The organism is Lysobacter sp. KACC 24251 (genome assembly GCF_057747755.1).
This window is the reverse complement of record NZ_CM173222.1, coordinates 57672-113897: the sequence shown is the minus strand read 5'-3', so window position 1 is coordinate 113897 and position 56226 is coordinate 57672. Positions and strand designations below refer to the sequence as shown.

The 56226-nt window shown below is 69.0% G+C and carries 49 protein-coding genes and 1 pseudogene (1 of these 50 cut by a window edge); 30 read left to right on the top strand and 20 right to left on the bottom strand.

Translation table 11 applies throughout. The annotated features are described in order from the left end of the window. Window positions 1-1737, bottom strand: the 5' portion of a protein-coding gene (acs, locus tag AC3ARF_RS00540; protein ID WP_498929314.1) for an acetate--CoA ligase. The gene continues 216 nt to the left of window position 1, outside the view; only the first 1737 of its 1953 coding nucleotides appear in the window; it begins with the start codon at window positions 1735-1737; its stop codon lies beyond the left edge, outside the window. A gap of 237 nt (window positions 1738-1974) precedes the next feature. Between acs and AC3ARF_RS00535 the strand changes: the two genes are divergently transcribed. Continuing rightward, window positions 1975-3372, top strand: coding sequence for a DcaP family trimeric outer membrane transporter (locus AC3ARF_RS00535; protein ID WP_498929312.1), 1398 nt, complete (start codon window positions 1975-1977; stop codon window positions 3370-3372). A gap of 12 nt (window positions 3373-3384) precedes the next feature. Further along, window positions 3385-5049 (top strand): MFS transporter, encoded by a 1665-nt coding sequence (locus tag AC3ARF_RS00530; protein ID WP_498929310.1) that lies wholly within the window; start codon window positions 3385-3387, stop codon window positions 5047-5049. A gap of 93 nt (window positions 5050-5142) precedes the next feature. Here AC3ARF_RS00530 and AC3ARF_RS00525 read toward each other — a convergent pair whose 3' ends face one another. Beyond that, window positions 5143-5508 carry an EF-hand domain-containing protein gene (locus tag AC3ARF_RS00525; RefSeq protein WP_498929308.1) on the bottom strand — a complete coding sequence of 122 codons (366 nt, stop codon included), beginning with the start codon at window positions 5506-5508 and terminating at the stop codon, window positions 5143-5145. Between the two features lie 169 nt (window positions 5509-5677). Here AC3ARF_RS00525 and mutM point away from each other — a divergent pair, with 169 nt between their 5' ends. The 3 genes from mutM to AC3ARF_RS00510 all read left to right on the top strand — a co-directional run bounded on the left by mutM (window position 5678) and on the right by AC3ARF_RS00510 (window position 10050). Then, window positions 5678-6490 carry a bifunctional DNA-formamidopyrimidine glycosylase/DNA-(apurinic or apyrimidinic site) lyase gene (gene mutM, locus AC3ARF_RS00520; protein WP_498929306.1) on the top strand — a complete coding sequence of 271 codons (813 nt, stop codon included), beginning with the start codon at window positions 5678-5680 and terminating at the stop codon, window positions 6488-6490. A 170-nt stretch (window positions 6491-6660) separates the two neighbouring features. Further along, the gene (locus AC3ARF_RS00515; RefSeq protein WP_498929305.1) at window positions 6661-7224 is read left to right on the top strand and encodes an ECF-type sigma factor; all 564 of its coding nucleotides are present in this window, start codon (window positions 6661-6663) and stop codon (window positions 7222-7224) included. Window positions 7225-7236: 12 nt separating this feature from the next. Next, window positions 7237-10050, top strand: a complete 2814-nt coding sequence (locus AC3ARF_RS00510) for a protein kinase domain-containing protein (protein ID WP_498929304.1) — start codon at window positions 7237-7239, stop codon at window positions 10048-10050. 68 nt (window positions 10051-10118) lie between these two features. On the opposite strand, the gene AC3ARF_RS00505 is transcribed toward AC3ARF_RS00510, so the two are convergent. From AC3ARF_RS00505 to AC3ARF_RS00495, 3 genes are all read right to left on the bottom strand, one after another. Next, a complete protein-coding gene (locus tag AC3ARF_RS00505; protein ID WP_498929302.1) occupies window positions 10119-10862 on the bottom strand; it encodes a hypothetical protein in 744 nt (247 codons plus the stop codon). A 97-nt stretch (window positions 10863-10959) separates the two neighbouring features. Beyond that, window positions 10960-11577: a thymidine kinase gene (locus tag AC3ARF_RS00500; RefSeq protein WP_498929300.1), complete on the bottom strand. Its 618-nt coding sequence runs from the start codon at window positions 11575-11577 to the stop codon at window positions 10960-10962. A 30-nt stretch (window positions 11578-11607) separates the two neighbouring features. After that, window positions 11608-12387 carry a hypothetical protein gene (locus AC3ARF_RS00495; RefSeq protein ID WP_498929299.1) on the bottom strand — a complete coding sequence of 260 codons (780 nt, stop codon included), beginning with the start codon at window positions 12385-12387 and terminating at the stop codon, window positions 11608-11610. Between the two features lie 103 nt (window positions 12388-12490). Here AC3ARF_RS00495 and AC3ARF_RS00490 point away from each other — a divergent pair, with 103 nt between their 5' ends. The 6 genes from AC3ARF_RS00490 to AC3ARF_RS00465 all read left to right on the top strand — a co-directional run bounded on the left by AC3ARF_RS00490 (window position 12491) and on the right by AC3ARF_RS00465 (window position 20922). Next, the gene (locus AC3ARF_RS00490) at window positions 12491-14470 is read left to right on the top strand and encodes a UvrD-helicase domain-containing protein (RefSeq protein ID WP_498931920.1); all 1980 of its coding nucleotides are present in this window, start codon (window positions 12491-12493) and stop codon (window positions 14468-14470) included. 8 nt (window positions 14471-14478) lie between these two features. Further along, entirely contained in the window at window positions 14479-14874 is a 396-nt protein-coding gene (gene gloA2, locus AC3ARF_RS00485; RefSeq protein WP_498931918.1) for an SMU1112c/YaeR family gloxylase I-like metalloprotein, read from the top strand. Between the two features lie 132 nt (window positions 14875-15006). Next, window positions 15007-15921, top strand: coding sequence for a 5'-nucleotidase, lipoprotein e(P4) family (locus AC3ARF_RS00480; RefSeq protein WP_498929297.1), 915 nt, complete (start codon window positions 15007-15009; stop codon window positions 15919-15921). A 258-nt stretch (window positions 15922-16179) separates the two neighbouring features. Continuing rightward, entirely contained in the window at window positions 16180-17139 is a 960-nt protein-coding gene (locus AC3ARF_RS00475; protein ID WP_498929295.1) for a hypothetical protein, read from the top strand. 26 nt (window positions 17140-17165) lie between these two features. Continuing rightward, window positions 17166-19790 (top strand): glycerol-3-phosphate 1-O-acyltransferase PlsB, encoded by a 2625-nt coding sequence (plsB, locus tag AC3ARF_RS00470; RefSeq protein ID WP_498929293.1) that lies wholly within the window; start codon window positions 17166-17168, stop codon window positions 19788-19790. A gap of 166 nt (window positions 19791-19956) precedes the next feature. Continuing rightward, window positions 19957-20922, top strand: a complete 966-nt coding sequence (locus AC3ARF_RS00465; RefSeq protein WP_498929291.1) for a HEAT repeat domain-containing protein — start codon at window positions 19957-19959, stop codon at window positions 20920-20922. Window positions 20923-21036: 114 nt separating this feature from the next. Here AC3ARF_RS00465 and AC3ARF_RS00460 read toward each other — a convergent pair whose 3' ends face one another. Further along, the gene (locus tag AC3ARF_RS00460; RefSeq protein WP_498929289.1) at window positions 21037-21246 is read right to left on the bottom strand and encodes a YdcH family protein; all 210 of its coding nucleotides are present in this window, start codon (window positions 21244-21246) and stop codon (window positions 21037-21039) included. A gap of 69 nt (window positions 21247-21315) precedes the next feature. Next, window positions 21316-24822, bottom strand: coding sequence for a PxKF domain-containing protein (locus tag AC3ARF_RS00455; protein ID WP_498929287.1), 3507 nt, complete (start codon window positions 24820-24822; stop codon window positions 21316-21318). A gap of 200 nt (window positions 24823-25022) precedes the next feature. Between AC3ARF_RS00455 and ttcA the strand changes: the two genes are divergently transcribed. The 3 genes from ttcA to AC3ARF_RS00440 all read left to right on the top strand — a co-directional run bounded on the left by ttcA (window position 25023) and on the right by AC3ARF_RS00440 (window position 27727). Next, on the top strand, window positions 25023-25970 hold the full coding sequence (gene ttcA / locus AC3ARF_RS00450) for a tRNA 2-thiocytidine(32) synthetase TtcA (RefSeq protein WP_498929285.1): 948 nt from the start codon (window positions 25023-25025) through the stop codon (window positions 25968-25970). After that, window positions 25970-26878, top strand: coding sequence for a recombination-associated protein RdgC (locus AC3ARF_RS00445; protein ID WP_498929283.1), 909 nt, complete (start codon window positions 25970-25972; stop codon window positions 26876-26878). Before ttcA ends, AC3ARF_RS00445 begins: the two co-directional genes overlap by 1 nt. A gap of 63 nt (window positions 26879-26941) precedes the next feature. Further along, entirely contained in the window at window positions 26942-27727 is a 786-nt protein-coding gene (locus AC3ARF_RS00440; RefSeq protein WP_498929281.1) for a M48 family metallopeptidase, read from the top strand. Here the strand turns inward: AC3ARF_RS00440 and AC3ARF_RS00435 are convergent. Both AC3ARF_RS00435 and hemH read right to left on the bottom strand, forming a co-directional pair. Beyond that, window positions 27724-28584 (bottom strand): alpha/beta fold hydrolase, encoded by an 861-nt coding sequence (locus AC3ARF_RS00435; protein ID WP_498929279.1) that lies wholly within the window; start codon window positions 28582-28584, stop codon window positions 27724-27726. The genes AC3ARF_RS00440 and AC3ARF_RS00435 overlap by 4 nt on opposite strands. Next, entirely contained in the window at window positions 28575-29552 is a 978-nt protein-coding gene (gene hemH, locus AC3ARF_RS00430; RefSeq protein ID WP_498929277.1) for a ferrochelatase, read from the bottom strand. The genes AC3ARF_RS00435 and hemH overlap by 10 nt, the downstream gene beginning before the upstream one ends. Before the next feature lie 144 nt (window positions 29553-29696). Between hemH and AC3ARF_RS00425 the strand changes: the two genes are divergently transcribed. From AC3ARF_RS00425 to tatC, 4 genes and pseudogenes are all read left to right on the top strand, one after another. Beyond that, on the top strand, window positions 29697-30560 hold the full coding sequence (locus AC3ARF_RS00425) for a lipid-binding SYLF domain-containing protein (RefSeq protein ID WP_498929275.1): 864 nt from the start codon (window positions 29697-29699) through the stop codon (window positions 30558-30560). A 70-nt stretch (window positions 30561-30630) separates the two neighbouring features. Then, the gene (gene tatA / locus AC3ARF_RS00420; RefSeq protein ID WP_498929273.1) at window positions 30631-30876 is read left to right on the top strand and encodes a Sec-independent protein translocase subunit TatA; all 246 of its coding nucleotides are present in this window, start codon (window positions 30631-30633) and stop codon (window positions 30874-30876) included. Window positions 30877-30915: 39 nt separating this feature from the next. Then, window positions 30916-31200: pseudogene (tatB, locus tag AC3ARF_RS00415) on the top strand (Sec-independent protein translocase protein TatB); the annotation flags it as partial. A gap of 142 nt (window positions 31201-31342) precedes the next feature. Next, window positions 31343-32098 (top strand): twin-arginine translocase subunit TatC, encoded by a 756-nt coding sequence (tatC, locus tag AC3ARF_RS00410; RefSeq protein WP_498929271.1) that lies wholly within the window; start codon window positions 31343-31345, stop codon window positions 32096-32098. A 41-nt stretch (window positions 32099-32139) separates the two neighbouring features. On the opposite strand, the gene AC3ARF_RS00405 is transcribed toward tatC, so the two are convergent. The 9 genes from AC3ARF_RS00405 to AC3ARF_RS00365 all read right to left on the bottom strand — a co-directional run bounded on the left by AC3ARF_RS00405 (window position 32140) and on the right by AC3ARF_RS00365 (window position 42292). Next, window positions 32140-32490, bottom strand: a complete 351-nt coding sequence (locus AC3ARF_RS00405; RefSeq protein WP_498929270.1) for a hypothetical protein — start codon at window positions 32488-32490, stop codon at window positions 32140-32142. 35 nt (window positions 32491-32525) lie between these two features. Then, window positions 32526-35408 carry a type VI secretion system ATPase TssH gene (locus AC3ARF_RS00400; RefSeq protein ID WP_498929268.1) on the bottom strand — a complete coding sequence of 961 codons (2883 nt, stop codon included), beginning with the start codon at window positions 35406-35408 and terminating at the stop codon, window positions 32526-32528. A gap of 25 nt (window positions 35409-35433) precedes the next feature. Beyond that, on the bottom strand, window positions 35434-36591 hold the full coding sequence (tssG, locus tag AC3ARF_RS00395; protein WP_498929266.1) for a type VI secretion system baseplate subunit TssG: 1158 nt from the start codon (window positions 36589-36591) through the stop codon (window positions 35434-35436). Further along, entirely contained in the window at window positions 36567-38402 is a 1836-nt protein-coding gene (gene tssF, locus AC3ARF_RS00390) for a type VI secretion system baseplate subunit TssF (protein WP_498929264.1), read from the bottom strand. Before tssF ends, tssG begins: the two co-directional genes overlap by 25 nt. Continuing rightward, window positions 38402-38890, bottom strand: coding sequence for a type VI secretion system baseplate subunit TssE (gene tssE, locus AC3ARF_RS00385; RefSeq protein ID WP_498929262.1), 489 nt, complete (start codon window positions 38888-38890; stop codon window positions 38402-38404). The genes tssF and tssE overlap by 1 nt, the downstream gene beginning before the upstream one ends. A gap of 54 nt (window positions 38891-38944) precedes the next feature. Continuing rightward, the gene (locus AC3ARF_RS00380) at window positions 38945-39523 is read right to left on the bottom strand and encodes an Hcp family type VI secretion system effector (RefSeq protein WP_498929260.1); all 579 of its coding nucleotides are present in this window, start codon (window positions 39521-39523) and stop codon (window positions 38945-38947) included. Between the two features lie 66 nt (window positions 39524-39589). Continuing rightward, window positions 39590-41077, bottom strand: coding sequence for a type VI secretion system contractile sheath large subunit (tssC, locus tag AC3ARF_RS00375; protein WP_498929258.1), 1488 nt, complete (start codon window positions 41075-41077; stop codon window positions 39590-39592). Window positions 41078-41080: 3 nt separating this feature from the next. Then, a complete protein-coding gene (tssB, locus tag AC3ARF_RS00370) occupies window positions 41081-41578 on the bottom strand; it encodes a type VI secretion system contractile sheath small subunit (protein ID WP_498929256.1) in 498 nt (165 codons plus the stop codon). 39 nt (window positions 41579-41617) lie between these two features. Beyond that, window positions 41618-42292: a hypothetical protein gene (locus AC3ARF_RS00365; protein ID WP_498929254.1), complete on the bottom strand. Its 675-nt coding sequence runs from the start codon at window positions 42290-42292 to the stop codon at window positions 41618-41620. A 207-nt stretch (window positions 42293-42499) separates the two neighbouring features. On the opposite strand from AC3ARF_RS00365, the gene tssJ reads away from it, so the two are divergent. The 7 genes from tssJ to zapE all read left to right on the top strand — a co-directional run bounded on the left by tssJ (window position 42500) and on the right by zapE (window position 49610). Next, entirely contained in the window at window positions 42500-43153 is a 654-nt protein-coding gene (gene tssJ / locus AC3ARF_RS00360) for a type VI secretion system lipoprotein TssJ (RefSeq protein ID WP_498929252.1), read from the top strand. Between the two features lie 139 nt (window positions 43154-43292). Then, entirely contained in the window at window positions 43293-44627 is a 1335-nt protein-coding gene (gene tssK, locus AC3ARF_RS00355) for a type VI secretion system baseplate subunit TssK (RefSeq protein ID WP_498929250.1), read from the top strand. Beyond that, window positions 44624-45421 (top strand): DotU family type IV/VI secretion system protein, encoded by a 798-nt coding sequence (locus AC3ARF_RS00350; RefSeq protein ID WP_498929248.1) that lies wholly within the window; start codon window positions 44624-44626, stop codon window positions 45419-45421. The genes tssK and AC3ARF_RS00350 overlap by 4 nt, the downstream gene beginning before the upstream one ends. A gap of 238 nt (window positions 45422-45659) precedes the next feature. After that, window positions 45660-46175: a c-type cytochrome gene (locus AC3ARF_RS00345; RefSeq protein WP_498929246.1), complete on the top strand. Its 516-nt coding sequence runs from the start codon at window positions 45660-45662 to the stop codon at window positions 46173-46175. Between the two features lie 125 nt (window positions 46176-46300). Next, a complete protein-coding gene (locus AC3ARF_RS00340) occupies window positions 46301-47731 on the top strand; it encodes an ExeM/NucH family extracellular endonuclease (protein WP_498929244.1) in 1431 nt (476 codons plus the stop codon). A gap of 22 nt (window positions 47732-47753) precedes the next feature. After that, the gene (locus AC3ARF_RS00335) at window positions 47754-48446 is read left to right on the top strand and encodes an alpha/beta hydrolase (RefSeq protein ID WP_498929242.1); all 693 of its coding nucleotides are present in this window, start codon (window positions 47754-47756) and stop codon (window positions 48444-48446) included. 63 nt (window positions 48447-48509) lie between these two features. Continuing rightward, on the top strand, window positions 48510-49610 hold the full coding sequence (zapE, locus tag AC3ARF_RS00330) for a cell division protein ZapE (protein ID WP_498931916.1): 1101 nt from the start codon (window positions 48510-48512) through the stop codon (window positions 49608-49610). 5 nt (window positions 49611-49615) lie between these two features. On the opposite strand, the gene AC3ARF_RS00325 is transcribed toward zapE, so the two are convergent. Then, window positions 49616-51493: an alpha/beta hydrolase family protein gene (locus AC3ARF_RS00325; protein WP_498929240.1), complete on the bottom strand. Its 1878-nt coding sequence runs from the start codon at window positions 51491-51493 to the stop codon at window positions 49616-49618. A 144-nt stretch (window positions 51494-51637) separates the two neighbouring features. Between AC3ARF_RS00325 and AC3ARF_RS00320 the strand changes: the two genes are divergently transcribed. From AC3ARF_RS00320 to AC3ARF_RS00305, 4 genes are all read left to right on the top strand, one after another. Next, window positions 51638-52957, top strand: a complete 1320-nt coding sequence (locus AC3ARF_RS00320) for a M20 family metallopeptidase (RefSeq protein ID WP_498929238.1) — start codon at window positions 51638-51640, stop codon at window positions 52955-52957. A gap of 102 nt (window positions 52958-53059) precedes the next feature. Next, on the top strand, window positions 53060-53899 hold the full coding sequence (gene queF, locus AC3ARF_RS00315; RefSeq protein ID WP_498929236.1) for an NADPH-dependent 7-cyano-7-deazaguanine reductase QueF: 840 nt from the start codon (window positions 53060-53062) through the stop codon (window positions 53897-53899). Window positions 53900-53995: 96 nt separating this feature from the next. Further along, on the top strand, window positions 53996-54322 hold the full coding sequence (locus tag AC3ARF_RS00310; protein ID WP_498929234.1) for a LysM peptidoglycan-binding domain-containing protein: 327 nt from the start codon (window positions 53996-53998) through the stop codon (window positions 54320-54322). Window positions 54323-54362: 40 nt separating this feature from the next. Continuing rightward, the gene (locus AC3ARF_RS00305; protein ID WP_498929232.1) at window positions 54363-54851 is read left to right on the top strand and encodes a hypothetical protein; all 489 of its coding nucleotides are present in this window, start codon (window positions 54363-54365) and stop codon (window positions 54849-54851) included. Window positions 54852-54970: 119 nt separating this feature from the next. On the opposite strand, the gene AC3ARF_RS00300 is transcribed toward AC3ARF_RS00305, so the two are convergent. After that, window positions 54971-55360 carry a YchJ family protein gene (locus AC3ARF_RS00300; protein ID WP_498929230.1) on the bottom strand — a complete coding sequence of 130 codons (390 nt, stop codon included), beginning with the start codon at window positions 55358-55360 and terminating at the stop codon, window positions 54971-54973. 68 nt (window positions 55361-55428) lie between these two features. Here AC3ARF_RS00300 and AC3ARF_RS00295 point away from each other — a divergent pair, with 68 nt between their 5' ends. Next, window positions 55429-56136, top strand: coding sequence for a UPF0149 family protein (locus tag AC3ARF_RS00295; protein WP_498929228.1), 708 nt, complete (start codon window positions 55429-55431; stop codon window positions 56134-56136). Window positions 56137-56226: the final 90 nt, after the last annotated feature.

Below are 56226 nucleotides of genomic sequence, written 5' to 3'. Positions count from 1 at the left end.
CTTGTGCAGCGCCTCGCTGGCGGCTTCGCCGGCGTTGAGGGTGACGTAGGCGTAGATGCCCTGGCCCTTGAGGTCGTGCGGGAAGCCGACCACCGCGGCCTCGGCGACCTTGGGGTGGCTGACCAGCGCGCTCTCCACCTCGGCGGTGCCGATGCGGTGGCCGCTGACGTTGATCACGTCGTCCACGCGGCCAGTGATCCAGTAGTAGCCGTCGGCGTCGCGGCGGCAGCCATCGCCGGTGAAGTAGGTGCCGGGATAGGTGCGGAAGTAGGTGTCGATGAAGCGCTGGTGGTCGCCGTACACGGTGCGCATCTGGCCCGGCCACGAGTCGAGCAGCACCAGGTTGCCTTCGGCCTCGCCTTCCAGCACCTGGCCGCTGGCGTCGACCAGCGCCGGCACCACGCCGAAGAACGGTTTGGTGGCCGAACCGGGCTTGAGGTCGATCGCGCCCGCCAGCGGGCTGATCAGGATGCCGCCGGTTTCGGTCTGCCACCAGGTGTCGACGATGGGGCAGCGGCCTTCGCCCACCACCTCGTAGTACCAGCGCCAGGCTTCGGGGTTGATCGGCTCGCCGACGCTGCCCAGCAGGCGCAGGGACTTGCGCGAGGTCTTCTGCACCGGCTCCTCGCCCTCGCGCATCAGCGCGCGGATGGCGGTGGGCGCGGTGTAGAAGATGGTGACCTGGTGCTTGTCGATCACCTGCCAGAAGCGCGAGTAGTCGGGGTAGTTGGGCACGCCCTCGAACACCAGCGAGGTGGCGCCGTTGGCCAGCGGCCCGTACACGATGTAGCTGTGGCCGGTGACCCAGCCGACGTCGGCGGTGCACCAGTAGACGTCGTCCTCCTGCAGGTCGAACACCGCTTCGTGGGTGTACGCCGCGTACACCAGGTAGCCGCCGGTGGTGTGCAGCACGCCCTTGGGCTTGCCGGTGCTGCCGGAGGTGTAGAGGATGAAGAGCGGGTCCTCGGCGTTCATGCGCTCGGGCACGCACTCGGCCGGTTGGCTGTCGACCACCGCGTCGTACCAGCGGTCGCGCGGCATCTGCATGTCCACCGCGCCGCCGGTGTGGCGCACCACCAGCACCGTCTCCACGCTGTTGGTGCCGGGCATCTTCAGCGCGGCGTCGACGTTGGCCTTGAGTGGCACCTTCTTGCCACCGCGCAGGCCTTCGTCTGCGGTAATGACCAGCTTGCTGCCGCAGTCGGCCACGCGATCGGCGATCGAGTTGGCGGCGAAACCGCCAAAGACCACCGAGTGGATGGCGCCGATGCGCGCGCACGCGAGCATCGCCACCACCGCTTCGGGGATCATTGGCAGGTAGATGGTGACGCGGTCGCCCTTGACCACGCCCAGGCCGCGCAGCGCGTTAGCCAGCCTGCACACGCGCGCGTGCAGGTCGCGGTAGGTGATGCGTTGCGCGGGCTGGTCCGGCGAGTCGGGCTCGAAGATCAGCGCGGTCTTGTCGCCGCGCGTGGCGAGGTGGCGGTCCAGGCAGTTGACGCTGGCATTGAGCTCGCCATCGGCATACCAGTGGATGCGGAAATGATTGAGGTCGTAGCTGACGTCCTTGATCTTGGTGGGCGCCCGCATCCAGTCCAGACGCTGGCCCACGCGGCCCCAGAACGCTTCGGGCTGAGCCACCGATTCGGCGTAGTCCTGCTCGTAGCGCTCGCGCGTGATGCGCGACTTCGCGGCGAACTCGGGCTTGACCGGATAGACGTTGGCGGACTGGTTCATGGCGCACTCCGTTGAAGGTGGCACTGGGGCTTTCGAACGGCACCGCAATCACGGCGCCCGAGCCCCAAGTGTGCCGCAAGCGCCACCCGCAACAGGGAATCCGCGCGTTTAGACCATGGTCTTAAAGACGCGCATTCAACCGGGTTTCCTAGACCAATGGCGAATGGTTGTGCAGCGCGATAGCCACGCAGGCTGGCCGCGACCGTGCAGATCGCACGGCTGTCCTTGGGAGGGAATATGTCCAATCGCAGTAGTTCGCACGGCCTGCCGGCGACGCCCCGCAAGCGCGCGCTCGCCGCCGCACTGGTGGTCGCGCTGGGTTTGCCGGGCCTGGCCTTCGCGCAGTCCGCGAAGGAACAAGCACTCGAAGCCCGCGTGGCCGAGCTGGAGAAGATGGTGCAGCAGCTGGTGTCGCAGCAGCAGCAACAGCAGACCCAGATCACCGAAGTCAAAACCGCGCAGGCCACGCCGGCACCCGCCGCCGCCAAGCCCACAATCCAGAGCACGCCGATCCTGACGGCGGGTAACCCGGGCAGTACGTTCTCCTATGGCGGTTTCATCAAGCTCGATGCCATGGTCACCGACACCAGCGATGGTCGGATCGCCGACGGCAGCTCGGGACGGCTGTTCTACGTGCCCGGCACGATTCCGGTAGCCGCTACGGGCGCCGAGCCCGAGAGCGATCCGTACGCCGATTTCCACGCCCAGTTCTCGCGCTTCTGGCTGAGCGCCGACCACACCACCGAAGGCGGGGACAAGCTCAAGGCCATGGTGGAGATGGACTTCTTCGGCGGCGGCAGCAACGCGCTGGTCGGCAACGAGGTCTCCACCAATACCTACGCCGTCTCGCTGCGCCATGCCTACGTCAGCTGGAACAACTGGCTGGCCGGCCAGACCTGGTCCAACTTCCAGGACGTCGCCGCGCTGCCCGACGCGGTGGACTTCGTCGGCGTCACCGACGGCACCACCTTCGTGCGCCAGGCACAGGTGCGCTACACCAAGGGCCCATTCTCGGTGGCGCTGGAGAACCCGGAGACCACGGTCCGCAGCCTTGCCTCGCCGGCGACGCAGCTCACCTCCGACGAGAATGCCGTCCCCGACCTCACTGCGCGCTACGTGATGAAGGGCGGCTGGGGCCATTTCTCGGTCGCCGGCATGTTGCGCCAGTTCAAGTACCTGGATGAGACCGACTCCGGCGCGGCGGTCAGCGTCTCCGGCAAGTTCAACCTGGGTGCCAGCGACGACATCCGCTACATGGCCAATGCCGGCAGCGGCATCGGCCGCTACATGGCCTTCGGCCTGGGCAGCGACGTGGTGCTCGACGGCAATGGCGAACTGCAGGCGCTGGATGGATATGGTGGCTTCATCGCCTGGCGCCACGCGTTCAGCCCCAAGCTGCGCGGCAACCTGATGTACTCCGCGTCCATGTTCGACAACGACAAGAGCCTGCCGGGCTGGGGCCTGGCCAGCTACGCGCTGACCGAGCGCTCGCAGTCAATCCACGCCAACCTGATCTATTCGCCGTTGCCCAAGCTGGATGTGGGCGCGGAGATCGGCTACGGAAAGCGGGAACTCGAGGATGAGCGCGAGGGCGACCTCAAGCGGATCCAAACCACCGTCAAGTACAGCTTCTAAGCGAGGCCATCCATGTCCAGCATTTCCGCAGCAAGCCCGCCCGCTTCGGGCACACTGACCAAGGACCATCGGAAGGTCATCTTCGCCTCCAGCCTCGGCACTGTGTTCGAGTGGTACGACTTCTACCTGTACGGATCGCTCGCGGCGATCATCGCCAAGCAGTTCTTCAGCGGCGTCAACGAGACCACCGGCTTCATCTTCGCGCTGCTGGCCTTCGCCGCCGGTTTCGCGGTGCGTCCGTTCGGCGCGCTGGTGTTCGGCCGGCTGGGCGACATGATCGGGCGCAAGTACACGTTCCTGGTCACCATCGTGATCATGGGCATTTCCACGTTCCTGGTGGGCGTGCTGCCCAACTACGCCAGCATCGGCATGACGGCGCCGGTGATCCTCATCGTGCTCCGGCTGTTGCAAGGCCTGGCCCTGGGCGGCGAGTACGGAGGCGCGGCCACCTACGTCGCCGAACATGCGCCCGATGGCAAGCGCGGTCTGTACACCAGCTTCATCCAGACCACCGCGACCATCGGCCTGCTGCTCTCGCTGATCATCATTCTCGGTGTGCGTGAGTCGGTCGGCGTGGAAGCGTTCGAGGCCTGGGGCTGGCGCATCCCGTTCCTGGTGTCGATCGTGCTGCTCGGCGTGTCGGTGTGGATCCGCATGCAGTTGTCCGAGTCGCCGCTGTTCCAGCAGATGAAGGACGAGGGCAAGCTGTCGAAGGCGCCGCTGACCGAGAGCTTCTTCTCCAAGAACGGCCGCATCGTCCTGCTGGCCCTGCTCGGCGCGACGGCCGGCCAGGCCGTGGTGTGGTACGCGGGCCAGTTCTACGCCATGTACTTCCTCAGCCAGTCGCTGAAGGTCGACAGCACCACCACCTGGTTGCTGATCGGTGGCGCACTGATCATCGGCACGCCGTTCTTCGTGTTCTTCGGTTGGCTGTCGGACAAGATCGGCCGCAAGAAAATCGTCATGGCGGGCTGCCTGATTGCCGCGCTGACCTACTTCCCGCTGTTCAAGGCCCTGACCCACTACGCCAACCCGGCCATCGAGGAAGCCAGCATCAGTGCCCCGGCCAAGGTCATCGCCGACCCCGCCACCTGCTCGTTCCAGTTCGACCCGATCGGCAAGAAGGTGTTCAACAGCTCCTGCGACATCGCGACCTCGGCGCTGGCCAAGGCGGGCGTGCCGTACACGGTGGAACCGGCACCCGCCGGGAGCATCGCGCGGGTGCAGGTGGGTACGGTTGAAACGCCCAGCTACGAAGGTGCTGGCCTGGACAAGCCCGCGGCGAAGGCGGCGGCCGACAAGTTCCTCGGCGAGCTCAAGCCGGTGCTGACCCAGGCGGGCTACCCGGAGAAGGCCGACCCGGCGCGGATCAACAAGCCGATGGTGCTGCTGATCCTGACGATCCTGGTGATCTACGTGACCATGGTCTATGGCCCGATCGCGGCGTGGCTGGTCGAGCTGTTCCCGACCCGCATCCGCTACACCTCGATGTCGCTGCCGTACCACATCGGCAACGGCTGGTTCGGCGGCTTCCTGCCAACCATCGCCTTCGCCCTGGTGGCGGCCACCGGCAACATCTACTACGGCCTGTGGTACCCGATCGTGATCGCGGTGATGACCTTCGTGATCGGCTCGCTGTTCCTGCGCGAGACCAAGGACGTGGATATCCGCGACTGATTACCCCCGTCGTATGCAGCAAGGACGACGCCGGCCTCGTGCCGGCGTTGTTCTTTCCGGCAACGGCAACCGACGGCGGCAGGCGCGGGGAATCTACTGCGGCGGTGCCGCCAGCTCGCGCGCATCCAGCACGCCGTCGCGGTTGGTGTCCTGGCGCTGGAAGGCGTCGGCAAGGCGCTGACGGTGTTCGACCAGGCTGATCTCGCGGCCACGTCCACCCGGAAGTTCGTCCGGCGTCAGGCGATCGTCGCCGTTGCGGTCCATCTGCGCGAAGGCGTAGCCCATCCATGCCTGGTATTCGTCCAGCGACACCCGGCCGCTGCCGTCCGTGTCCATCCGCGCGAGATATTCCTGGGTAGCGTTGACCTGGGCCAGGGCAAGGCCGAACCAAGACGTCGACAGCACGCAGGCCAACACGGCGGCACCACGCGCGGCAGTCCGACCGCGACGCGGGGTCACGCAGGCAGGCAGTGCGGAAGTGACAGCCGGCATCAGGCGCTCGGGAGGTCGAATCGGGCCCCGATCATGCCATCGCGTGCCCTGCAGCCGCATGAATGGCGGCAACGGACGCCCGTGTCGTCGCCGTGCATGCCGGCCAGGCACTGGGCGCAGCGGTTAAGCTGCGGCCATGCCCGAACTGCCCGAAGTCGAAACCACGCGCCGTGGACTGGCGCCCCACCTGCAAGGCCGCCGCGTGACCGGCGTGGTGCTGCGCCGCCCCGACCTGCGCTGGCCGATTCCATACGACATCGTCGAAGTGCTGCCGGGACAGCGCATCGAGCAGGTCCGCCGACGCGCCAAATACCTGCTGCTGGACACCGCCGCTGGCAGCGCGCTGTTGCACCTTGGCATGTCCGGCAGCCTGCGCGTGCTGCCCGCCGACACCCCGCTGCGCGCCCACGACCACGTCGACCTGGCGCTCGACTCCGGCCTGGTGCTGCGCTTCAACGACCCGCGCCGCTTTGGCTGCCTGCTGTGGCAACCGGCCGGCGAGACCCATGAGTTGCTGCGCGCGCTGGGCCCCGAGCCACTCTCGGACGCCTTCGACGGCGACCACCTGTTCGCCCGCAGCCGCAAGCGCGCCGCGCCGGTGAAGACCTTCCTGATGGACCAGAAGGTGGTGGTGGGCGTGGGCAACATCTACGCCGCCGAGGCGCTGTTTGCCGCCGGGATCTCGCCGCTGCGCGAGGCGGGGAAGGTCTCGCGCGAGCGCTACGCGGCACTGGCCGACGCGGTGAAGGCCATCCTGGCCAACGCCATCACCCGCGGTGGCACCACCCTGCGTGACTTCATCAGTCCCGATGGCGCACCGGGCTATTTCGAGCAGGAGCTGTCGGCCTACGGGCGCGGGGGCGAGCCATGCCCGCGCTGCGGTCGCCCGCTGAAGCAGGCCAGCATTGGCCAGCGGGCCAGTGTGTGGTGTGGACACTGCCAGCGCTGAGGCGGCTGCGCCAGGTCGCGCTGGGGGCGGCACCTCCACCGCTCACGCCACAACGCGCGCTCGCGGGTACTTACGCAATTTCAATGCCAACCCTTGACGTCATCGCGAATGCGTGACACCGCCACTCCAAGCGCTATAGTCTCGTCTCACAAGCCTCGGGGGAGGATGGGATGTCCGATACCGCCGAAATCACGGTGTTGCTGGATGCAGCGCGCGATGGAGACCGCGGCGCGCTCGATCGCGTGCTCGCCACGCTCTACCAGGAACTCCACACCATGGCCCGGCGCCAACTCGCCGGCCAGCATGGCCACACGCTCGACGCCACGGCGCTGGTGCACGAGGCCTACCTCAAGCTCATCGGCCGCCGCGAGGCGCAGTTCGATGACCGCGGCCACTTCTTCGCCTACGCGGCGTCCGCCATGCGCAGCGTGGTGGTGGACTACGCCCGGCAGCGCCTGGCGCAGAAGCGCGGCGGCGACCTGCACCGGGTCACCGACCTGCCCGATGACATCTCCGGCGGCTTGCGCCTGGACGAGGAGACACTCGGGCTGGACACCGCGCTGAACCGTCTGGCCGCGGTCGACCCGCGCCTGGCGCACGTGGTGGAGCTGCGCTACTTCGGCGGCCTGTCCGAGCTGGAGATCGCCGCCCTGCTGCAGCGCTCCGAGCGCAGCATCCGCCGCGACTGGCAGAAGGCCCGGATGTTCCTGCTCGCGTCCCTGCGCGAGACCTGACGGGGCGGCCCGATGGACCCCGAGCGCTGGCAACGGCTGTCACCGCTGCTCGACGCGCTGCTGGAGCTTGAGCCCGATGCCCGCGCGCAGCGGCTGGACGCGATGCGCAACGAGGACGCCGCGCTGGCCGAGGAACTCGACACGCTGATCGGACTGGACGAGTCGCACGCCGACTTCCTCGCCGAACCGGCCATCAGCATTCCCACCGGGCCCACTCCGGGCGCGGTGATCGGCCCCTACCGCCTGGAGCGCCTGCTGGGCGAAGGCGGCATGGGCGAGGTCTGGCTCGCCGGGCGCGCCGATGGCCTGTACCAGCGCCGCGTCGCGCTGAAGCTGTTGCGGCCGGGACTGGCCGACACCAACCTGCGCGTACGCTTCACCCGCGAGCGCGAGATCCTCGCCCGCCTCACCCACCCGCACATCGCACGGCTGCTCGACGCCGGCGTCAGCCAGGACAACCTGCCCTACCTGGCGCTGGAGTACGTGGATGGCGTGCCCATCACCGACTGGTGCCGTGACCACCACACGCCGCTGGAGCTGCGGCTGCAGATGTTCCACCAGATCTGCGACGCGGTCAGCCACGCCCACGCCAACCTGATCGTCCACCGCGACCTCAAGCCATCCAACATCCTCGTCACCCCGGCCGGCGACGTGCGCCTCCTCGATTTCGGCATCGCCAAGCTGCTGGACCGGGAGGCGCCGGTGCTGGAACGCACCCGCACCGGCGCGCGCGCCTTCACCCTGCACTACGCCGCGCCCGAGCAGGTACGCGGCGAGCCGGTCAGCACCATGACCGACGTGTACTCGCTGGGCGTGGTGCTGTACGAGCTGCTCACCGACAGCAAGCCCTACCGGCCCACGCGCAAGAGCGATGCGGCGTGGGAGGAGGCCATCCTCAGCGCGGATCCGCTGCGGCCGTCGCACACGCTGCAGCGCGCCGCGGAACGCCATCCCGCCGACGCCCATGGCCTGCGACGCCAGGCCAGGCTGCTCGCCGGTGACCTCGACAACATCGTGCTGAAGGCGCTGGCCAAGCAGCCCGAGCAGCGCTACGCGTCGGTTGAGGCGCTGGCGCAGGACCTGCGTCGCCACGAGATGGGCCGGCCGGTGCTGGCCCGGCCGGACAGCGTCGCCTACCGGGTACGCAAGTACCTGCGCCGGCACCGCTGGGCACTGGCCAGCGGCTCGCTGGTGACGGTGGTGCTTATCACGGCACTCGGACTGGTGGCCTGGCAGGCGCGCGAGGCCGTGCGTGAGGCCAGCCGCGCGCAGGCCATCCAGGACTTCATGCTCGGCGTGTTCGAGAACGCCAGCGTCAGCCGCGACGGACAGCCACTGGACCTGCGCGGGTTGCTGGATGCCTCGCTGGAGCGCGGCCAGCGCGAGTTGGCACGCCAGCCGCGCGCCCGCGCGGAACTGATCGGCCTGGTCGCCCGGCTGCGAATCGGCTTGGGCGACTACGCCGAAGCACGCGCCCTGCTCGACCGGCAGACGACGATCCTCGACGCTGGCTGGGATATCCCCGACAGCCTGCGTCTCGAATCCATCACCCAGCGCGGCCGCGTGCTGCGGCTGATGGACGAACCGCGCGCGTGCATCGACCTGATGCAGCCGGCATTGGCCGGGGCGCGAAGGCTGCAGGCGCAGCTACCGCCGCAGGTGGCGGAGTTCTATTCGCAGCTGGGCCGCTGCCGCCGCGCCAACGGCGAGCGACAGAGCGCGCGGCAGTTGTTCGAACGTGCGCTGGACCTGCGCCGCGAGGGTGCCGGCGACCGCGTGGGCGTGGTCGCCAACCTGATGGACTTGGCCAACGTGCACGCGGACGAGGGCAACACCCACACCGCGTTGCGGCAGTTGGAGACCGCCCGAGAGCAGTTGCGCAATGACGCCGGGCCGCGCCACCCGCTGCTGGTGGAAATCGGCCGGAGCCTGGGCAGCCTGCACAGTGCGGCGGGCAACATCGCGGCCGCCGAGCGGGAGGTCGCCGCGGCCCTGGCGATCAGCATCGAAGTCAATGGCGAGGAACACCCGACCAGCATCGCCGCGCACCAGCAACTGGCGGCCCTGCAGATGGGTCGCGGCCATTTCCGACAGGCCCGGGAGTCGCTCGATATCGTCACCCGCCAGCTGACCGGGCGACTGGGTCCGCATCACCCGGACACGATCCGCAGCATGGTGCTGCGCGGGGAGGCGGAGTGGGAGCTCGGCGATGCGGCCAGCGCCCTGGTCTCCCTGCAGCAGGCCGCCGCGGCCGCGCGCAGCACGGGCGACCCGGCGCTGCATACCGAAGTGCTGCTCGTCCAAGGCAGCCTGTTGCGCCAGTCCGGGGGCGCAGCCGAGGCCCTGCCGTTGCTGCGGGAAGCGGCCCGCCGGCGCCAGCAACTCGAAGGCGACGGCCACCAGGCCACCGGCGAGGCCTTGCTGGAGCTGGGACTGGCCGAGCAGGCGCTAGGCGACATGGCGGCCGCGCAGGCAACCTTGCGTGACGCCGCGCGGGTGCTCCGCCGCGCGCTGGGTGAACGCCACCCCGATGCGCGAAGGGCAGCGGCGGCATCGGCCCGACTGCGCGCGCACGGTGCGGACCCGGACGCGCGGCGTGAACTGGAGGCGCTCGCCCGACCGCAGGGCACCGCGCCCGACGCGGTGCTGGCCAGTGTGCGCGCAGGTGCCTACCTCGCCGAGGTCGCCTGTCAGCCCACGCCCTCCGCCGACGTCATTGCGGCACTCGCGGCCCTGCGGGCGCCCCTGGCTCAGTGGCAGCCGGAGGGTGGCGCGCTGACGCGGGAGGTGGATGCGATCGAAGCCGGGTGCCGCCGCCCGCCCTGACCCGCCTAACGTTGGCCAGAAGGCCTACCTAGCGGATGAAGGCCGGCCGTCCGCGCGCTTGTTCGGACCTACGGGGACCGTATCGGCTCCACCGGTCCGATTTCCACCGAACCCATTTGGATCAGCATATCTTGCTGTTGCCAGTAGAGGTCCAAATCGCTCCCATAGAGATCCGCCGCTGAAGCAGTCAGAACGTTGGCGCTGCCACTGGAATCAACCCCACCGCAGATCCCGAAAGAGCCGCCTGAAGGCCTGCCAGCAACTTCGACCTGGCCAACCCAGCCGACCCGACTGCCCGTTACGTTGTTGCGAAAGCGGCGCATCCTGTTCTCTGTGCGTTGCTTTGCGACGCTGTCGCCGTAGCGGGCGTACAGTTCAGTGCCACGGGCACCAATGTCGGATTGCTCGTCCGGCGATAGCTCCTGCCACATCTTTTCGCGTAGCAGCAGCAGCTTGGTGCTGCCACGTTCGGCAGCGAGATCAGCCCACGCATAGCCAATCACATGATCCATCGGCGTTCCGATGCCATGCCAATGCATCAGGCTGAGGTAGTGCTGCGAGTACTTGTCGGCAAAATACGCTGCCCGCTCAAAGTGCTGCACCGCTTGCGTGTAGTCACGCTGGGCATAAGCAATAAGGCCGTGCAGGCGATACTCCTCGTTGGGCCTGCCCTTGGCCTTTGCGATCATGTCGTTGAGCGTGCCGAGGGAGGCCTCAGTGAGCTTGGGAGTTTCATGCGGTGAGGCTTTAGCCGACGAAACGCCGAAGACCCACAAGAACGCCAAAAAGAGTGCTCGAAGACGCCGGTCCATGTCCGTATCCGATTCCGATTGATCGCGCCAGCAGTATTATCACGCGGCCTTGCGCGAAGGCAATTCAAAGCCCAGCGCGGCGAACCCTGGCGGCCACTCACAATAACGGAGGCTGCAGCGGCTCGATCAGCCCTTCGCCACGCATCACCTTCTTGAACTCCGCGCGCGATACCGACACGTAGCGCTCGTTGCCGCCGATCTCCACCTGCGGCCCGTCCTGCACCGCCCGGCCGTGCTCGTCGACGCGCACGGTCATCGTCGCCTTCTTGCCGCTGTGGCAGATGGTCTTGATCTCGGTGATTTCGTCGGCCCACGCCAGCAGGTACTGGCTGCCCTCGAACAGTTCGCCGCGGAAGTCGGTGCGCAGCCCGTAGCACAGCACCGGAATGCGCAAAGCATCAACCACCTCGCTCAGCTGCCATACCTGCGCCTTGGACAGGAACTGCGCCTCGTCCACCAGCACGCAGTGCAGCGTGCCGTGCGTGGCGATGTCCGCGCGCACCACGGCCAGCAGGTCGGCGTCGCGGTCGAAGGCAATGCCATCCGACTGCAGGCCGATGCGCGAGGCCACCGTGCCGCTGCCGCCACGGTGGTCGAGCTTGGGCGTGAGGATGACCGCGCGCATGCCGCGCTCGCGGTAGTTGTATGCCGACTGCAGCAGCGTCGTGGTCTTACCGGCGTTCATCGCCGAGTGGTAGAAGTAGAGCTTGGCCATGGCGCCAGTTTAGCGTCCTGCGACGTGTGCTCACGGCTCCGGCGGCACCTCGGGCGGCGGGGCATCCAGCTCGGGGGTGGTGACGGGGATGCGCGACGCGGAAGGGCCGTCGCGCACCACTTCGGCCTCACCCACGTTGACCCTGCCGATTCGCGGCTTCATCCACACCTGGTCCTGCCACGCCCAGTATTTGTCCGGATCCCAGTAGCGCTCGTCGTAGAACTTGCTGGCGTCGATGGTTTCCACACCCGTCGGAGTGGGAATCACGATCTGCAGCGCCCCGGCCATACCGGTGCGACTGCCGGTGACGCTGCGCCGCGCCAGGCGCAACTGGAAATCGGCACGCGGGCGCGCGGCCGCGTCGCCATAGCGGGCATAGATCGCTTCGCCTTCTGCCAGCGCACGCTCGCGTTCGGCGGGTTGCAAGTCCGCCCAATACCGCTCCCGCAACCCGGCGAAGCCCTGATATCCGCGCTCGGCGGCCAGGTCCATCCAGACGTACGCCAACGCCCGATCCTGGGCAACGCCGTCGCCGTTCCAATACATCTCCGCGACCATTCCCTGGGCGGGCTTGTCAGCGTAGTAGGCCGCGCGCCGGAACAGGCGCATGGCATCGTCGAAGCGCCTTTCCCGGTACGCGCGCTGCCCGAGCAGGCGGTATTTCATGTCCTGGTGGCCCTCCATGAATCCGGCCCGAAGCAACTCGGGCGCGCTCATCGGGTCCGGCGGGGGTGCGGGCCGCTCCTTGGCGGCCGCCGTCATTGGCAGGCCGATGCACAAGGCGAGGAGAAGGGGGCGATAGACGGGCATTCCATGCGTTCCTGTTCAGGGGTCGACATTAGCGTACCCGTCGGCAGCGAGAGAGACGGGTAAACTGATGGGCCATGCCGGCCCGCCGGCCTTCGAAGTCTCCATGCACGGTCTTAACCCCCCCCAACGCGCCGCCGTCCTGCACACCGACGGCCCCCTGCTCGTGCTCGCCGGCGCGGGCAGCGGCAAGACCCGCGTCATCGTCGAGAAGATCGCGCACCTGATCGCGTCCGGGCGCATGCCGGCCAAGCGCATCGCCGCCATCACCTTCACCAACAAGTCGGCGAAGGAAATGCGCGAGCGCGTGGCCAAGCGGATCAAGGGCGATGCGGCCGAGGGTCTGACCATCTGCACCTTCCACGCGCTGGGCTTGAAGCTGCTGCAGATCGAACACGCGCACGCCGGCCTGCGCCGCGGTTTCAGCGTGTTCGACAGCGACGACAGTGCCGCCCAGATCAAGGACCTGCTGCCGACGGGCAGCAAGCCCGACGTGGTCGACGACACCCGCAACCTGATCTCGCGGGCCAAGAACGCCGGCTTGTCGCCCGAGCAGGCGCTGGAGGCCGCACGCAGCACGCGCGAGACCGAGGCGTCGCTGGTGTACGCGCGCTACCAGGCGCGGCTCTCCACCTTCAACGCGGTCGACTTCGACGACCTCATCCGCCTGCCGGTGCAGCTACTCGAGGAGCACGAACCCCTGCGCCTGGCCTGGCGCGAGCGAATCGGCTACCTGCTGGTGGACGAATGCCAGGACACCAATGACGCGCAGTACCGTCTGCTCAAGGCCATCGCCGGTCCCAAGGGCCTGTTCACCTGCGTGGGCGACGACGACCAGTCGATCTACGCCTGGCGTGGCGCCAACCCCGACAACCTGCTGTCGCTGGGCGTCGACTACCCCGCACTCGAAATCATCAAGCTGGAGCAGAACTACCGCTGCTCCAACCGCGTGCTGCGCAGTGCCAACGCGCTGATCGCCAACAACCCGCACGAACACCCCAAGACGCTGTGGTCCGACCAGGCCGACGGCGAGCGCATCCGCATCTGGGAATGCCGCGACAGCGCGCACGAAGCGGAAAAGGTCGCCGCCGAAATCGCCTTCGTCGCCAGCGCCAAGCAGGCGCCATGGAGCGACTTCTGCATCCTGTTCCGCGGCAACCACCAGAGCCGCGCCCTGGAGAAGGCGCTGCAGCTGCTGCGCGTGCCCTACCACCTCACCGGCGGCACCGCCTTCCTGGAGCGTGGCGAAGTCAAGGACGCGCTGGCGTGGCTGCGCCTGATCGCCAACCCCGACGATGACGCCGCGTTCCTGCGCGCGGTGACTTCGCCCAAGCGCGAGGTCGGCGCCACGACGCTGGCCAAGCTGGCCGAACTGGCGCAGCACGGCGGCATGCCGATGGCGCGCGCCGCCGAGCAGATCGGCGTGCTCAAGCAACTGGCACCGCGCGCGGCCAATGCCGTCGACGGCTTCAGCACCATCGTCAAGGCGCTGCGCCGCGACGCGCAGCGACTCACTCCCGCCGAACTGGTGCGCGAGCTGGCGCAGCGCAGCGGCCTGCTCAACGCCATGCGCGAGCAAAGCAAGGACGAGGCCGGCTTCCAGCGGCGCAAGGCCAACCTTGAGGAACTCGCCGATTGGTTCGATGGCGGCAAGGGTGCCGGCCCCGGCGAGCTCGCCGCGCAACTGGCCCTGCTGTCGCACGCCGACAAGGGCGACGCCGGCAACCAGGTGCGGCTGATGTCGATGCACGGCTCCAAGGGCCTGGAGTTCCGCTACGTGTTCATCGTCGGCGTGGAGGACGGCAACCTGCCGCACGACGCCAGCCTCGACGAGGGCCGCATCGACGAAGAGCGGCGCCTGCTGTACGTGGGCATCACCCGCGCGAAGGAGCGGTTGTGGCTGTCGCACTCCAGGGAGACACAGCGCTGGGGCGAGAAGATCCGCCTCAAGCCCAGCCGCTTCCTGGACGAACTGCCTGCCGAAGAACTCCAGCGGGACGGCGCCGACCCCGCGCTCGACGCCGAGCACAAGAAGGAACGCGCGAAGGCCGGGTTCGACGCGATCCGCGCCTTGCTGGAGAGTTGAGCATGGCCATGGGTCTGCGCCGCATCCACCACGTCGCGATCATCTGCTCCGACTACGCCCGGTCCAAGGCCTTCTATACCCGGGTACTGGGCTTGCCGGTTCTGGCCGAGGCGTACCGCGAGGCCCGCGACTCATGGAAGCTCGACCTGGCCCTGCCGGATGGCGGGCAACTGGAGCTGTTTTCCTTCCCGTCGCCGCCGCCACGCCCCTCGTATCCTGAAGCTTGCGGTCTGCGCCATATCGCCTTTGAAGTTGATGACGTCGCTGCGGCCGCCGCGCACATGCAGACCTTGGGCGTGGTCGTGGAGCCGATACGCGTGGATGAATTCACCGGGCGCCGCTTCGCGTTCCTGGCCGATCCCGACGGCCTGCCCCTCGAGTTGTACGAGGCGGCGGGAGGCTAGGACCACGCGGTCGGCGCCGCACGGCATCGGCCAGGGCCCACGAGTCGCTGCCACGTGGTGGGGCGCCACTTCGGAACGGCGCCGTCATGAGGCTGGGCTACACTCGCCGATCCCTTCCACTCGCGGATCGCCATGCACCGTCGCGCTCCTTTCCTCATCGCCCTGTCCTGCAGCCTGACGCTGGCCGCCTGCCAGCACACCGGCGCCCGCGTTGCCGGACCGGACCAGGCCGACCCGGCCGCGCCGTCCGCCACGCCGGCGGCCGAGACTGTCGCCGCCAACGACAACCTCAACGCCGTGCTGTGGATGCAGCGCGCCGCCGAGTATCGCGCCGCCAGCACGCAGACCTACCGCGCCGCTGCCGCCAACCTCGACCGCGCGCTCACGACCCCGGGCTGGGATGCGCTGGTCCCCGAGGAACGCGCCAATGCCGCCAGGGGACTGAAGCCGGCAGTGGTGATGGACCTGGACGAGACCGTGCTCGACAACTCCCCCTACCAGGCGCGGCTGGTGCGCGACGGCAGCGAGTACAACGAGGCCACCTGGGACGCCTGGGTGCGCGAGCAGAAGGCCGCCGCGGTGCCGGGCGTGGTCGAGTTCGCCCGGGCCGCCCATGCCCGGGGCGTCACCCTGCTCTACCTGTCCAATCGCGCCGTGCACCTGAGGGACGCGACCATCGCCAACCTCAAGGCCATCGGCATGCCGGTGGCCAACGATGGCGTGTTCCTCGGGCTGGGCACGGTGGTCGACGGCTGCGAGCAGGAAGGCAGCGAGAAGAACTGCCGCCGCCAGCTCGCCGGGCGGAACTATCGGGTGTTGATGCAGTTCGGCGACCAGTTGGGTGACTTCGTCCAGATCGTCGCGAACACGCCGGAAGCGCGGGACGCGCTGTACGCCCAGCACCAGGCCTGGTTCGGCGAACGCTGGTGGATGTTGCCCAACCCGAGTTATGGTTCCTGGGAGCCGGCGGTGTTCAACAATGACTGGCGCCAGCCACGCGAGGCCCGGCGCGAGGCCAAGTTCGACGCATTGAACGTCGCGCAGTAAGAACAACATACAAATCAGTTAGTTAAGCATCACAACATCATGTGTTGCATTAACTTGGTGGCGCAGGTACGCTGGGCACCGTCCGGGGTTGCCCGGAACTGCGCCACAACTCGATGTCCTCCGGCTCCGACCGGGCTTATGGGAGGCCTCTGGCCTCCTTTTTCTTGCCCGCCGAACGTCCAATCCGGAACTGGCTTGGCTTGTCCCGCCATGCCACCGCCGCCAAGATGGACGGGCGACTTGGGGAAGCCGCCCGCCATGATCCTGTTACGACGCCTGCTGACGATGCTCACCCTGGCCCTGCTGCTGGCCGGGTGCGATCGTGCGCCGACGCCGCCCCCGACCCCGCCCACGCCGCCGGGCCCGGCTGACGCGCTGACCCGATTGATGCAGGACCTGCGTCGCAGCGACCTGGCGGGTTACGCCCGCCACGCCGTGCCGCCTGCGCTGCATGCCCGCCTCGAAACCGCCTGGCGCGACGGCCGCACGATCTGGCCGCTGACCGAACTGCCGCTGGAAGACCGCATCGCGCCGATGATCACCGCGCTGGCCGCGCCGGGCGCCCAACGCCAGCTCACCACCACCTTCAAGCAGCAGTTCTCTGGTGCCGGGCGGGAGTTGCGGTCGGCCTCCTCGACCCTGGGCATGTTCGCCGGCCAGTACGTGGCCAGCGCCGAGGAGTACAGCGAGGAGGAGCGCGACCACTACATGCAGATGATCGCGGCCTTCACCCAGTGGGGCCAGCACGCGCCACTGGACGACGGCAAGCGCGCCAATGCCGCCCTGCCCCGCCTGATCGGCGCCGCGCGCGGCACCGGGCTCGCCGGGCCGGATGCGTTTGCCCAGGCGGGCATGGACAAGGCGCTGGGCCGGCTCGGGCCGTTCTTCCGGACCGCCAAGGACGTGCTGCGCAGCTACGACCTGGACCTGGACGCCGCCCTGGACAGCGTCGACGCCACCGTCGCCGAGCAGACCGGGGACACCGCCCGCCTGCGGGTGCGCTACTCCCTGGCCGGGCGATCGATCGACGCCTACGTCCGCGCCGAGCGACGCGACGGCCAGTGGTACCTGACCGACCTGCTGCGCCACGCGGAGGCCGAAGCGGCCGCGGGAACCACGCCGCATCCGGCTTCGGCCGGTGGTTCGGGCCAGGCGCAGGCGCCGCGATCCGCCGCGTCCCCTGATCCCGTTGGGGCGGGCCCGTCAGCCCCCCGCTAACCGCCCGTCGCCGGCATCCCGGCATAATGGGCCCAATGCAGAACCAGACCCCCCTGCCGTTTCCCGCGTCCGCGTCCACCCCTGCGGAAGGCCCATCCTCACCAGAGCCGCTGCCTCCCGCCCCGGGACGCCGCCCGCCGGCAGCGGCCCGCCGCCCGTGGTGGACCCGCCTGCTGGGCCGCCTGCTGGAGCCGTGGATCGCGGTGACCGTGGAGCCCGAGTCGCCCGGCGACTACGCCCGCGAGTGGACGGGCGGGCCCGTCTGCTACGTGCTGGAAGACTACGGTCTGTCCAACGCGCTGATCCTTGAGCGCGCCTGCCGCGAGTACGGCCTGCCCTCGCCCATGCAGCCGCTGCCCGGCGACCCGCTTGGGCGCAAGCGCGCCTACGTGGCCCTGTCGCGACGCAACGCCAGCGCGCTGGCCCCGTCCGGTCCGCCGTCGGGCAAGACCCGCTCGGCCTCGCTGTCGCGCCTGATCGAGGCGCACCGCGCCGATCCCGGCCTGGATGTGCAACTGGTGCCAGTGTCGATCTTTGTCGGCCGCGCCCCGGATAAACAGAGTGGCTGGTTCTCGGTGCTGTTCTCCGAGAACTGGACCCTGGTCGGCCGCTTCCGCCGACTGATGGCGATCGCCCTCAACGGCCGCAGTACCCTGGTGCGCTTTTCGCCGCCGGTCAGCCTGCGCCAGCAGGTGGACGAAGGCCTGCCGGCGGAACGCACCGTGCGCAAGCTGTCGCGCGTGCTGCGCGCGCACTTCCGCCGAATCCGCGCCGCGGTCATCGGCCCCGACCTGTCCACCCGCCGCCTGCTGGTCGACGCGGTCCTCGCCGCCGAAACGGTCAAGGACGCCATCGCCGACCAGGCCCGCCGCGACAAGAGTTCGCTCGGCGATGCGTGGAAGAAGGCCCACGCCTACGCCTACGAGATCGCCGCCGACTATTCGCACCCGGTGGTGCGTTCGGCCAGCTTCATCCTCGCGCCGGTGTGGAACCGCATCTACCGCGGCGTGCTGGTGCACCACCTGGACAAGCTCAAGCAGGCCGCACCCGGGCACGAAGTGATCTACGTGCCCTGCCACCGCAGCCACATGGATTACCTACTGCTGAGCTACCTGCTGTACACCAAGGGCATCGTGCCGCCGCACATCGTGGCCGGCGTGAACCTCAACCTGCCGGTGGTCGGCACCATCCTGCGCAAGGGCGGTGCGTTCTTCATCCGCCGCAGCATCCGCGGCAGTGCGCTGTACTCGGCGGTATTCTCCGAATACATGGCGCAACTGGTGTCCGGCGGCTACTCCATCGAGTACTTCATCGAAGGCGGGCGCTCGCGCACCGGACGGCTGCTGCCGCCAAAGGGCGGCACGCTGGCGATGACCGTGCGCGCCTACCTGCGCCAGCCGACGCGTCCGGTGATGTTCCAGCCGGTGTATGTCGGTTACGAGAAGCTGATGGAAGGCAACAGCTACCTCGACGAGCTCTCCGGCAAGCCCAAGGAGAAGGAGTCGATCTGGCAGCTGCTGATGGGCATCCCCAAGGTGCTGCGCAGCAACTACGGCCAGGTGGTGGTCAACTTCGGCGAGCCGATCCATTTGAGCGAGGTACTGGCCGAACACGCGCCTGACTGGGACGGCAGGCCGGTACCCGAGGACGAGAAGCCGGCATGGCTGGCCGACACGGTCGTCGCGCTGGGCCAGCGCATCCAGGTCAACGTCAACCGCGCCGCCGACGTCAACCCGATCAACCTGCTGGCGCTGGCATTGTTGTCCACGCCCAAGCACGCCATGGGCGAAGCGGACCTGCTGGCGCAGATCGCGCTGTCACAGCACCTGCTGGATGAGTTGCCCTATTCCGACCGGGTAACCGTCACCCCGCACACCCCGTCCGAAATCATCGCCCACGGCGAAGAGATCAGCGTGCTGACGCGCACCCCCCATCCGCTGGGCGACGTGCTGAGCGTGGGCGGCGACAACGCGGTGCTGCTGAGCTACTTCCGCAACAACGTGCTGCACCTGTTCACCGCCGCGTCGTGGATCGCCTGCTGCTTCCAGAACAACCGGCGCATGAGCCTGCGCACGGTCGAGCGGCTGGGCCGCAGCGTCTATCCATTCCTGCAGGGCGAGCTGTTCCTGCCGTGGACCGAGGATGAGTTCGCGCAGCGCCTGCACCGCACCGTGGATGCCTTCATCCACGAAGGCCTGCTGGAGCGCGTCAGCGACGACGACGGCGGCATCCTCAGCCGCTACGCCGGACAGAGCGACGAGGTCTTCCGCCTGCGCGCCATCGGCCACTCGCTGCAGCAGGCGTTCGAGCGCTACTACATCACCATCTCGGTGCTTGCAAAGAACGGACCGGGCACGCTCAGCGCCGGCGAGCTGGAAAGCCTGTGCCAGCAGGCGGCACAGCGCCTCTCGCTGCTGTACGCGCCGGCCGCGCCGGAGTTCTTCGACAAGACCCTGTTCCGCGGCTTCATCCAGAAACTACGCGAACTGAAACTGGTGTGGGTGGACAGCAACGGCAAGCTGACCTTCGACGAGCGCCTGGACACCTGGGCCAAGGACGCCAAGGTAATCCTGGGCCGCGAGCTGCGGCACACGATCGAGAAGGTGAGTCCGGAGGCGGCTACAAAGGCCGCACCGAGCCCAGAGGCCTGACCGGACCGCCGCGACGGGTAAGCCGGCCGCGGCCAGACGGGCGGATGCCGAACGAGAGGTCGGGACAAGGAGTTTAGCGGCAGCCCCCCATATACTCCCGCTGGGGCGGCCGGACCCATGCCCGCCGCCGATGGGGAAGTTCCACTCAGTCACCAGGGGATGTCCAATGCAATTCCGTACTCTCGTGCGCGCCATGGCGTGCACGGCAACGCTTACCTTCGTCACCGCCTGCGCGCCGGCCTCGTACGCCGTCCGTAATCCCGCACCGTCGGGCCTGGCGTTCACCGCGCCGGCACCGGCCACGACGCTGACCGTGGTGGACAATCGCGCCGGCAGCGAACGTGTGTTCTCCAGCGGCATCCTGCCCGCCGCGCTCACCGTGGACGGCACGCCGGTGGATCCGACGGGCTACCTGGCGCGCAACCTGCAAGCCGAACTGGCCTCGCGCGGAGCACCGGCCGAAGTCACTACCAGCGGCGCGGGCTTCCCGCGTCTGGACCTGAAATCGTTCCGGATTCTCAACCACCGTGCCAGCGGCTTCAGCCCGTTCGTCACCTTCACCTTCCTCGGCGGCGATCTGGAGACGGCTGCCGGCAAGCAGCGCGTGGGCGTTTTCATCAAGCGCGGCAAGGTTCCGCAGTGGAGCTTCGAGGAAGTGGTCGAGCCCACCTTCAACGAACCGCTGTCGCTGGCCGTCAAGGAACTGGCGGCAAAGATTTCCGGCCGCCTGTACGCCGCCCGCAGCAGCGATGCCGAAGTCGACCGCCTGGCGGCAAGGATTGGCTCGCGCAACGACAACAGCTACCTGGACGTCTACGCCCTGGGTTTCACCAACAACCCCAAGGCGATCCCGACCATGGCGAAATTGGCCCGCGACCCGGATGAATACGTCCGCCTGGCCGCGATCTCTTCGCTGGGCACGCTGGGCGCGACCGACCACTTGGACCTGCTGAAGTCGATCCACACCGGCGAGGGCATGTGGCAGGACCGCGCGATGGCGCTCAAGGCCATTGGTGACCTGGGCACGGCTGAGGCCAAGGCCTATCTGGACGAGCAATTGGCGGTACTGAAGACTCGCGCGGCGGACAAGGACACCAACTGGACGCTGCAGGTCATCGGCCTCTATCTATAACCGGCAGCCGCACTGCCCCTGTAGACAGGACAACGGCCCGGATCTCCGGGCCGTTATCGCAAGTGCGCGCTTATCGCTTTCAGGCGATGCCCGAAACGCAGCGGGGCGCCATCGTTACGCCGGCTCGTCGGGGATCAGCGACGACTCCAGCCGGGAAATGCAGTCCTTGAGCCACAGCTTGCGCTTCTTCAGCCGCTTGACCGACAGCTCGTCGGCGGCGATGTCGGCCTGCAAGCGACCGATGGCCGCATCCAGGTCGCGGTGCTCCAACCGCAGTTCGGCCAACTGGCGGGTGATGGCGGCTGGATCGTCGCTCTCGTGCATGTGCTGAGCTTACCGCCCGCGGGCGACCACGTCATGACGTCCGGAGCGGCGCGCCGCCCCGGATCACACTCAGTTGAACTGGAACAGCGCGGAATGCACTTCGCCGTCGCCCAGACTTAGATCCAAACGCCGGCAGGTGCCGCGGTAGCCGCTCGCGGCCGGCCAGTCCAGGGCGTAGTAGCCGTTGCCCAAGTTGCGCAACTGCGTGCTGCTGCCGCCGTAGGTGGAAATCCGGTTCAAGGCCGCACCCCCCGGACACGTGATGCCCACCGAACTGATGCTGGCACTCCCGAGGTTGCCCACCGGCTGGCCGTTGGCATCCAGCAGGCGCCACTGGAACGGTATCGCACGTCCCGCCTTGAACACGTTCAGCGTGTTCGGGTTGGCGACCGCTCCAGTGAAACCCTGCCACGGGTACACCACGCGGTAACTGGCGGATGCCGTGGCTTCATTGCTGGCGACGTCGCGTGCCGAACACGCCACGGTCCGCGTTCCCACGGATGCGGTGGACGGCACCGCGCAGCCCTGGCTTGCAAGGCCAGACAACGCATCGCTGGCACCCGCGCTGGCGGTCGCCGCCGCGTTGAGCAGCACGACGCCATTGCCGACCTGCGGCGACAGCGCCGGCGGTGTGCGATCAATCCACACGTAGGTGATGGCGCTCATCGCGCTGTTGCCGGCCGCATCCACCACGGGCTTCGACGCCGAACCGCAGGTGCCCTCGCCATTGAGCACCTGCGCCGCCGGGCACGACGCCACGCCGGACGTGGCGTCCTGGCAGGCAAAGCTGACGGTGACCGCGGTGTTGTACCAGTAACCCCCGCTGGGGGCCGGTGAGGTCTGCAACATGGCCGTGGGCGCCACGCTGTCTCGCTTGATGGTCACGGTGCGCACCGTGGTGCCGCCGCCACTGATGGCGGTGCAGGTGAACCCGGCGCCCACGGTATCGCTGGTCTGGGTGACCGTGTTGCAGCCAGTCGTCGTACTCACCGCGGTTTCCGGATCGGTCACCGTCCAGCTGATGTGCACATCACCCGTGTACCAGCCGTTGTTGCCCAGCGGGCCCTGTACGTCGGCGGTGACCACGGGCGGCGTGGTGTCGACTCGCCAAACGTATGTGGCGGGTGTGGCATCGCGGTGGCCGGCCGCATCCACGGCGCGCACGTCGAAGGTGTGCAGGCCTGCCGTCACCGTCACCGTCACCGCATGGATGGAAGCACACGGAGCGAACGCCGCGCCATCGACGCGGCATTCGTAGCCGGCAACACCGGAGGTCGCGTCGGCCCCGACAAAGCCGAAGCTCGCGCTTGCGGTGTTGGTGGCGGCCCCGGGCGTCGTCGTCAACGTGGTCTCGGGCGCGGTGGCATCCCGCTTGATGGTGACTCGCGCCGTGGCGCTGCCGCCGACGCTTTGTACCGTGCAAACGAACTCCGCGCCGGCGGTGTCGGCACGCACCAGCGGGGTATCGCAGCCTTCAGTCGCCCAGAAGTAGGACTCGTCGTCGTGCACCGACCAGTTCAGGGCCACATCACCCACATACCAGCCCGCCTGGCCCAGCGGCCCGTTGAGAATCGGGGTTACCGTCGGCGCCGTGACATCGACCACCAGCTGGTAGTCCTTGCTGGCCACAAAGCCGTTGGCGTCACGCAGCTGCGCGGAAAAGGCATACGTTCCCGCCTGCGCGGCAGCACCACTGAACGCGCCATCCGGCCCCAGCGCGATGCCCGGCGGCAGCATGCCGGCGGTCAGCGTTGCGACGATCCCCTCTGACACATAGCCCGACCCCGCCAGGATCAACCGCAAGGTGAAGGGTTCACCCAGCGCGACGACCAGCGTGTCGGACTCGGGCAACACGATCGGCTGCGGGGCCTGTCCACTGCTGTCGTCGCCCCAGCAAGTGCGCACGCCGTCCGCCCGGATCGCACAGGTGTGGTTCACCCCGGCGCTGAGGCTCACGAATTCGCCCTCCGGCGCCTGCCGTTGGCCACTCCAGTCCGCTCCCCAGCACGCAAGCCGACCGTTGGTCCGGATCGCACACCCGTGCGAACCGCCCGTGGCCATCGCGCGGAAGTAGCCTGTCGGCGGGTAGATCAATTGGCCGAAATAGCCATCGCCCCAGCATGAGATGAAGTTGTTGCTGGTCAGGCCACAGCCTTCGAAGTCGCCGGCCTGCACCGTCAGGTAGCCCAAGCCTGCCTCCAGCGCCGGCACCTGTCCCTGCTGCTGCGCGTCATGGCCCCAGCACGCACCGGTGCCGTCGTCGCGCGCGCCGCAACTGTGGACGAAGCCCGCGCTGACGTTGCGGAAGGCACCTGCGGGCGCTGCGATCTGCCCGAATGCATCCCAACCCCAGCACTGGACGCCACCCGTGGCCGCGTCGATCCCGCAGCCATGCTGGTGGCCGAGCGACCATTGCCGCAGCAGCGTGGACGGCGCCTGGCTCTGCCCGTAGTCGTTGCGGCCCGCGCACGCCAGCCGCGCGTCCGGTGTCTCGGCGCAGGAAAAGCCGTCGCCAGCGTCGATGGCGCCACCCGGCACGGGGGTTTCGGGGATCAGCGTTCCAGCATCAGTGCCCCAGCAGTCCGCTTGCCCGTCGGATCGCAGCTGGCAGGTATGCGTCACGCCTGCCCCGATCTGGCCAAAGCCGAAGCGACCGGCCGGCGCGGTGGCCTGGCCTTCCTGGTTGCCACCCCAGCACACCAGTTCCCCGCTGGTGCGGATGCCACAGGCGTGCATGAGACCGGCGCTGACCATCAGGAACGGGTCATGCGAGTACGGTCCCGGAGGCGGGGGCACCTGCGTCAGCGGGTCGCTACCCCAGCAAGCGACGCTGCGGTCGGCGCGCAGGCCGCATCCTTCATGGTCATTTCCCAGGCTGATCTGGACGAAGCGACCTTCCGGAGCCGGGAGTCCCTCGGAATAGCCCCCCCAACACGCGACCTGCCCGTCGGCGGCCAGCGCGCAGGTGCGGGCACCCGCGCTGCTGAGTGCGATGAAGCGACCTGCCGCTACGGTCGTGCTGCCGTAAGCGGCACTGCCCCAGCATTCCGCGCTGCCATCCGGACGCAGACCGCACGTGAAGCTGTCGCCGGCGCTGAGCGCGATGAACTGCCCCGCCGGCACGAAGGTCTCGCCGTACAGGTCTTCGCCCCAGCATTCCGCTGCGCCCCAGGCACGAAGCGCGCAGGTGTGATGGTCACCGACGGTGATCGCGGTGAATTCCCCCCATTCGGGGACGGTGACCTGGGCACTGCCGGGTTCACCCCAGCACACAGGTCGCCCGTTGCTCTGGATCGCGCACGCGTGGCGCATGCCCGCTGCCACCGCGATGAACGTGCCGGTGGGCGGCGTGCTCTGCCCCATGTAATCCAGGCCCCAACAGGCCAACGCGCCGTCGTCGCGGACGGCACAGGTGTTCATGCCACCAGCAGCCAACGGGACGACGCCGCCACCGCCATCCAGCATGGCGCCATCCGCGCGGACCTGGGCCATCGCGACCCCGGTCAGACCCGCCCAAGCCAATACGACTGCCAAACCCATCCCGCGCACGCACGCGCGGCCGAATCGATGCTTCATCCCTGTTCCCCGATTACCGCGCGTTGGTCTTGCGTTCGTTGCCCGGACCGGTGCGGCCCGGGACTTCCCCTGTGGGACCGTGACCGGCCGCACAGTCGGAGTATGGCAGAGCCGAGTCATCTGCCAACAGCCATCCTTGGCGCCGCACGGGCGGCCCGTTCAAGCGCCGCGGCGGACCCAGCCGGTAGAATGGCCGGTCCATGAGCACCGTCCTGCCCCTGCATCCTGCTTCCGCCCCGGCGGCCACGTCCGGCGCCGACGCCCTCGCGCTGGCCGAGCCGGCGCCCTTCGTGCCGCGCGCGCGCCGCGCCGCGCACGAAGCCAACAAGCTGGCCAAGCGCCTGCGCCACCAGGTCGGCCGCGCCATCGCCGATTTCGGCATGATCGAGGACGGCGACAAGGTGATGGTCTGCCTGTCCGGCGGCAAGGACAGCTACACCATGCTCGACATCCTGCTGCAGTTGCAGGCCAAGGCGCCCGTGCGCTTCGAGATCATCGCGGTCAACCTCGACCAGAAGCAGCCGGACTTCCCCGAGCACGTGCTGCCCGACTACCTCACGTCCATTGGCGTGCCGTTCCACATCATCGAGCAGGACACCTACTCGGTAGTCAGCCGCGTGGTGCCGGAAGGCAAGACCATGTGCTCGCTGTGCTCGCGCCTGCGCCGCGGCGCGCTGTACACCTGGGCCGAGGAAAACGGCATCACCAAGATCGCGCTGGGCCACCACCGCGACGACCTGGTGGCCACGTTCTTCCTCAACCTGTTCTTCCACGCCAAGCTGTCGGGCATGCCGCCCAAGCTGCTCAGCGACAACGGCAAGCACGTGGTGATCCGCCCGCTGGCCTACGTGCGCGAGGACGACATCGTCGCGTACGCCGATGCGAAGCAGTTCCCGATCATCCCGTGCAACCTGTGCGGCTCGCAGGAGAACCTGCAGCGCAAGCAGGTGAAGCGGATGATGGACGCGTGGGAGAAGGAGACGCCGGGCCGCATCGAAACCATCGCGCGCGCGCTGGGCGACATCCGACCCTCGCAGTTGAGCGACCCCAACCTGTTCGACTTCCTGTCGCTGGGCGCGCACGGCGCCAAGGCCGACGCGCACGCATGGCTGGCCGGCGAACCCAACGAATCAACCCAAGGCTCCTGATGTTCTTCCGCAACCTGACGCTGTTCCGCTTCCCGACCACCACCAAGCTCGATGACCTCGATACCGGCCTGGACGAGTGCCAGCTCAAGCCGGTGGGCCCGATGGAACTGTCCAGCCGCGGCTTCATCAGCCCGTTCGGCCGCGACGCCGAAGTGCTGTCGCACCGCCAGGGCGATGCGATCTGGCTGGCCGTGGGCGGTGAGGACAAGATCCTGCCCGGCGCGGTGGTCAACGACATGCTGCAGAAGAAGCTGGCGGAGATCGAGCAGAAGGAAGGGCGCAAGCCGGGCGGCCGCACCCGCAAGCGGCTGAAGGACGAGCTGGTCACCGACCTGCTGCCGCGCGCGTTCGTGAAGCCCACCCGCACCGACGCGCTGCTCGACCTGGGCCACGGCATCGTCGTGGTCGACACCAGCAGCCGCAAGAGCGGCGAGAACGTGGTCAGTGAGATCCGCCGCGCGCTGGGCAGCTTCCCGGCGCTGCCGCTCAATGCCGAAGTCGCACCGCGCTCGGTGCTGACCGGCTGGGTGGCCGGCGACCCGATGCCCGAGGGCCTGTCGCTGGGCGACGAGTGCGAGCTGCGCGACCCCATCGACCAGGGCGCGGTGGTGAAGGTGCAGCGCATGGAGCTGCAGAGCGACGAGATCGCCAAGCACCTGGAATCCGGCAAGCAGGTCACGCGTCTGGCGCTGACGCTGGATGACCACGTTTCCTTCGTGCTCGGCGAGGACCTGGTCGTGCGCAAGTTCAAGTTGCTCGAGGGCGCTGTCGACGAACTCGAAAGCACCGAGCGCGATGACATGCGCGCCGAACTCGACGCGCGCTTCATCCTGATGTCGGCCGAAGTGCGCCGCCTGTTCACGGTGCTGGAAGGCGCGCTGAAGCTGAGCAAGACCGAGGCGGCCTGAGCAGAAGCGCGTGCGTCACGATGCCGCCGTACAATCGGTGCAAGCCATCCCCGCGGCCCGCGCATGACTTCCCTGTTCCGCCTGCTGGCGCCGTCGCCGCGCGCGATCGAGCGCGATGCGTTCGAACTGGCACTGCCCGACGGCAGCGTCATCGAGGTCACTCGCGTCCGCGATCCGCGCGCACGGCGGCTCAAACTATCGGTCGATGAACGAGGCGCGCGCCTGACCCTGCCGCCGCGCAGCAGCGCCGCCACCGGTGAGCGCTTCGTCGCCGAGCACGCCGCGTGGCTGGCGGCGCAATTGCAGCGCTTCGCCAGTGATGCCGGCAGCGGGCTGATCCGCGGCCAGACAACGCAGTTGCCATTGCGCGGCCGCAGCGTGCCGCTGCGCTGGGAGGCGGGACGCACCACGCGGCTGCAAGCCGCGGATGACGCGGACGCACTGGTGTTCTCGTTGCCGCTGCAGGCGCGTGACGCCGCCATCCAGCGCGCCGCGCGCGACTTCTACGAGGCCCAGGGCCGCACCGATGTCGGGCGCTGGCTGCCGCGCTACCTGGCCAGTCTGCCGCGGGCGCCGCGCCAGGTGCGTTTCAAGGTCATGTCCTCGCAGTGGGGCTCGCTGGCGCCGGACGGCTCGGTGACGCTTGACCTGTCGCTGGTGCTCGCCCGTCCATCCGCCTTCGAATACGTGCTGGTGCACGAGCTGTGCCACCTGATCCACCACGACCACTCACGCGCGTTCTGGCGCGAGGTCGAGGCGCGCTTCCCGGCATGGCGCGACGAGCGCCGCTACTTCAATGCCGAGGGCCGGCGGCTGAAAGCGACGCTGCGGGCGCTGATCGGGGCCTAGCGACGGAAGAAGTCGCCGATCGCCGCCGCCACGCCCGCCGGGTCTTCCATGTGCAGGTGGTGGGTGCCGGGCATCACCACCAGCTCGCCGCGCGGCAGCAGCGCGGCCCGCGTGCGGCGCACGTCATCGGGAAAGTACGACTGCGGCGGGTCGGCGTAGATCACCCGCGTCGGGCACTCGATGTGCCGCACCAGGTCGCGCACCTGCGCCTCGCTGATGCGCACCGCCGTCGGCTGGGTCAGGCGCGGGTCGCTGCGCCAGATGAAGCCGCCTTCGATGGGCGCGATGCCACGATCCACCAGCAGCCGCGCGACCGGCTCGCTGAGTCCATTGACCTGCATGCGTGCGCGCACCGCCGTGGCGATGTCGTCGAACACGCGCAGGCCGCGTCGGGGCGTGGCCATGGCGGCAAAGGCATCGCGCAGGCGCTGGCCGGTCCGGCTCTCCGCTTCCGACAGCGCGCCCAGCGCCTCGATGGCGACGAACCGTTCGACGCGGTCGGGCGCCGCGGCGGCGACCACACTGGCGACGGCCGCGCCCAGCGAGTGCGCGAGCAGGCTGAAGCGCTCCCAGCCGAGTGCATCCGCGGTGGCCAGTACCGATCGGGCGAAAGCCACGCTGAGGTAGTCCGCGGCGGGCGGCAGGTGCGCACTGGCACCGTGGCCGGGCATGTCCAGCGCGGCCAGGTCCAGGCCCGGCAGGTGCGTTGCCAGCGGCACGAAGCTGGCAGCGTTATCCAGCCAACCGTGCAGCGCAAGCACGCGCGGGCCGCCCGGGATCTCGCGGCGCAGGCCACACAGGCGGCCAAAGACGGTATCGACCGCAAACTCGCGCAGCACTGCTTCGCTCACGCCCACGCGGCCAGTTCGCGCTGGGCGATGGCGGCGACCACGTCCGCGTGCGCGGGTGAATCGTTGAGGCAGGAGATGTAGCGCAACGTGCCGCCCGCGTGGGCCACCTGTTCGGCCAAGCCGATCGCCACTTCCTCCAGCGTCTCCAGGCAATCGACCGAGAAGCCCGGGGCGATCACGTCGATGGTGCGCACGCCCCGATCGGTCAGGGCCTTCAGCGCCTTGTCGGTCGCCGGCTCGAGCCACTTCTCCTTGCCGAAGCGCGATTGATAACTCAGCGTCCACGCATCGTCGGCCAGCCCCAGCGCCGCGGCGATCGCGCGCGCGCCGGCCTCGCACTGCTGGGCGTAGGGGTCGCCCTGGTTGACCAGCCGCTGCGGCAGGCCATGGAACGAGAACACCAGGTGCTCGCCGGCACCATGGGAAGCCCGGTGCGCGCGCACCGACGCCGCGACCGCGGCCACCCAGTGCGGGTCGAGGTGGTAGTCGCGCACGGTGCGCACCGCCAGCCCCGGCACCCTGGCGACCGCGTCCTCCACCGACAGCGTGGTCGTGGTCGAGTACTGCGGGTACATCGGCAGCACCAGCACCCGGCGCGTGCCGAGCGCGCGCTCCGCCTCCAGCGCCGCGAGCAGGGAGGGATTGCCATAGCGCATCGCCTCGCGCACCTTCACCCCAGGCAGTCGCGCCTGCACGCCACGCGCCAGCCGCCGCGTGTAGGTGGTCAGCGGCGAGCCGCCGTCCTCGCCAGGCAGCCACACCTGTGCGTACTTTGCGGCCACCACCGGCGAGCGCCGGGGCAGGATCACCCACTGCAGCAGCGGTTGCCACAGCAGGCGCGGAATCGCCACCACCCGCGGGTCGAGCAGGAACTCACGCAGGAAGCGCGACACCGCCGGCGCGGTGGGCTCATCCGGCGTGCCCAGGTTGACCAGGAACAGCGTGGTGTCGGCAGAGGGATCGTGGGTCGTCATCGGTCGCGATGATACCGGGCCGCCCCGATTCCATCGCGATTCATCCGCGCGTCACTAGCCTGAACCGCATGTTGGGAACCACGCCACGTCGGCACGGTCCCAAACACCGTATAACGCCACATCCCCCGTTCACTGGAGTCCTCCATGTCCCGACTGCCGCGCGTTGCCGTCCTTGCCCTCGCCCTCGGCCTTGCCACCAGCGCAGTCGCCGGTCCCCGCGAGGACGATCGCGCCCGCAACGCGATCCGCGTGTTGGCGGACATCCAGTCGATCCCGGAATCGGCCATCCCCGACCGGCTGCTGGATGATGCCCGCGCGATCGTCGTGGTGCCGGACACGGTCAAGATCGGCCTGATGGTCGGCGCGCGCCGCGGCCACGGCCTGTTGTCGGTGAAGAACCCCGACGGCACCTGGTCAAACCCCAGCTTCGTGAAGCTGACCGGCGGCAGCATCGGTTTCCAGGCCGGTGTGCAATCGGCCGACGTGGTGCTGGTGTTCCGCAGCGACCGCGGCCTGGATTCGATCGTCAACGGCAAGATCACCCTCGGCGCCGATGCCGGCGTGGCCGCTGGTCCGGTCGGCCGCAACGCCGCCACCGCGACCGACGGCCAGCTCAAGGCCGAGATCTGGTCGTGGTCGCGTGCCCGCGGCCTGTTTGCCGGTGTGGCCCTGGACGGCGCGGTGCTGAGCATCGACGACGAGGCCAACGAGGCCGTGTACGGCCGCGACACCACGCCACGCATGATCTTCGAGGGCCGCGCCCATGGCGCGCCATCCAACGCCGTGGTCGACTTCCGCGACCGCCTGGAAGAGGCCAGCGCCAACGCCAGCGCCAACCGCACCGGCGCGGCCCCGCGTCGGGCGGCCGCCAGCGGCCAGGTGCGGGTGGGCGCCAGCGAAGCGCCGCCCAGCAGCCAGGCGCAGCCGCTGCAGCCGGCCGGCCAGACCCAGCCAAGCTCGTTCGAGACCGTGCAGAGCCCGGCCAAGGTGGAGCCGCTGCCGCACTGAACGGCCCGTCATCGCGCCGGCTGTAACCCGGCTGCGGTATCCTGACCACCTTTCTCCATCGAGCAATCCCATGGGCGGTTTCAGTCTTTGGCACTGGCTTGTCGTGCTGGTGATCGTGGTGCTGGTGTTCGGCACCAAGCGCCTGAAGAACGTGGGTCAGGATCTGGGCGAAGCAGTGAAGGGCTTCAAGAAGGGCATCCAGGACGACGATGCGGGCAAGACCACCCCGCCCGCGCAGCTGCCCGACCAGACCCGCGGCGGCGACAGCACCACCACCGCCGCGCCGCAGCGCGACGACGAGCACACCCCGCGCTGAGCGCGGGCACGGCCCGGGCGCTGACCCGGGCCGACTGCCATGTTCGATATCGGCTTCTCCGAGATCTTCGTCATTGCCGTCGTGGCCCTGCTGGTGCTGGGCCCGGAGCGGCTGCCCAAGGCCGCGCGCTTCGCCGGGCTGTGGGTGCGGCGCGCGCGCGCGCAGTGGTACTCGGTGAAGGCGGAGCTGGAGAACGAACTGGCCGACGAGGAACTCAAGCGCAGCCTGCGCCAGGCGCAGGAGCAACTGCGCGCCGCCGAGGCCGCCCTGCGCGAGCAGACGGCCAGCGTGGAGCAGGACGTGCGCGGCGTGGCGCGGGACGTGGAAGCCGGCCTTCCCGGCCAGCGGACTGCCGAGCGCGGGCCCGAGGAGGACGTCCCCGGCAACGGCAAGCCGGACCTGCAGCCGCCGGCCGACCCCACGCTGCACCGCGACCCACAGGGCTGAGCGCGTGGAAGCCGACCCGATGAGTGAAGCGCCGCAGCTCTCCGCCGAGCCACGCCTGATCGACCACCTGATCGAGCTGCGCTCGCGCCTGCTGCGCGCCGTGGCGGGCCTGTTCGTCGTGCTGCTGGCGCTGCTGCCGTTCGCCAACAAGCTCTACGCCTACTTCGCCGCGCCGCTGCTGGCCAAGCTGCCGGCCGGCGGCCAGTTGATCGCGGTGGAGGTGGCCTCGCCGTTCTTCGCCCCGCTCAAGCTCGCCTTCTTCGTCGCGCTGATGGCGACCATGCCGTGGCTGCTGTACCAGGCGTGGGCCTTCGTCGCCCCGGGCCTGTACCAGCGCGAGAAGCGCCTGGCGCTGCCGCTGCTGGTCTCGGCGATGGGCCTGTTCTACGCCGGCTGCGCGTTCGCGTTCTTCCTGGTGTTGCCCACCGTGTTCGGCTTCCTCGCCAAGATCACGCCCGAGGGCGTGGCGATGATGACCGACATCAACGCCTACCTCGACTTCGTGCTGGTGATCTTCGTCGCCTTCGGCTTCAGCTTCGAGTTGCCGGTGGCGATGGTGATCGCCGCCGCGCTGGGCTGGGTGACGCCGGCGCAGCTGCGCGAGTCGCGCGGCTACGCCATCGTTGGCGTGTTCATCATCGCCGCGGTCATTACTCCGCCGGACGTGGTGTCGCAGCTGATGCTGGCGATCCCGATGTGCCTGTTGTACGAGGTGGGGATCATCGCGTCCGGTGCGGTGATGCGCGGCCGGAAGGCCGATACCGGTACCGACTGAGCAGGGCGCGACCGGACCGGCCGGCGCCCTGCCGCGGCCGCTCAGGCGGTGATCTGCACCACGTGCAGCCCGCCCCGCTCCAGGCAGCGCAGGCGATGGATCCGGCCCGCCACCGACAGCGTGATGTGCGCGCGTGGGTCAGCGCCGCGCGCGGCATCGCCGTGGCCGCCGCGGTGCACGGTCGCACCGATGCGCCACGGCCCCATCGCCATGCGCCGCAGCAGCACGCGGGCCTCGGTACGCGCCGGAATTGCGGCCTGCTCCAGCAACGCCACGACATGGGCGGGTCCCAGTTTCTGCCAGACGCGGATCGTCTGGCCGTCGGGTTGGTACTGGCCGCGCCACTTGTCGCTGCAGTTGCGCAGGATCTGTTCGCGCTGGTTGGCATGCATGGGTGGGTCTCCCTTCCGTGGATGGGTGATCGCGCTCAGGCGATGTCGTAGGTGAAGTCGCCGCTGTCCTCGGCCGCGACCAGCACGCGCTGCACCGGCACGCCCTCGGCCATGCGCGCGAGTACCTCTTCGGCGATCTGAGGCAGCAGCGTGCCGGTAAGGATGTGATCGACGTTACGCGCGCCGGAATCGACCTCCGTGCAGCGGGCCAGCACCGCATCGACCAGCGACTCGTCCCAGTCGAACACCGCCTTGTGGTTGGCGCGGATGCGCTGGCGGATGCGCTCGAGCTTGAGCTCGATGATCCGCACCAGCACGTCGTCGCTGATCGGGTAGTACGGCACCACTTTCATGCGCCCGAGGAATGCCGGCTTGAAGGTCTTCATCAGCACCGGCCGCAGCGCCTCGCCCAGCGCGTCCGCGTAGGGCAGTTCCTCGGCGGGCTTGTTGAGGCAGGCCTGCATGATCTGCGCCGAGCCGACGTTGCTGGTGAGGATGATCAGGGTGTTGCGGAAGTCGATGGCGCGGCCTTCGGCATCATCCATCTCGCCCTTGTCGAACACCTGGAAGAACATCTCCAGCACGTCGGGATGGGCCTTCTCGACCTCGTCCAGCAACACCACGCTGTACGGATTGCGGCGCACCGCCTCGGTCAGCACGCCGCCCTCGCCGTAGCCGACATAACCGGGCGGCGAGCCCTTCAGCCCGGAGACGCTGTGCGCTTCCTGGTACTCGCTCATGTTGATGGTGATGAGCTTGCGCTCGCCGCCGTAGAGGATGTCCGCCAGGGCCAACGCGGTTTCGGTCTTGCCGACGCCGGATGGGCCGACGAACATGAACACGCCGCGCGGCTTGTTCGGATCCTCCAGCTTGGCGCTGGCGGTGCGCACGCGCTGGGCCACGGCCTCGAGCGCGTGGTCCTGACCGATCACGCGCTCGCGCAGCAACGGCGCCAGCTGGCGCACCACGCGCAGTTCGTCCTTGACCATGCGGCCCAGCGGCACGCCGGTCCATGCGCTGACGATCTCCGCGACCACGGCGCCGTCGACCTGCAGGGGCACCATGGGCGTTTCGCCCTGCAGCGCGCGAAGCTCGGCGAGCAGGGTTTCCAGCTCGACCTGCGCCGGGTGCACGCGCGCGGTCTCCACGGCCGGCGCGGCGACGGCGGTGGCCGACTTGGCCTTGCGGCCCTGGCGCGGAGCCACCAGCGCGTCGGCGGTAGGCCCGCCGCCCACTTGCTCTGCGCTGCCGGTACCCGCCCGCGCCGCTGCGTCCGGGTCGGCCGCATGGTGGTCGGTACCCGGCGCGTCCGCTGCTTCATCGGCTTCGTCGCTGGCCATCGGCATGGTTACGCCCGGGGCGGTGGCGACCGACGCCTCCTGTTCCAGCTGCACGCGCAGCGCCGCGATTTTCTGCGCCAGCGCACTTTCGTCGCGCAGCCGCGCCTCGCTGTGGGCCAGCACCCGCTCCGCCTGCTGCTGCTGTGCATGCAGTTCGCCCAGGCGCTCGTCATGGCGTGCACCGCTCAGCGTCTCGCGCTGCAGCGCGGCGACTTCCGCAGCCATGCGGTCGAGGTGCTTGCGGGTATCGTCGATGATCGCGGGCGTCGCGCTCTGGCCCAGCGCGACCTTGGCGCAGGCGGTGTCCAGCACGCTCACCGCCTTGTCCGGCAGTTGGCGGCCGCTGATGTAGCGATGTGACAAGCGCACGGCCTCGGTAATCGCTTCGTCCAGCACGCGGATGCCGAAATGCTGCTCCATCAACGGCACCATGCCGCGCAGCATCGCCGCACACAGGGTCTCGCCCGGCTCCTCGACCTTGACCACCTGGAAGCGGCGCGCGAGGGCTGCGTCCTTCTCGAAATACTTCTTGTACTCGCTCCACGTGGTCGCGGCGATGGTGCGCAGTTCACCACGCGCCAGGGCCGGCTTGAGCAGGTTGGCGGCGTCGTTCTGCCCCGCCTGGCCACCCGCGCCAATCATGGTGTGCGCCTCGTCGATGAACAGGATGATCGGGTGCGGGCTCTTGCGCACTTCGTCGATCACGTTCTTCAGCCGGTTCTCGAATTCGCCCTTCACGCTCGCGCCCGCCTGCAACAGGCCCATGTCCAACGTGTGCAACTCCACCCCGCGCAGCACCTCGGGCACGTCGCCCTGCGCGATGCGCAGCGCCAGGCCTTCGACGACCGCGGTCTTGCCGACACCGGCCTCGCCGGTGAGGATCGGGTTGTTCTGGCGGCGGCGCAGCAGGATGTCGATCGCCTGGCGGATCTCGGTGTCACGTCCGATCACCGGGTCGACCTTGCCGTCGCGCGCGCGCTGGGTGAGGTTGGTGGTGAACTGGTCCAATGCGGGGGTCTTCGACAGCCCGCCGTGCGCCACCCGCTCCGCGCCGGTATCGACGCCGGGCGCCAGCTCGGCATCGGCAAAGCGAACCGCAGCGTCCTCGTGCGAGCCTTCGGTGAGCTTGGCGAAGTCGTGCTTGAGTTCGTCGCGCTTGATCCGCGCAAACAGCGCCGAGCCGCGGTATGCCAGCTGTGACAGGCCAGGCTCGGTCAGCAGCGCCAGCAGCAGGTGGCCGCTGCGGATGCGGGTGGTGTGTGTGTCCAGCGAGGCGATCAGCCAAGCGTGCTCGAACAGCGTGGGCAGGTGCGGGGAGAACACCGGGGTGCGGGCGTTGCCGGCTTTGAAGCGCCCGATCTCGCGCTCCAGGTCGGTGCGCAGGGCATCCGCGTCGATGCCGCTGCGGCGCGCGACCAGCGCCACGTCACCGCCTGCCTGTTCCAGCAATGCGATGAACAGGTGCTCGAGGTCGACTTCGTAGTGGCCGCGCGCCAGGCACAGGTTGGCGGCACGCTCGGCCGCCTGGCGGCACGGGTCGTTGAGTTTGGCGATCAGGGTCTTGAGGGTGGTGCTCACGGTTGCGCTCCTTCGCGTGCCGCCGTCAGTGCAGCGGCTGGATGAAATAGGTGGTGTCGTGTCGCGGCGTCTTCGCCGGCCGCGAGCACAGGTAGCTGTCCCAACCCAGCCGCGGCCCGGCCGCGCCGCGCGGGCCCAGGGAGGGGTCATCGGCGGCAGCGGATCTCTGCGCGGGGTGGGGGTCGCCATGCGCGATGGCCGTGGGCGCGGCCATGACCATGCCCTGCACGTGATTGGCGTTGAGCCCCAGCCGCACCTCGTACTCGAGCGTGCTGCCGGTCAGCAACGCCAGCCACTTCGCCAATGCCTTGGCCGCGGGCCCGCCGGGCAGGAAGTCGTCGAAATCGCCGCGATCGAGCGGGCCGAGCCACAGGCGCACGCGCAGGTCGCGCTGCCACACCCGTCCCCCCGCCAGCGCGCTGGCACCCAGCCGCGCATTGCCCATGCCCAGGCGCGTGCGTTGTTCCTCCGGCACCCCATACCAGGCCCCGACGAACGGCTCCACCCGCAGCGGCACGGCGAAGTAGTCGGCCAGTACCCGTTGCAGCGTGGCCAACGACACCGGGCGCTGGCCCAGCAGTCCGGCGTGGTGTGCCAGCGCCTGGTCGAACACGTCGCCGTCGCCGTCGCACAGGCGCTGGCGCAGCGCGGGGGTGCCCAGCCCCGCCAACGCCAGCACCAGCGGCAGGAAGCGTTCGCGGTTGTCCGTTTCGTATTGCAGCGCGGGCCGGTGCTTCTTCCAGCCGGCGTAGTGCAGGGCCACGGCGCGCGTGCTGAAGATGTCGAGGAAGGCGCGCGCCGCGCGGTCGCGCTGGAAGGTCTCGCGTTCGGCCAGCGTCTCGGTGTAGTGCAGCGGCAGGACGCCGTGGCCGCCGAGCAGGCCCATGAACGCCGGCGTGAGGTGGACCTCGCCCACGTCCTCCATGGTCACGGCCTGCGCCACGGCCACGTCGCGGTCCAGCGCCACGCCATCCCTGGCGAAGGCGGTCGCCCCCTCGATCTCGCTGGGTGGAAAGCCCAGCGACATCGAGTTGCGGAAGCGCACCCGCGCCGGCACCGCCTCGGCCGGCTTCAGGCCCTGGCGCACGAACAGCCGCTCCAGCACCCGCATCGCCTGGAAGAACCCGAAGCGCTGCGGCTGTGCCAGCAGCTGCTGGACTACACCAGGATCGATTCGCCGCATCGCGGTTCGCCCCGGAACAGGGTCCGGCCGTCATGGCTGGACAGCATGCACAGCCGGGTGAAGCTGTTGGCGTGCACATACAGGCCGAGGAAGCGCTCGAGCACGCGCGCAAACGCGCACAAGCCGGTACCGACGAAGGCGTTCTCATCCACCGTCAGCCGTACCTCCACTCCGCGCACCACGCTCGGGAAGTGTTGCCCGGGCAGCCACGCGGTGGTCGCCACGTGCTCCAGCCCCAGCAGGCCGTCGATCTGCCGCGTGGACACGCTGCTGCGTGACAGGTCGTACAGGCGCAGCATTTCCTTCAGCGCCGGCAGGCCGCTGGCGGTGAGCGACAGGTGGTTCAGCGCCAGATGCGAGATCAGCCGCCACTGCGCACCGCGCCCGCGCTCGAACTGCAGCGGCCGGCTGGGCTTGCGCAGCAGCGCGATGCTGCGGGCCACGCCGCCCCCGTCCATGGTCAAATCACCGCCGGCCACGCCATAGGCCAGGTGGCTGGGCAGATCGCGATTGCTGCAGGTCAGTTCCACGCTGACCACGTCGGTCTGCGGCGCCACCGGGTTGAAGTCCAGATCGACGAAGGCCAGTTCGGTCTCGAAGCCGGGGCTATGCCGGGCTACGTCCGGGTCGCGACGCGCCACCCAGTACTGCCCCGCCTGCTCTGGCGATTCGCCGTGGCGCAGCGCGTAGAACGGCCGGAACTCGGTGACCTGTTCACCCTGCGGCGTCTTCCGGATCCGATGCACCGAATCGATGGAGACCACTTCGTAGGCAAATGCGCGGCGCGCGTCGGCCACCACCGGGTAGTGCGCGCTGCGATGGGTGACGCGGATCGGCTCGCCTCGTTGCGCGAACAGGTTGACCACCGGCGTGCAGCCCAGCCGCACGTGCTCAACCGACAACGCCTCCAGCTGGCGGGCCACCGGCGCGTCGGCGGGCATTGCGTCCAGCACCAGGTGCACGGTGAAGCGGCTGCCGGTGGTGGCGCCCAGTGCCCGCAGGTCAAGGTCGAAGAAACCGAACTTCTCGGGGAACGCGAACAGTTCGGTCAGCAGGCGATACGCCGGGTGTGAACGGTCTGGTACGTCGATCAATGCCTCGTCCGCGTCGAAGCCGACCTGCTGCAGCGGGCTGGCCGGCAGGGCGGTCCAGCGACCGCCGTTGCCCGGCTCCAGGTAGGCGGCACGCACGCCCAGGGCCAAGGTGTCGCGCAGCGCGGCGGAGAACGAGGGCTCGCCATCCATGAACAGCCGCAGCTGCGCCAGCCCCAGCGCCGCCGCGTGCGGTTGCTCGCCGAGCAGTTCGAACGACAGGGAGATCGCGCCACCGCTGCCGGTGGGCAGGCTCACGGCCATCGGTGCATCGGCGACGGCACTGAAGCGCGCCGCGGCCACGCGGATCGGGGCCAGCACCACGTCCTGGGTGCTGCGGAACCGGCAGTTGACCCCGCGCACGCTGCGCGAGTGCAGTAGCGTGTCCCGCGGCACGAGCACCGGCGCGGTCAGCTTGGCCGCCGCCGGTCCGGCGTCGAAACAGGCGACGGAGCACGAGGGGAACGGCCGCAGGTAGTGCGGGTACAACACCTCCAGCAATGCCTCGGTGAACTCCGGGTAGTCGTCCTCGATGCGCTTGCTGGTACGCGCGCTGAGCAGGGCGAAGGCTTCGATCAGGCGCTCGACATGCGGATCCTGGCTGCCGTCGGCGGAGAGCAGCAGGCGCCCGGCAATCTTCGGGTAGCGCTCGGCGAATTCGCGGCCATAGCGGCGCAGCCAGCCGAGCTCGCGCTCGTAATAAGGCAGCAGGTCTTCCATCAGGCCGCCGTCGCGCGCCGCAGGCGACTGACCGAGTACTGCATGGTGGTGGGCTGCAGCAACGCGTCGAAACTGACCGGCTCACGCGCCGGCTCCACGTCCAGCAGGGCGTGGATGGCGAACCGCAGCGCGGACGGGCCGCGGCCATTGCCCTCCAGGGCCACCCGCACGCCGTGCAGGCGCGGTTCATGGCGGGCGATCGCCTGCTCCAGCGCACGACAGATCGCCGCACGGTCGTGGCCGTTGGCCAGGCTGAGGGTGGAAAAGTCGCGGAGGCCGTAGGTCATAAGCGACCGGCGGCACTGCGGCCAGGCGTCCAGCGTGTCCTCGCCGAAGGCGGCGCGGCTGTTGAGCAGGCCTTCCAGGTCACGCGCCACCGATTCCTTGTACTGCTCCAGCGACAGGCTGCGGAACATGCCCGCGCCGCTGCGCACGCGCGGTTCGTCGTCGAACAGCTTTTCCAGCAGGCTGGGTTCGAATCCCTTCATCGGCGGCTCCGGTGCCAGTGCGGTGGCGGCGAGCGCCGCCACCGCATCGGACCATCAGGCGACCGAGTAGGTCGGCTTGTTGGTGGTGTTGCTCCACTGCGCGATGGTCTTGCCACCCACGCCGCCACCCTGCTTCTGCTGGGTGTACGACCACTTGATGGCGCCGAAGCTCAACTGCACGGTCTCGGCCGGCATGCCGTCATGGCCCATGGCGGTGTTGACGCGGTGCACCAGCACGTTCAGCAGCTCGATGGTGTAGTAGTTGATCGCGTTGCCGTCCTTGTCGGCGCGCATGAACTGGATCTGCGCCTTGGGGAAGGTGGTGCCGTTGGCGCAGGCCTGGAACAGCGCGGTGCTGGCGAGGTCGATGCGCTTGGTGACTTCCAGCGGGCTCATTTCCACGCGCGCGGCGGTGCTGCCCCCGGCGGTGGAGGCGGTGGCCGAGCGCGGCTGCAGGACGTCCTGGGTGAAGGACTCGATCTCGATCCAGTCCTTGTGGTCGGCGTCCTTGGATTCGCCCTTGATGGTGTCGATGCTCAGAAAAGCGTGCTGCATGATCTGGTTTCCTTTGTTCCGTTCTTCCGTGAGAAAACCGCCGACGTCCGCCGGCGGGGTGTTACAGCTGACCCGCAACCGCCGAACAGCGCGACCGCGTGCCGCCGGGACGCGAAGCCCCGTGCTGCAATGCAATCCGTTGCCTTACTTCTTCGACCCGGTCGGCAGCTCGGCCACCAGGCGCAACGAAACCGACAACTCGTCGAGTTGGAAATGCGGGCGCAGGAACGCCACCGCGCGGTACACGCCGGGCTTGCCCGGCACCTCGGACACCTGCACCGACGCCTCGCGCAACGGGAACTGCGCCTTGGCTTCCTGGCCGGCGTTGTCGTCCAGCAGCACGTACTGCGCGATCCAGCGGTTGAGGAATTCCTCGACGTTGCCAGCGGAAGCGAAGCTGCCGATCTTCTCGCGCATCATCGCCTTCAGGTAATGCGCCACGCGCGAGACGGCGAAGATGTACTGCAGCTGCGCCGACAGGCTGGCGTTGGCGTTGGCCGCATCGGTGTTGTACTTCTTCGGCTTCTGCGCCGACTGGGCGCCGAAGAACGCGGCGTAGTCGGTGTTCTTGCAGTGCACCAGCGGGATGAAACCCAGGTCGCTCAGCTCCTTCTCGCGGCGGTCGGTGATCGCCACCTCGGTCGGGCACTTGAGCGCGACCTCGCCGTCGTCGGTGCGGAAGGTGTGGGTCGGCAACTCCTCGACCAGGCCACCACCCTCGACGCCACGGATGGCCGCGCACCAGCCAAAGTCCTCGAATGCGCAGGTCAGGCGCGCCCCGAAGGCGTAGGCGGTGTTGCACCACAGGTACTTGGAGTGGTCGTTGCCGTCCACTTCCTCGACGAAGTTGAATCCCTCGACGGTGGTGCCGTCCTTCGGGTTGTACGGCAGGCGGCCGAGGAAGCGCGGGAGGGTCAGGCCCACGTAGCGGCTGTCCTCGGAGTCGCGGAACGACTTCCACTTGGCGTACTCGACCGTGTCGAACACCTTGGCCAGGTCGCGCGGCTTGCCCAGTTCGGTGAAGCTTTCCAGGCCGAACATGTCCTCGCTGGCGGCGGCGATGAACGGCGCGTGCGCCGCAGCCGCCACGTGCGACATCTGCTCGACGAAGTACATGTCCTCGGGTTGGCGGCCGATCTGGTAATCACCGATCAGCGCGCCGAACGGCGAGCCGCCGAAGGTGCCGAACTCCTCCTCGTAGACCTTCTTGAACAGCGCGCTCTGGTCGAAATCGATCGCGGACTTGAAGTCCTTGACCAGGTCCTTCTTCGGCGCGTTGAACACCTTGATCTTGAGCTGGGCGCCGGTTGACGTCTGGCCGCACAGGTAGTGCAGGCCGCGCCAGGTGCCTTCCAACTGCTGGAAAGCCGGGGCGTGCATGATCGCGGTGAGCTGCTCGGAGATCAGCCGGTCGAGTTCGGCGACGCGTGCATCGAGCGTCAGGTTGAGGTTGTCGGACACCACCACGGTGCCCTGCATCACCTCGCGCGCCAGCTCACCGATGATGTCGCGGGCGCGCTGGTGCTCGGCGTCCGAGCGCGCGACCTTGCTCTGTTCGATGATCTGGTCCAGCAGGCCCAGTTCGACGACTTCGCCGCCGGCCAGCGGCGCGGCTTCCAATTCGCGGTTCATGGCTTACTCCTGCGCCTGGCCGAGCTGCTTGAGCTGCTCGGTGTTGTTGAGCACGTCGCTGAGCAGGTCCTCGAGCCTTTCGTTGCCGGCCAGCTTGTTGCGCAGGTCGGCCAGCTTGGAGCGCGCTTCCAGCAACTGCCGCAACGGCTCCACCTGTTCGACCACGGCCTCGGGCCGGAAGTCGTCGATGGAGTTGAACTTCAGCTCCACCGCGAACTCGCCGCCGGTGCCGGACAACTGGTTGGGCACGCGGAACACCGCGCGCGGCGCCATGCCCGCCATCACCTCGTCGAAGTTGTCGAGGTCGACGTTGACGAACTTGCGGTCCTTGACCTTGGCCAGTGGCTGCTCGGGTTGACCGCTGAAATCGCCCATCACGCCGACCACGAACGGAATCTCCTTCTGCTCGATGGCGTCACCCTTCTCCACGTCGTAGGTGAGCTGCACGCGCGGCGGGCGCACCTTCTGCAGGCGCTTCTGGACACTTTCCTTCTTGGACATGACTCGTCTCCCTACGATCGGATGCGGGCGTGCGCCGACTCAGCGGCCGAGCACGTCAAACGGGTTGGCGCCGCCGCCGGCAGGCTTGGGTGGCGTACGCGGCGCGGTCTCGGCGGGACGCGCGGGCGCCGCAGGTGCGGCGGGGTCGCCTGCCGTGGCGGCGGCACGGGCGACCGGCTTGCTGCGCCGCGGCTTGGGCGCGCGGCGTGGGGCTTCGCGTGGGGTGCCGGCGGCGGGGCCGGCCTTGCTGAGGGTCTGCCGCACCGCGCCGGCCAGTTGCTCGGCCTCCTTGCGCGCGGTGTCGGACACCGACAGCGCGCCGCTGGCCTGCAGCCGCTGCAACGACTGCCCGGCCAGGCGCATGCCGGCGATGGTCAGCACGCTGTCGGCCACGCGGTCCTGCGGATCGCGCTGCAGCACTTCCTCGGCGGCGACGATGGCCCGGCCATACCGGCCGCCGTCGAACAGCAACTGCGCCGATCGCACCCACGGTTCCTTGCGGGTGGGATCGGCCTTGGCGGCGTCGGCAAAGGCGATCAGCGCCGGCTCTATGCGGCCGGCCGCGACGTGGGCCTCGGCCGCATTGAACAGTTTTTCGTACTGCTTCGGCTTCGCCGCCGACGCCGGGCCGGACACGGCCAGCACCAGCACGAGCGCGCAGAAGACGGGGGCAAGGAAGGCGCGCGCAATGGCGGCCGAGCGTGTGCAACGCATGCGGTTCACTCTCCATGTGTGGCCCGCGCACGGGCCTGGTCCTTGGGTGCAACGTGGCGCCGAGGGCGCCCGGAACCGGTATAGTGGCCCCGGCCGCGATCGTCAACTGACATCGCGACCGGCATATTCTTACCCGAAACCGTGACCGTTGTCAGCGCCATCCGCGCGCACCGATCCGGGACCAAGGTCTGCAAGGAGCTTCACGCCATGGAATGCCCTCCCGCCGCCAGCCGGCCCGCGCGCGCGTTCGCGCCATTGCTCGTCCCGCTGCCGCGCGCGCTGCGCCACGGCGTGGCCGCCGCCCTGCTGGTGACCCTTGCCGGTTGCGCCAGCGGCGGCCGCATCGGCCAGTCGGTTGATCGCACCCTCGCTGCCGTGGGATTGAAGGACGCCCAGGCGGTCGCGGACCAGCAACGCAGCGTCGCCCTGGAACTGCACGGCGCGAACAACCTCAACGCAGGACGCGGCCGCAAGGGCGTCGCGCTGGTGGTGCGCGTGTACCAGTTGCGCGATGCGCAGCGCTTCGAGCAATTGCCGATGGCGCGCCTGCTGGACGCGCAGGCCGAGCGCGACGCACTGGGCGATGACCTGGTCGACGTCAGCGAACGCGTGCTGCTGCCCGGGGAACAGCAGCAGTGGCCTCTGCGCCTGGCCGACGACGCGCGCCAGGTCGGCGTGGTGGCGCTGTTCCGTCACCCCGGCGATGGCCCGTGGCGCTTCGTGTTCGATGGCCGCAAGGCGCGCCAGCACGGCATCGTCATCGGCGCGCATGCCTGTGCGCTCACCACCGCCAGCCCCGCGCTGAGGACGGTGATGTCGGGCGACCCGATGAGCCTGTCCGGCGTGCGCTGCGGCGGCTGACGCCACCGGCTTTGTAGTAACCTCGCCGCGCAGCAAAGGATGGCCGGCGCACCCGACGGGTGGCGCGTTGGCCATGCATGCCGCGGGGCACTACCACCCGCACACCGCACGCGATCGACGCAGGGATGCCATGAGCAGGATGTCGAAGGTTTTCTGGGGCGAAGGACTGTTTCTGCGCCCGCAACATTTCCAGCGCCAGGACGCGTACCACGAGGCGCGCGTGCACGACCTGGGTTCGTCGCTGCATCCCTATCCGTGGGGCCTGCGCGAAGCGCGGTTCGACCTGCAGGCCATCGCCAGCGGCACCTTCCGCGTGCTGCAGCTGTCGTTGCTGTTCCCCGACGGCGAGAGCCACCACGCGCCCGGCGCGCAGCCGTTGCCCCAGCCGCTGTCGCTGGCGGGCCTGCCAGCCGGCGTGCAGTCGACCACGCTGTACGCGGCGCTGCCGCTGCTGCGCGAGCACGGCGGCAATTGCGTCGATGCCGAGGCGGCCACGGCCGCGCGTTACGCACAAGCCAACCGCGCCACCGCCGACCTGTACACCGATGCGGGCGAAGCCGAACTGGCGTACCTCAGCCAGCGCGTGCGCATCCTCACCGAGGAGGAGCCGCGCGATGCCTATACCGCGCTACCGATCGCGCGCGTACGCCGCACCGCCACCGGCGGTTTCGAACTGGACGACGAGTTCATGGCCCCCGCGCTGCACCTCGGGGCCGCACCAGCACTGCAACTGCGCCTGCGTCGGCTGCTGGATGGCCTGCAGGCCAAGACCGAGGCGCTGTACGGCCACCACCGCGCACCGTCGCAGTCGGTGATCGAATTCCGCTCCGGCGACATCGCCTCGTTCTGGTTGCTGCATACCGCCAACAGCGCCTTCGCCGCGCTGTCACACTGTTTCCGCCACCCCGGGCTGCACCCCGAGCGCCTGTACCAGGAGCTGCTGCGACTGGCCGGCGCGCTGCTGACCTTTTCCGCCAGCCACTCACTGGCCGACCTGCCGGCCTACGACCACGCCCGCCCGGAGGAGGGCTTCGTGCCGCTGTTCGCGATCATCCGCGAGCTGATCGACACGGTGATTTCCGCGCGCTACTTCCAGATCGCGTTGAGCGAGGTCAAGCCGTCGTTCCACTTGGGGCGCCTGGACTCGCAGCGCATCGACGAGGGCTGCGCGCTGTACCTCGGCGTCGCCGCCAACCTGCCGGGAGCCGAGTTGGTGCAGACCGTGCCGGTGCGGTTCAAGGTCGGCGCCCCAGATGACGTGGACAAGTGCGTGCTCTCGGCGCTGCCGGGCGTGAAGCTGGTGCACGCCGCGCAGGTGCCGGCGGCGATCCCGGTACGTCCGGGCATGCACTACTTCGCGGTGGAGCCGCGCGGCCCGCTGTACGAGCGCATGCTCAAGGCGCAGTCACTGACCATCTACGTGCCTGCGGGCGTGCACGACCTCAAGCTTGAACTCATCGCGGTGGCCCCATGACGTCCTATTCCCACCCCCCCATCCCGCAGGGCATGCCCTCGCTGACGCCGGCGCTGGCCCAGGCCCCGGGTGACGCGGGCGCGTCCACCCCCGCGCGCAGCCTGGTCGATTTGTTCGGCGATGGCTTCCATCTGCTGATGCTGCTCAAGCAGGGCCGCCTGCCCGCCGACGCGGAGCGTTTCGCGACCTCTGTGCAGCAGTTGCTGGATCGGATCGAGCGCGGTGCGACCAAGCTGGGCGTGGGCGCCGAAGATGTGTACGCGGCCAAGTACGCGTTCTGCGCCGCGGTAGACGAAGGCCTGCTGTCACAACCGTCGCCACTGCGCGAGGACTGGGAGCGCAACCCGTTGCAGCTGCGCCTGTTCGGCGAGCACCTGGCCGGTGAGCACTTCTTCGACCGGCTGGACCAGTTGCGCGCACAGGGCGCGCCGCGCCTGGCGTCGCTGGAGGTGTACCACCACTGCCTGTTGCTCGGCTTCGAGGGCAAGTACCGCCTCGAAGGGCCGGAGAAGCTGGGCTACCTCACCGCACGGCTGGGCGACGAGATCACCTACCTCAAGGGCCGCCGCGCCGCCTTCGCGCCGCACTGGCTGCCGCCGGACCGGATCGCGCACACGCTGCGGCTGGTGGTGCCGGTGTGGGCGCCGGTGGCGGTGTTCGGCGCGCTGGCGCTGCTGGCTTTCCTCGGCTTCCAGGGGCTGTTGGGCCGCGACACCGATCAGCGCCTGGGGCAATACCGCGATGTCGTGGGGCTGCCGGCCAGGACCGCGCACCTGACCATCACCCTGCCCTGAGTACGGAATCAGGCGGCGGGACACGACCCGGGCCGCTGCCGGGGGTCACGGCCGCGCCCGAGTACGATAAACTGGCCGGCGGGATACCCGGCCAAGCTGCCGGTCCGGCAGCGGCCTGCGTAGGCAGGAGCGGCGGGACCACGCCCAGCGGGGCTCAACTGAATAGCGGTCGCACCCGGTGCGGCCTTGGATTGACGACTACGCGCGGCCCTGACCGGTCCCGCGCCACAGGTGGATCGTGCGCAATTACGACCTCGAATTCCTCAAGCACTTCTCGATGGTGATCGGCTTCCTCGTGCTGCTGACGCTGGGCCTGATCCTGGGGGCGATGTACCTGCACGGCACCCTGCCCACCGAGGTGGACCCGAAGACGGCCGCCCGCACCGAGGCTCGCATTGCGCCTGCTGGCGCGGTGTACGCCGGCGCCACCGGCGCGGCCGCGCAGCAGGCCGCTGCCGCCGCCGCCGCGGCCTCGGCCGCCTCGCAGGTCGCCTATGGCGGCACCACCGATGGCGCGGTGATCTTCGACAACCTGTGCGCCGGCTGCCACAAGTCGGGCGCCGGCGGCGCACCTACCATGGCCGCCAGCGCCTGGGGCGCGCGCATCGCGCAGGGCAAGGACACGCTGTACAAGCACGCCATCGAGGGCTTCACCGGCGCGGCGGGCGTGATGCCGGCCAAGGGTGGCAACCCGGCGCTGACCGACGAGCAGGTCAAGGCCACGGTCGACTGGATGGTCGGCAACCTGCAGTAAGCGGGACCCGCCTGCACCACGCGCACGACGCCGCCTCCGGGCGGCGTTGTCGTTTCCGGGGCCGCGGATGCGCGATGTCACGCGCGCGGCGGATAATGCGCGTTTCGTCCGCCTCCGGTCTTGCGATGACCTGCCTACGCCGCCTGGCTTTCCGACTCCGCGCCCGGCCGGTTGCGGCCTTCCTTCCGACCCTGCTGGCGCTCGGACTGGCTGCTTGCGGCAGCGCGCCCGCGCCGCTCCCACCGCCGTTGCCGACACTGGCCGCCGCCCCGGCCGACTGGTCCGTCTACGTCGGGCAACGGGTGCAGGTGACCGTACCGCTGACGCTGATCGACACCGGCGGCGAAGGCGTGCTGGTGCGCTTCGACGGGCGCGCCTGGAATCCCACCGAGCGGGCGCGCCCTGGCAGCGCCCAGGCCCTGGCGCTGGCGGCGGCCAACGATGCGCGGCGCCTGCGACTGGTGGTGCCGGGAGAGGTTGGTGCGGCACTGGAAACGGCACGGCTGGGCAGCACCATCAACCACGTGGACGGCGTGGTCGGCATGGGACCGGACGGCCCCGCCCTGCGGACCGAGGTCCAGCCCTCGCTGCAGGGCGCGTCGCGTCCGGCGCCCCCGACCGTGGCGGGCAACGTGCGGGTGGCCGCCTTCAACCTCGAGAACCTGTTCAATGGTGACGGTCGCGGCGGCGGTCTCCCGACCCCGCGTGGCGCGCGCACGCCCGCCGAACTTTCCGCGCAGCTGGCCAAGCTGGTCGCCACCATCCGGGCGCTGGATGCGGACGTGGCGGCGCTGATGGAGCTGGAGAACGACGGCGACGGCGCCGAGGCCGCCCAGGCGCAGTTGGTGCGGGCGCTCAATGCGCACGGCGCCGACTGGCGCTTTGTGGCCACGGCGGGCCGGGTGCCGGGCTTCGCCAGCGCCCTGGACCCGGAGGATCCGATCAAGGTCGGGCTGATCTACCGCGCCTCACGGGTGCAGCCAGTCGGCGCGCCCGCGTCGCTGCTGGGTGGGCCGTTCCCCACCCGCAGCCGGCCTTCCCTGGCGCAGGGATTCCGCGCCGGACGCGGGCCGGTGTTCGTGGTGGTGGCCAACCACTTCAAGTCCAAGGGCTGTGGCGAGGCCGAGGGCGCCGACCGTGACCAAGGGGATGGCCAGGCCTGCTGGAACGCCACCCGCACCGAGTCGGCCCGCCGGCTGGCGGCCTGGCTGTCCACCGATCCGACAGGAACAGGCAGTCAACGTACGGTCATCCTCGGCGATCTCAACAGTTACGCGCAGGAAGACCCGATCCATGCCCTGGCCCAGGCCGGCTGGAGGGACGCGTTCGTCGTGGCCGGCACCGAGGCGCCATACAGCTACGCCTACCGGGGCACGCTGGGCCGGCTGGACCACGCGCTGCTGAGTCCGGCGCTGGCGGCCGACCTGCGCGGCGCCGCCGAATGGCACGCCAATGCCGACGAGCCGCGCAGCGCCGGCTACCGCGACGGCGGCACCGGACCGTGGCGCAGCTCGGACCACGACCCGCTGCTGCTCGGCTTTGACCTGCGCCGCTGAGCGGCGGTCGTACAATGGCCGGATGAACCAGCCCGCCTTCCCCACTGGCGACACGGCTTCGCTGCTGATCAACGGCCCCGCGGGGCCGCTGGAAGTGGCCGTCGAGGGCCCCGAGGCCGAGACCCCGGCCCGGCCCGTGGTCGCCGTGGTCTGCCATCCGCTGCCCACCGAGGGCGGCACCATGCACAACAAGGTGGTGACGATGGCGTCGCGCGCGCTGCGCGAATCCGGCGTCACCACGGTGCGCTTCAACTTCCGTGGCGTGGGCGCGTCGGTGGGTCACTTCGACCACGGCGAAGGCGAATCCGACGACCTGCGCGCGGTTGTGGCGTGGGTGCGTGCCGCGCACCCCGAGGCGGAGCTGTGGCTGGCCGGCTTCAGCTTTGGCTCCTACGTCACCATCAAGTGTGCCGCCGAGCTCCGGCCCGGCATGCTGATCTCGATCGCGCCGCCGGCTGCTGGGCGACGCTGGGATTTTGACGCCATCACCCCGCCCGATTGCCCCTGGCTGATCGTGCAGGGGGAGGCCGACGAGGTCGTGGAGCCCGAAGCCGTTTACGCCTGGGTCGACAGCCTCAAGCGACTGCCGCAACCACCCGAACTGGTGCGCATGCCCGAGACCAGCCACTTCTTCCACCGCCGCCTGATGGACCTGCGCGGGGTGATCAAGAACGGCGTGCGACCTTACCTGCCGGCCCCGCTGGACCATGGCTGAGCGCGGTGTCGGCCGCCGCCGCGGCCTGCGTGCCCCGGTGCGCGCATGAGCGCGTCTCGTCCGATGCCCGTGGGCGCACCCGGCCTTGCGCCGTCCGCGGCCTACGCTGCCGGCGTGGCGCGCGGCGACTGGAACGATGACCCGGCGCAGCACGCCACGCTGCGCGAACTCGATCGCGTGCACGCCGCGCTGCTGTCGCCCCCCAGGCGCGGCCTGCTCGACAGCCTGCTGGGCAAACCGGTGGAACCGCCGCTGGGGCTGTACGTGTGGGGCGGGGTGGGCCGCGGCAAGACGTTCCTGATCGACCTGTTCTTCGATGCGCTTGCGTTCGCGGAAAAGCGCCGCACCCACTTCCACCGTTTCATGCGCGAGGTGCATGCGCAGTTGCGCGCGCACGCCGGGGAAAGCGACCCGCTGGTGAAGATCGCGCGGCAGTGGGGCAAGCAGATGCGGGTGCTGGTGCTGGACGAGTTCTTCGTCAACGACATCGGCGACGCGATGCTGCTGGGCCGCCTGCTGGAGCGCCTGTTCGCCGAGGGGGTGGCGCTGGTCACCAGCTCCAACACCGAGCCGCAGCAGCTGTATGCGCACGGGCTGCAGCGAGAACGCTTCCTGCCCGCCATCGCGCAGCTGCAGCGGCATTGCCGGGTGCTGTACCTGGACAGCGCGCATGACTACCGGCTGCGCGCGCTGACCCGTTCACCGGTGTACCGGGTGCCGCTGGATGCAGGCGCCGAGGCGTGGTTGGCGCAGCGCTGGGACGAACTCAGTGCGGGCATGCCGCGGGAAGACGGGCCACTGGTGATCGACGAGCGGCCGATCCCGGTGCGCTGCCTGGCCGAGGGCCACGCGTGGTTCGACTTCGCTGCATTGTGCGAGGGCCCGCGCGCGGCGGGCGACTACATCGAGATTGCCACCGAGTACCACACGGTGCTGGTGGGCGGCATTCCGCGCTTCGACGGCAGCAACGACGACCCGGCGCGGCGCTTTGTGCACCTGATCGACGAGCTGTACGACCGCCACGTCAACCTGGTGTGCACCGCGGCGGAGGCGCCGCCGGGGTTGTACACCGGGCAGAAGCTGGCGGGCGCGTTCGAGCGCACGGCGTCGCGGTTGATCGAAATGCAGTCGGCGGAGTATCTGGCGCTGGAGCACCGCGGGTAAGCCCCTCAGGGACTCTCAACACGCAGGCTTCGATCGAGGAACGAGATGACTCGGTTGTAGTATTCACGTCGCGCCTTCTCGGTGAGGAATCCATGCCCCTCGGAAGGGGAGAAGTACGTTTCGTGGCGCTTTCCGGCCTTTTCCATGGCCCTCACCATCGCCTTCGCATGCTCCGGCGACACTCTCGAATCCAATCCTCCCTGCACCAATAACACTGGAACGTCGATTCTGGACGCGTGGCGCGTCGGCGATCGCTCCAGTAATTCACGGGCATCGCTTCCCAGGAACTGGTTCAGCTGCCCCTTGCCCCAGTCGCTGCGCTGCACGTCACCCCACCGGTACATCGTTGGCAAGTCGTACGGACCCGCCATACCAATGGCACAGCGGTAAAGACCGGGCTCGCGAATCACACCCATGAGGGCGGCGTAGCCGCCATAACTTGCACCCCAAATGCACGTGCGGGCCGGATCGATGCCAGCTTGGGTCGATGCCCAACGCGTGGCGTCGGTTACGTCATCCTGCATCGCGCGGCCCCATTGCCGGAATCCGCTTTCGACGTAAGCCCGCCCACGCCCGCCGGAACCACGGAAGTTGACGCGCAGGACCGCGTAACCCCCAGCGGCAAGCAGCTGAACTTCATCATCAAAGAACCATCCATCGCGTACGCCATAGGGGCCGCCGTGCACGAGAACAACCAACGGTGCGGACTTGGGTTTCAACGGGCGGGTGAGGTACACGTCCATTGGAGTGCCGTCGCGAGCTTGGACAACGGCATGTTCGGTGGCAGCCATGGCATCAGGTTTGAACCACGGTCTGGACTCAACCAGCAAGCGAGTATCGCCGGTGGCCGTGTCCAGCAGGTAATGGCGACCCGGTTCGCGGTCACTGACCACCTCCACAATGGCCTTTCGCCCATCCCGGGTGCTACTTGTCACGCGAGCGACTTCTCCCGGGAATGCCATCTCCATGTCTGCAATCAGGGCTGCATGGGGATGTGCTTTGTCAAAGAAGGCAATCGCCGGGACGGTCGCACCATAGGAAACGCCAATCGGCTCGCTGCCATCCAACGACCATATGACGGCGGTGGGATCGCGATCGGGGTCTGCAGCAACTACCGCTCGGTCGCCCGTCGCCAAATCGATTCGCTCGATGACGTCGGGCCCCCGCGCGCGCTCACTCCGCAGGTATCCGTGGCGAAGGTCATAGCTGACGCCCAGTGGCGTTACCTCGACCCCACTCACCGCCTCGTCGTTTAAGAGCACCCATTCGCCGTTCCGGAATTGGTAGACCCTTTGAATGTCGTCTTCGTCCCACCCCCAACTGAAGCGCGGTGCCCCGGCGCGATCGGTGAGGAATTGCGCGTCGGGCACAGGTGCGGTGGCAATGGTTTCGGTCTTGCTGCGCTCGCCTGTTCCCACTTTCTGGAGGCCGGTCAAACAGCCGTCTTTCCCGGTCTTGGTACAGGTGCGGACCAATACGTGCTCTGGATCGTGTCGCAAGGGGTCTACGAGCGAGCCATAGAAATGGTTGCGGTTCCTCCCGTCGACGTCCACCGCGTACAGTGACCAACCGGAATAGGGCTGCGCCCGGACCCCCTGCCGCACCGACCATTGCGCCAAAAGTCGTCGCTCGCTGACCCACACAGCATCATCGACGAAGGCATTCTTGCCAGGATCGACGGTAGCCGTGACCTGCATGTCAGCCAGGCGGAGGATGGCTAGGACAGTTCTGTCCTCCATGGGCACCGTCATGCTGACATGGTCACCGGAGGGCGATATGGAGAGCAAGCCGTAACGTGCCTTTCGGATCATTTCATCCACGGGCGCCCCATCGGCCGAAGCCGACGCGAGCAAGAGCAGTAGGGTCATCGCGACACGTGGCATCAGAGCTCCTCCTTCACGTGTGGCAAAGCTTATCCGGGTATCCACGCCGAACCCACAATTGCATCGACCATCGGAGGGCGGCACCGCGAGCGCCAGGGGAGTAGGATCGGGCTTCGCCTCGTATTGCCCGTCTCCGGAGATTCAATGCGCCTTCCGCTGCTTGCCCTTGCCATCGCCGCCCTGCTGCCGTCCGTGGCCGCTGCCCAGGGCACACCTGCGGAACGCCCCGAAGTCACCGCGGCCGCCCAGGCGCAGCGCGACCAGGTCATCGCCTGGCGCCGCGACTTCCACCAGTTCCCCGAGTTGTCGAACCGCGAGCAGCGCACCGCCGCCAAGGTGGCCGAGCACCTGCGCGCACTGGGGCTGAAGCCCCTGACCGGCATTGCCCACCACGGCGTGGTCGCCATCATCCAAGGTGGCAAGCCGGGACCCAAGGTGGCACTGCGCGCGGACATGGACGCGCTGCCAGTGACCGAGCAGACCGGGCTGCCGTTCGCGTCCAAGGTGACCACGCAATTCGCCGGGCAGACGACGGGCGTGATGCACGCCTGCGGCCATGACGCGCATACCGGCATCCTGCTTGGCGTGGCCGATGCGTTGGTGAAGATGAAGAAGGACCTGCCCGGCCAGGTGATGCTGATCTTCCAGCCGGCCGAGGAAGGTGCGCCTGCGGGCGAGGAAGGCGGCGCCGAGCTGATGCTCAAGCAGGGCGTGTTCAAGGATTTCAAGCCGGAAGCCGCGTTCGGCCTGCATGTGTTCTCCACGCTGCAGGCCGGGCAGATCGGCGTGCGCCAGGGGCCGCTGATGGCGGCCTCGGACGCATTCGCGATCAAGGTGAAGGGCCGGCAGACGCATGGATCGCGGCCGTGGGGCGGCATCGACCCGGTGGTGGCCGCCGCCGACCTCATCGGCAGCGCGCAGACCGTGGTCAGCCGCCGCACCGACATCGCCAAACTGCCGGCGGTGGTCACCTTCGGCACGGTGCACGGCGGCATCCGCTTCAACATCATCCCCGACGAGGTGCAGATGACCGGCACCATCCGCACCTTCGACCCGGCGATGCGGCAGCGCATCTTCGACGACCTGAAGAGCGTGGCGACGCACGTGGCGGCGGCGCACGGCGCCACCGTGGAGGCGCGCGTGCCCGATGGCGATGGCAACCCGGTGACCTACAACGACCCGGCGCTGACCGCGCGCATGCTGCCAAGCCTTCAGGCGGTGGCCGGCGCGGCCAACGTGATCGAGCCGTCGCTGCAGATGGGCGCGGAGGACTACTCGTTCTTCGCTCGCGAGGTGCCATCGATGTATTTCTTTGTCGGCGCCACGGCCAAGGGCATAGACCCGGTCACCGCGCCGAGCAACCACTCGCCGCAGTTCACCCTGGACGAGTCGGCGCTGGACCTGGGCCTGCGCGCACTGCTGCAGGTGACGCTGGATTACCTGCACGGCGGCGCGCCGGGCTGACGCGGGCGCAGGCGTGCGGCCGCCCCCGGGAGGGCCGCACGTTGCGTGAACGCGGGACCAGAGCCGGGCGCGGTCGACATCCCGACGGGCGATAATGCGCGGATGACCACCCACGACAACTCCGTCGCCGGCTCCGCGCTCGGCCGCCATGTCGATTATCCGCAGGGCTACGACCCGGACCTGCTGTACCCGATCGCGCGCACGCTGGGGCGGCACGCGATCGGCCTGCGCGACGCGGCGCTGCCCTTCATCGGCCACGACCGCTGGCACGCGTACGAGCTCAGCTGGCTCGACGCCAAGGGCAAGCCGCAGGTGGCGACGGCGACGTTCCAGGTACCGGCGGATGCGCCCAACCTGGTCGAGTCGAAGTCGCTCAAGCTGTACCTCAACTCGTTCAACGCCAGCCGCTTCGATGATGCCGAGGCGGTGCGCACGCACATTGCCGAAGACCTGTCGCGCGTTGCGGGCGCTCCGGTGCAGGTTGCCTTTGGATTGCCACCGATGGTGGACGACGCGGGCGATGCAGGCGAAGCGATTTCGATCGACGCGCTCGACGTGGACATCGACCATTACGGGCCACCGCAGGCTGACTTCATCCGCGTGGTCGCGACTGAAGTGGTCGAGGAAACGCTGGCCAGCGCGCTGCTGAAGTCCAACTGCCCGGTGACCGGCCAACCCGACTGGGCGCACGTGCGCATCGCCTATCACGGTCCGCGCATCGATCGCGCCGGGCTGCTGCGCTACCTGGTGTCGTTCCGCGACCACGCCGAGTTCCACGAGCAGTGCGTGGAGCGGATCTTCAGCGACCTGCTGGCCCACGCGCGGCCGCAATGGCTGTCGGTGGAGGCGCGCTACACCCGGCGCGGTGGCCTCGACATCAATCCGTGGCGGGCGACACCCAACTGCGTGACGCCCACCGCGCGGCGCGAGGTGCGTCAGTAGGCGTTCGCGCTCGCTCTTCACCCGGGCGCCATATTTCCTTAACAAGTCCCGTGCCAACGTGCTCGCGTCACCCGACGCCGGGGAGGAGCCCCCATCATGAGCACCGAGAAGAAACCCGACTTTTCCAACGTGCAGGGCGGAGCGTCCAGCACCGAGGACATCCGCAAGCGCGCCGATTTCAGCAACGTGCAGTCCTCGGTGTCCTCGACCGAGGAGATCACTGGCAGCACTGCCGGCGCGTCTGGCGAACAGAGCTATACCGTGGAGAAGGGCGACACGCTGTCGGCGATCGCCAAGCAGTTCTACGGCAGGGCCGGCGCGTGGCGCGACATCTTCGAGGCCAACCGCGACCAGCTGGACGATCCGGACCGGATCTTTCCCGGCCAGGTGCTGAAGATCCCCGCGATCCACGCTGGCGAATGAGCCGCCACCCCACACCCCATCCCTTCCCAGGAGTCCGCACATGATTCGTAACCGCACGCACCTCGCCCTTGCCGCCGCGCTGGTGGCCTCGCTCGCCGTAGTCGGCTGCAAGAAGAAGGAAGAGCCGGTCGTGACCCCGCCGGCAGCCAGCGAACCCGCGCCGATGCCGGCGCCCGCGCCGATGGCCGCCACCGCGTCGGTCACCGGCGTCGACCTGGGCACCGCGGTCGGCCCCGACATGAAGGTCACCGCCCCGGCCACCACCTTCAAGCCGTCCGACACGATCTTCGCCGCCGTCGCCACCAGCACCAGCGATCCGATGGCCACCGTGGCCAGCAAGCTGGGCGCCAAGTGGAGCTACCAGGATGGCCAGACCGTCAACGAGGAAACCGTTGATGCCAACCTGACCGGCACCGGCGTCACCAACTTCAAGATCAGCAAGCCCGACGGCCTGCCGAAGGGCAAGTACAAGCTGGACGTGATGCTCAACGGCGCAGTGGTCCAGAGCCGCGAGTTCGAGGTCAAGTAAAGCGCTCCCACGCGGCGGGCGGGCCTCCCTCCCGGTACCGTCCGCCGCCCTTCTCTCTCTCTCCGCCACTGCGGGGGCAAGCCGGGCGCGATGCGAATCGCGCCCTTTTTTTTGTCGACTCAGGGTGCGGGGAAGTCGCCGTCGACGTAATACCAGCGCCCGCCCTCGCGCACGAATCGACTGGTTTCATGCAGCCGCACCGCTGGTGCGCCGCCCACCTTCCAGCGCGCGACGAACTCAACGGTGGCGTGGTCGTCATCGACGACGTCATGCCCTTTCACCTCCAGCCCCAACCACCGGGTGCGGGCGGCATCGTCCAGATCGATGTGCGCGGGCCGCGTGTCCGGGTGCCAGCTGGCCAGGAGGTAGTCGGCGTCGGCGCGCACGAAGGCGCTGTAGCGCGAGCGCATGAGCGCTTCGGCCGTAGCGGCGTGAGCGGTGCCTGCGTGCAGCGGGCCGCAGCAGCCGGCGTAGGTGCGGCCAGAGCCGCAGGGACAGGTGTCGGACATCGCGCCATTGTGGGCGTGGACGCCCACCGGCGATACCATGCACCCCTGACACCCCCCGAGCGATGCCCATGAAAGCGCCCACCTACCTCGACGACGCGCAGATCGAGCGTCTTGCCGACCTGCTCGACCAGCGTGCCGTGCCGTTCAAGGGCTTCAACCTTGAGGCGCTGGACGGTTTCCTCTCCGCGCTGGCGGTAGGCCCGGCGGAAGTCCCGGCCGAGGAATGGCAGCCGCTGGTGTGGGGCGGCAAGCCGCCGCGCTGGGGCAGCGAGTCCGAGGCGCAGGAAGTGGCCGCCCTGCTGCAGGGCCACTTCAACATGGTCGCCGCGCGCGTGCGCCACGGCGACGACGACCTGCCCGACCACCTGGCGCCGCTGCTGTGGCTGCCGGAAGAAGCCGAGGCCGAACACCCCGACGAACTCGACGTGGGCCGCGACTGGGCACTGGGCTTCTTCACCGGCGTGGAGCTGCGCGAGGCGCAGTGGGACCAGTGGCTGGACGAGAACGAATGGATCGAGGAGATCTTTGGCCTGTTCGACCAGGTGGCCAGCGGCGAGATCCTGGGCGAAGACCCCACCGCCGAGCCGACGCCGATCAGCTACCGCGAGCGGCTGGAAATCATCGCCAGCCTGCCGGGCATGCTCGCCGACCTGCACCACCACCGCATCGATGCGCTGACCCCGCGCGAGCCGATCCGCAAGGACGCCGCGCCAGGCCGCAACGACCCGTGCCCCTGCGGCAGCGGCAAGAAGTACAAGGCCTGCCACGGCGCCTGATCACAGCGACGCCCCGGGCCCCGTGTCCACGTCATCAACCGGCCGTGGATGACGGGACGCGCGTAGTGATCACCCGCAGCAGTGGCGGGC

Bases quoted from the DNA above. Each gene is read 5' to 3' on its own strand.
- tatC (WP_498929271.1), top strand. From the start codon at position 31,343: ATGAGTGAAGCGCCGCAGCTCTCCGCCGAGCCACGCCTGATCGACCAC.
- AC3ARF_RS00300 (WP_498929230.1), bottom strand. From the start codon at position 55,360: ATGTCCGACACCTGTCCCTGCGGCTCTGGCCGCACCTACGCCGGCTGC.
- AC3ARF_RS00460 (WP_498929289.1), bottom strand. From the start codon at position 21,246: ATGCACGAGAGCGACGATCCAGCCGCCATCACCCGCCAGTTGGCCGAA.
- AC3ARF_RS00340 (WP_498929244.1), top strand. From the start codon at position 46,301: ATGACCTGCCTACGCCGCCTGGCTTTCCGACTCCGCGCCCGGCCGGTT.
- AC3ARF_RS00505 (WP_498929302.1), bottom strand. From the start codon at position 10,862: ATGGACCGGCGTCTTCGAGCACTCTTTTTGGCGTTCTTGTGGGTCTTC.
- hemH (WP_498929277.1), bottom strand. From the start codon at position 29,552: ATGACGACCCACGATCCCTCTGCCGACACCACGCTGTTCCTGGTCAAC.
- AC3ARF_RS00295 (WP_498929228.1), top strand. From the start codon at position 55,429: ATGAAAGCGCCCACCTACCTCGACGACGCGCAGATCGAGCGTCTTGCC.
- zapE (WP_498931916.1), top strand. From the start codon at position 48,510: ATGCCCGTGGGCGCACCCGGCCTTGCGCCGTCCGCGGCCTACGCTGCC.
- AC3ARF_RS00480 (WP_498929297.1), top strand. From the start codon at position 15,007: ATGCACCGTCGCGCTCCTTTCCTCATCGCCCTGTCCTGCAGCCTGACG.
- AC3ARF_RS00335 (WP_498929242.1), top strand. From the start codon at position 47,754: ATGAACCAGCCCGCCTTCCCCACTGGCGACACGGCTTCGCTGCTGATC.
- tssF (WP_498929264.1), bottom strand. From the start codon at position 38,402: ATGGAAGACCTGCTGCCTTATTACGAGCGCGAGCTCGGCTGGCTGCGC.
- AC3ARF_RS00325 (WP_498929240.1), bottom strand. From the start codon at position 51,493: ATGCCACGTGTCGCGATGACCCTACTGCTCTTGCTCGCGTCGGCTTCG.
- AC3ARF_RS00305 (WP_498929232.1), top strand. From the start codon at position 54,363: ATGATTCGTAACCGCACGCACCTCGCCCTTGCCGCCGCGCTGGTGGCC.
- AC3ARF_RS00500 (WP_498929300.1), bottom strand. From the start codon at position 11,577: ATGGCCAAGCTCTACTTCTACCACTCGGCGATGAACGCCGGTAAGACC.
- AC3ARF_RS00455 (WP_498929287.1), bottom strand. From the start codon at position 24,822: ATGAAGCATCGATTCGGCCGCGCGTGCGTGCGCGGGATGGGTTTGGCA.
- AC3ARF_RS00425 (WP_498929275.1), top strand. From the start codon at position 29,697: ATGTCCCGACTGCCGCGCGTTGCCGTCCTTGCCCTCGCCCTCGGCCTT.
- plsB (WP_498929293.1), top strand. From the start codon at position 17,166: ATGGGCCCAATGCAGAACCAGACCCCCCTGCCGTTTCCCGCGTCCGCG.
- AC3ARF_RS00350 (WP_498929248.1), top strand. From the start codon at position 44,624: ATGACGTCCTATTCCCACCCCCCCATCCCGCAGGGCATGCCCTCGCTG.
- tssG (WP_498929266.1), bottom strand. From the start codon at position 36,591: ATGCGGCGAATCGATCCTGGTGTAGTCCAGCAGCTGCTGGCACAGCCG.
- AC3ARF_RS00465 (WP_498929291.1), top strand. From the start codon at position 19,957: ATGCAATTCCGTACTCTCGTGCGCGCCATGGCGTGCACGGCAACGCTT.
- tssB (WP_498929256.1), bottom strand. From the start codon at position 41,578: ATGTCCAAGAAGGAAAGTGTCCAGAAGCGCCTGCAGAAGGTGCGCCCG.
- tssK (WP_498929250.1), top strand. From the start codon at position 43,293: ATGTCGAAGGTTTTCTGGGGCGAAGGACTGTTTCTGCGCCCGCAACAT.
- tssC (WP_498929258.1), bottom strand. From the start codon at position 41,077: ATGAACCGCGAATTGGAAGCCGCGCCGCTGGCCGGCGGCGAAGTCGTC.
- AC3ARF_RS00475 (WP_498929295.1), top strand. From the start codon at position 16,180: ATGATCCTGTTACGACGCCTGCTGACGATGCTCACCCTGGCCCTGCTG.
- AC3ARF_RS00490 (WP_498931920.1), top strand. From the start codon at position 12,491: ATGCACGGTCTTAACCCCCCCCAACGCGCCGCCGTCCTGCACACCGAC.
- AC3ARF_RS00535 (WP_498929312.1), top strand. From the start codon at position 1,975: ATGTCCAATCGCAGTAGTTCGCACGGCCTGCCGGCGACGCCCCGCAAG.
- AC3ARF_RS00445 (WP_498929283.1), top strand. From the start codon at position 25,970: ATGTTCTTCCGCAACCTGACGCTGTTCCGCTTCCCGACCACCACCAAG.
- AC3ARF_RS00440 (WP_498929281.1), top strand. From the start codon at position 26,942: ATGACTTCCCTGTTCCGCCTGCTGGCGCCGTCGCCGCGCGCGATCGAG.
- AC3ARF_RS00405 (WP_498929270.1), bottom strand. From the start codon at position 32,490: ATGCATGCCAACCAGCGCGAACAGATCCTGCGCAACTGCAGCGACAAG.
- tatA (WP_498929273.1), top strand. From the start codon at position 30,631: ATGGGCGGTTTCAGTCTTTGGCACTGGCTTGTCGTGCTGGTGATCGTG.
- tssJ (WP_498929252.1), top strand. From the start codon at position 42,500: ATGGAATGCCCTCCCGCCGCCAGCCGGCCCGCGCGCGCGTTCGCGCCA.
- tssE (WP_498929262.1), bottom strand. From the start codon at position 38,890: ATGAAGGGATTCGAACCCAGCCTGCTGGAAAAGCTGTTCGACGACGAA.
- mutM (WP_498929306.1), top strand. From the start codon at position 5,678: ATGCCCGAACTGCCCGAAGTCGAAACCACGCGCCGTGGACTGGCGCCC.
- AC3ARF_RS00365 (WP_498929254.1), bottom strand. From the start codon at position 42,292: ATGCGTTGCACACGCTCGGCCGCCATTGCGCGCGCCTTCCTTGCCCCC.
- AC3ARF_RS00320 (WP_498929238.1), top strand. From the start codon at position 51,638: ATGCGCCTTCCGCTGCTTGCCCTTGCCATCGCCGCCCTGCTGCCGTCC.
- AC3ARF_RS00530 (WP_498929310.1), top strand. From the start codon at position 3,385: ATGTCCAGCATTTCCGCAGCAAGCCCGCCCGCTTCGGGCACACTGACC.
- gloA2 (WP_498931918.1), top strand. From the start codon at position 14,479: ATGGGTCTGCGCCGCATCCACCACGTCGCGATCATCTGCTCCGACTAC.
- queF (WP_498929236.1), top strand. From the start codon at position 53,060: ATGACCACCCACGACAACTCCGTCGCCGGCTCCGCGCTCGGCCGCCAT.
- ttcA (WP_498929285.1), top strand. From the start codon at position 25,023: ATGAGCACCGTCCTGCCCCTGCATCCTGCTTCCGCCCCGGCGGCCACG.
- AC3ARF_RS00495 (WP_498929299.1), bottom strand. From the start codon at position 12,387: ATGCCCGTCTATCGCCCCCTTCTCCTCGCCTTGTGCATCGGCCTGCCA.
- AC3ARF_RS00510 (WP_498929304.1), top strand. From the start codon at position 7,237: ATGGACCCCGAGCGCTGGCAACGGCTGTCACCGCTGCTCGACGCGCTG.
- AC3ARF_RS00515 (WP_498929305.1), top strand. From the start codon at position 6,661: ATGTCCGATACCGCCGAAATCACGGTGTTGCTGGATGCAGCGCGCGAT.
- AC3ARF_RS00310 (WP_498929234.1), top strand. From the start codon at position 53,996: ATGAGCACCGAGAAGAAACCCGACTTTTCCAACGTGCAGGGCGGAGCG.